This window comes from Streptomyces sp. SAS_272 (assembly GCF_052543235.1).
The window spans coordinates 1-57671 of record NZ_JBMNDR010000021.1 but is presented as its reverse complement, the minus strand read 5'-3'; the positions used below and the strand labels follow the sequence as shown (position 1 = coordinate 57671).

At 70.9% G+C, this 57671-nt stretch carries 50 protein-coding genes and 3 pseudogenes (1 of these 53 running past the window's edge); 33 read left to right on the top strand and 20 right to left on the bottom strand.

Annotation, left to right across the window (positions count from 1 at the left end; genetic code table 11):
- Positions 1-180 carry the start of a DUF1569 domain-containing protein gene (locus tag ACN6LD_RS15080; protein ID WP_319187408.1) on the bottom strand. The gene continues 273 nt to the left of window position 1, outside the view, so only the first 180 of its 453 coding nucleotides appear in the window; the start codon lies at positions 178-180; the stop codon falls past the left edge of the window.
- A gap of 304 nt (positions 181-484) precedes the next feature.
- Here ACN6LD_RS15080 and ACN6LD_RS15075 point away from each other — a divergent pair, with 304 nt between their 5' ends.
- Positions 485-979, top strand: coding sequence for a lamin tail domain-containing protein (locus ACN6LD_RS15075; protein ID WP_445043425.1), 495 nt, complete (start codon positions 485-487; stop codon positions 977-979).
- 91 nt (positions 980-1070) lie between these two features.
- Here ACN6LD_RS15075 and ACN6LD_RS15070 read toward each other — a convergent pair whose 3' ends face one another.
- The gene (locus ACN6LD_RS15070) at positions 1071-2180 is read right to left on the bottom strand and encodes a TolB family protein (protein WP_445043424.1); all 1110 of its coding nucleotides are present in this window, start codon (positions 2178-2180) and stop codon (positions 1071-1073) included.
- Positions 2181-2446: 266 nt separating this feature from the next.
- On the opposite strand from ACN6LD_RS15070, the gene ACN6LD_RS15065 reads away from it, so the two are divergent.
- Complete coding sequence (locus ACN6LD_RS15065) at positions 2447-2860, top strand: TraR/DksA family transcriptional regulator (protein WP_319187402.1); 414 nt, start codon at positions 2447-2449, stop codon at positions 2858-2860.
- A gap of 88 nt (positions 2861-2948) precedes the next feature.
- Here the strand turns inward: ACN6LD_RS15065 and ACN6LD_RS15060 are convergent, their stop codons facing one another.
- From ACN6LD_RS15060 to ACN6LD_RS15050, 3 genes are all read right to left on the bottom strand, one after another.
- Positions 2949-3791, bottom strand: coding sequence for an ATP-grasp domain-containing protein (locus tag ACN6LD_RS15060; protein WP_445043423.1), 843 nt, complete (start codon positions 3789-3791; stop codon positions 2949-2951).
- Between the two features lie 174 nt (positions 3792-3965).
- Complete coding sequence (locus tag ACN6LD_RS15055) at positions 3966-4730, bottom strand: SDR family oxidoreductase (RefSeq protein ID WP_319187471.1); 765 nt, start codon at positions 4728-4730, stop codon at positions 3966-3968.
- A gap of 109 nt (positions 4731-4839) precedes the next feature.
- Positions 4840-5250: a VOC family protein gene (locus tag ACN6LD_RS15050; RefSeq protein WP_319187398.1), complete on the bottom strand. Its 411-nt coding sequence runs from the start codon at positions 5248-5250 to the stop codon at positions 4840-4842.
- 636 nt (positions 5251-5886) lie between these two features.
- Between ACN6LD_RS15050 and ACN6LD_RS15045 the strand changes: the two genes are divergently transcribed.
- The 7 genes and pseudogenes from ACN6LD_RS15045 to ACN6LD_RS15015 all read left to right on the top strand — a co-directional run bounded on the left by ACN6LD_RS15045 (position 5887) and on the right by ACN6LD_RS15015 (position 16297).
- Complete coding sequence (locus tag ACN6LD_RS15045; RefSeq protein WP_445043422.1) at positions 5887-6501, top strand: dihydrofolate reductase family protein; 615 nt, start codon at positions 5887-5889, stop codon at positions 6499-6501.
- A gap of 285 nt (positions 6502-6786) precedes the next feature.
- Positions 6787-7227 (top strand): hypothetical protein, encoded by a 441-nt coding sequence (locus ACN6LD_RS15040; RefSeq protein WP_445043421.1) that lies wholly within the window; start codon positions 6787-6789, stop codon positions 7225-7227.
- A gap of 297 nt (positions 7228-7524) precedes the next feature.
- Positions 7525-8778 carry a DUF6236 family protein gene (locus ACN6LD_RS15035; protein ID WP_445043420.1) on the top strand — a complete coding sequence of 418 codons (1254 nt, stop codon included), beginning with the start codon at positions 7525-7527 and terminating at the stop codon, positions 8776-8778.
- A 300-nt stretch (positions 8779-9078) separates the two neighbouring features.
- The gene (locus ACN6LD_RS15030) at positions 9079-11532 is read left to right on the top strand and encodes a SpoIIE family protein phosphatase (protein WP_445043448.1); all 2454 of its coding nucleotides are present in this window, start codon (positions 9079-9081) and stop codon (positions 11530-11532) included.
- A 242-nt stretch (positions 11533-11774) separates the two neighbouring features.
- On the top strand, positions 11775-12266 hold the full coding sequence (locus ACN6LD_RS15025; RefSeq protein ID WP_445043419.1) for an AbfB domain-containing protein: 492 nt from the start codon (positions 11775-11777) through the stop codon (positions 12264-12266).
- A 138-nt stretch (positions 12267-12404) separates the two neighbouring features.
- Complete coding sequence (locus ACN6LD_RS15020; RefSeq protein ID WP_445043418.1) at positions 12405-14705, top strand: beta-L-arabinofuranosidase domain-containing protein; 2301 nt, start codon at positions 12405-12407, stop codon at positions 14703-14705.
- A gap of 165 nt (positions 14706-14870) precedes the next feature.
- Positions 14871-16297, top strand: a pseudogene (locus ACN6LD_RS15015) (non-reducing end alpha-L-arabinofuranosidase family hydrolase).
- 152 nt (positions 16298-16449) lie between these two features.
- On the opposite strand, the gene ACN6LD_RS15010 reads toward ACN6LD_RS15015, so the two are convergent.
- The 3 genes and pseudogenes from ACN6LD_RS15010 to ACN6LD_RS15000 form a co-directional block, all read right to left on the bottom strand.
- Positions 16450-19101, bottom strand: coding sequence for an RICIN domain-containing protein (locus ACN6LD_RS15010; protein WP_445043417.1), 2652 nt, complete (start codon positions 19099-19101; stop codon positions 16450-16452).
- Positions 19102-19262: 161 nt separating this feature from the next.
- Complete coding sequence (locus ACN6LD_RS15005) at positions 19263-19391, bottom strand: hypothetical protein (protein WP_319187385.1); 129 nt, start codon at positions 19389-19391, stop codon at positions 19263-19265.
- A pseudogene (locus ACN6LD_RS15000) lies at positions 19388-19831 on the bottom strand (aminotransferase class III-fold pyridoxal phosphate-dependent enzyme); the annotation flags it as partial. The gene ACN6LD_RS15005 and the pseudogene ACN6LD_RS15000, both read right to left, overlap by 4 nt.
- 329 nt (positions 19832-20160) lie before the next feature.
- Between ACN6LD_RS15000 and ACN6LD_RS14995 the strand changes: the two are divergent.
- The 3 genes from ACN6LD_RS14995 to ACN6LD_RS14985 all read left to right on the top strand — a co-directional run bounded on the left by ACN6LD_RS14995 (position 20161) and on the right by ACN6LD_RS14985 (position 22895).
- On the top strand, positions 20161-20979 hold the full coding sequence (locus ACN6LD_RS14995) for an SAM-dependent methyltransferase (RefSeq protein WP_319189311.1): 819 nt from the start codon (positions 20161-20163) through the stop codon (positions 20977-20979).
- 203 nt (positions 20980-21182) lie between these two features.
- Entirely contained in the window at positions 21183-21623 is a 441-nt protein-coding gene (locus ACN6LD_RS14990; protein ID WP_445043416.1) for a peptidoglycan-binding protein, read from the top strand.
- A 228-nt stretch (positions 21624-21851) separates the two neighbouring features.
- Complete coding sequence (locus ACN6LD_RS14985) at positions 21852-22895, top strand: hypothetical protein (protein ID WP_445043415.1); 1044 nt, start codon at positions 21852-21854, stop codon at positions 22893-22895.
- Positions 22896-23116: 221 nt separating this feature from the next.
- Here the strand turns inward: ACN6LD_RS14985 and ACN6LD_RS14980 are convergent, their stop codons facing one another.
- On the bottom strand, positions 23117-23554 hold the full coding sequence (locus ACN6LD_RS14980) for a VOC family protein (RefSeq protein WP_445043414.1): 438 nt from the start codon (positions 23552-23554) through the stop codon (positions 23117-23119).
- 301 nt (positions 23555-23855) lie between these two features.
- Here ACN6LD_RS14980 and ACN6LD_RS14975 point away from each other — a divergent pair, with 301 nt between their 5' ends.
- Positions 23856-25169: a TolB family protein gene (locus ACN6LD_RS14975; protein ID WP_445043413.1), complete on the top strand. Its 1314-nt coding sequence runs from the start codon at positions 23856-23858 to the stop codon at positions 25167-25169.
- Positions 25170-25190: 21 nt separating this feature from the next.
- Here the strand turns inward: ACN6LD_RS14975 and ACN6LD_RS14970 are convergent, their stop codons facing one another.
- A complete protein-coding gene (locus tag ACN6LD_RS14970) occupies positions 25191-28061 on the bottom strand; it encodes a helix-turn-helix transcriptional regulator (protein ID WP_445043412.1) in 2871 nt (956 codons plus the stop codon).
- 380 nt (positions 28062-28441) lie between these two features.
- Between ACN6LD_RS14970 and ACN6LD_RS14965 the strand changes: the two genes are divergently transcribed.
- Together ACN6LD_RS14965 and ACN6LD_RS14960 are read left to right on the top strand one after the other, a co-directional pair.
- Entirely contained in the window at positions 28442-30109 is a 1668-nt protein-coding gene (locus ACN6LD_RS14965) for a serine/threonine-protein kinase (protein WP_445043411.1), read from the top strand.
- Positions 30106-30831, top strand: a complete 726-nt coding sequence (locus ACN6LD_RS14960; RefSeq protein ID WP_445043410.1) for a hypothetical protein — start codon at positions 30106-30108, stop codon at positions 30829-30831. Before ACN6LD_RS14965 ends, ACN6LD_RS14960 begins: the two co-directional genes overlap by 4 nt.
- A gap of 198 nt (positions 30832-31029) precedes the next feature.
- On the opposite strand, the gene ACN6LD_RS14955 is transcribed toward ACN6LD_RS14960, so the two are convergent.
- The 3 genes from ACN6LD_RS14955 to ACN6LD_RS14945 form a co-directional block, all read right to left on the bottom strand.
- Positions 31030-32436, bottom strand: a complete 1407-nt coding sequence (locus tag ACN6LD_RS14955) for an NB-ARC domain-containing protein (protein ID WP_445043409.1) — start codon at positions 32434-32436, stop codon at positions 31030-31032.
- A gap of 34 nt (positions 32437-32470) precedes the next feature.
- Positions 32471-34144, bottom strand: coding sequence for an alpha/beta hydrolase (locus ACN6LD_RS14950; protein ID WP_445043408.1), 1674 nt, complete (start codon positions 34142-34144; stop codon positions 32471-32473).
- 112 nt (positions 34145-34256) lie between these two features.
- Positions 34257-35573 carry a phosphotransferase gene (locus ACN6LD_RS14945; protein WP_445043407.1) on the bottom strand — a complete coding sequence of 439 codons (1317 nt, stop codon included), beginning with the start codon at positions 35571-35573 and terminating at the stop codon, positions 34257-34259.
- A 309-nt stretch (positions 35574-35882) separates the two neighbouring features.
- On the opposite strand from ACN6LD_RS14945, the gene ACN6LD_RS14940 reads away from it, so the two are divergent.
- The 10 genes from ACN6LD_RS14940 (at position 35883) to ACN6LD_RS14895 (ending at position 45053) form a co-directional block, all read left to right on the top strand.
- Positions 35883-36065 carry a hypothetical protein gene (locus ACN6LD_RS14940; RefSeq protein ID WP_319189328.1) on the top strand — a complete coding sequence of 61 codons (183 nt, stop codon included), beginning with the start codon at positions 35883-35885 and terminating at the stop codon, positions 36063-36065.
- 98 nt (positions 36066-36163) lie between these two features.
- On the top strand, positions 36164-36565 hold the full coding sequence (locus tag ACN6LD_RS14935) for a hypothetical protein (RefSeq protein WP_445043406.1): 402 nt from the start codon (positions 36164-36166) through the stop codon (positions 36563-36565).
- A 4-nt stretch (positions 36566-36569) separates the two neighbouring features.
- On the top strand, positions 36570-38051 hold the full coding sequence (locus ACN6LD_RS14930) for a hypothetical protein (RefSeq protein WP_445043405.1): 1482 nt from the start codon (positions 36570-36572) through the stop codon (positions 38049-38051).
- Complete coding sequence (gene adfB / locus ACN6LD_RS14925; RefSeq protein ID WP_445043404.1) at positions 38048-38308, top strand: actinodefensin-associated protein B; 261 nt, start codon at positions 38048-38050, stop codon at positions 38306-38308. The genes ACN6LD_RS14930 and adfB overlap by 4 nt, the downstream gene beginning before the upstream one ends.
- A gap of 3 nt (positions 38309-38311) precedes the next feature.
- On the top strand, positions 38312-39109 hold the full coding sequence (locus ACN6LD_RS14920; protein ID WP_445043403.1) for a hypothetical protein: 798 nt from the start codon (positions 38312-38314) through the stop codon (positions 39107-39109).
- The gene (locus ACN6LD_RS14915) at positions 39099-40829 is read left to right on the top strand and encodes a prolyl oligopeptidase family serine peptidase (protein ID WP_445043402.1); all 1731 of its coding nucleotides are present in this window, start codon (positions 39099-39101) and stop codon (positions 40827-40829) included. The genes ACN6LD_RS14920 and ACN6LD_RS14915 overlap by 11 nt, the downstream gene beginning before the upstream one ends.
- Positions 40830-42659 (top strand): ABC transporter ATP-binding protein, encoded by a 1830-nt coding sequence (locus ACN6LD_RS14910; protein WP_319189334.1) that lies wholly within the window; start codon positions 40830-40832, stop codon positions 42657-42659.
- Between the two features lie 108 nt (positions 42660-42767).
- A complete protein-coding gene (locus tag ACN6LD_RS14905) occupies positions 42768-43175 on the top strand; it encodes a GntR family transcriptional regulator (protein WP_319189335.1) in 408 nt (135 codons plus the stop codon).
- Entirely contained in the window at positions 43168-44088 is a 921-nt protein-coding gene (locus ACN6LD_RS14900) for an ABC transporter ATP-binding protein (protein ID WP_319189336.1), read from the top strand. The genes ACN6LD_RS14905 and ACN6LD_RS14900 overlap by 8 nt, the downstream gene beginning before the upstream one ends.
- A complete protein-coding gene (locus tag ACN6LD_RS14895; protein WP_445043401.1) occupies positions 44088-45053 on the top strand; it encodes an ABC transporter permease in 966 nt (321 codons plus the stop codon). The genes ACN6LD_RS14900 and ACN6LD_RS14895 overlap by 1 nt, the downstream gene beginning before the upstream one ends.
- Positions 45054-45171: 118 nt before the next feature.
- Here the strand turns inward: ACN6LD_RS14895 and ACN6LD_RS14890 are convergent, their stop codons facing one another.
- The 5 genes from ACN6LD_RS14890 to ACN6LD_RS14870 all read right to left on the bottom strand — a co-directional run bounded on the left by ACN6LD_RS14890 (position 45172) and on the right by ACN6LD_RS14870 (position 48904).
- Positions 45172-45711, bottom strand: a complete 540-nt coding sequence (locus tag ACN6LD_RS14890; RefSeq protein ID WP_319189339.1) for a 2'-5' RNA ligase family protein — start codon at positions 45709-45711, stop codon at positions 45172-45174.
- A gap of 233 nt (positions 45712-45944) precedes the next feature.
- The gene (locus ACN6LD_RS14885; protein ID WP_319189341.1) at positions 45945-46337 is read right to left on the bottom strand and encodes a hypothetical protein; all 393 of its coding nucleotides are present in this window, start codon (positions 46335-46337) and stop codon (positions 45945-45947) included.
- Positions 46338-46351: 14 nt separating this feature from the next.
- Complete coding sequence (locus ACN6LD_RS14880; RefSeq protein WP_445043400.1) at positions 46352-47389, bottom strand: FHA domain-containing protein; 1038 nt, start codon at positions 47387-47389, stop codon at positions 46352-46354.
- 197 nt (positions 47390-47586) lie between these two features.
- Positions 47587-47775, bottom strand: a complete 189-nt coding sequence (locus ACN6LD_RS14875) for a hypothetical protein (RefSeq protein ID WP_319189344.1) — start codon at positions 47773-47775, stop codon at positions 47587-47589.
- Positions 47776-47878: 103 nt separating this feature from the next.
- Positions 47879-48904 carry a DMT family transporter gene (locus tag ACN6LD_RS14870; protein WP_445043399.1) on the bottom strand — a complete coding sequence of 342 codons (1026 nt, stop codon included), beginning with the start codon at positions 48902-48904 and terminating at the stop codon, positions 47879-47881.
- A 145-nt stretch (positions 48905-49049) separates the two neighbouring features.
- On the opposite strand from ACN6LD_RS14870, the gene ACN6LD_RS14865 reads away from it, so the two are divergent.
- The gene (locus ACN6LD_RS14865) at positions 49050-49979 is read left to right on the top strand and encodes a LysR family transcriptional regulator (protein ID WP_445043398.1); all 930 of its coding nucleotides are present in this window, start codon (positions 49050-49052) and stop codon (positions 49977-49979) included.
- Between the two features lie 279 nt (positions 49980-50258).
- Positions 50259-51509: an Ig-like domain-containing protein gene (locus ACN6LD_RS14860; RefSeq protein ID WP_445043397.1), complete on the top strand. Its 1251-nt coding sequence runs from the start codon at positions 50259-50261 to the stop codon at positions 51507-51509.
- 151 nt (positions 51510-51660) lie between these two features.
- Here the strand turns inward: ACN6LD_RS14860 and ACN6LD_RS14855 are convergent, their stop codons facing one another.
- Positions 51661-52128, bottom strand: a complete 468-nt coding sequence (locus ACN6LD_RS14855) for a winged helix-turn-helix transcriptional regulator (protein ID WP_319189352.1) — start codon at positions 52126-52128, stop codon at positions 51661-51663.
- Between the two features lie 90 nt (positions 52129-52218).
- Here ACN6LD_RS14855 and ACN6LD_RS14850 point away from each other — a divergent pair, with 90 nt between their 5' ends.
- Positions 52219-52713: a PaaI family thioesterase gene (locus ACN6LD_RS14850; RefSeq protein ID WP_445043396.1), complete on the top strand. Its 495-nt coding sequence runs from the start codon at positions 52219-52221 to the stop codon at positions 52711-52713.
- 61 nt (positions 52714-52774) lie between these two features.
- Here ACN6LD_RS14850 and ACN6LD_RS14845 read toward each other — a convergent pair whose 3' ends face one another.
- Positions 52775-53371 carry a hypothetical protein gene (locus ACN6LD_RS14845; protein ID WP_445043395.1) on the bottom strand — a complete coding sequence of 199 codons (597 nt, stop codon included), beginning with the start codon at positions 53369-53371 and terminating at the stop codon, positions 52775-52777.
- Positions 53372-53770: 399 nt separating this feature from the next.
- Between ACN6LD_RS14845 and ACN6LD_RS14840 the strand changes: the two genes are divergently transcribed.
- The 5 genes and pseudogenes from ACN6LD_RS14840 to ACN6LD_RS14820 form a co-directional block, all read left to right on the top strand.
- On the top strand, positions 53771-54382 hold the full coding sequence (locus ACN6LD_RS14840; protein ID WP_319189357.1) for a glyoxalase: 612 nt from the start codon (positions 53771-53773) through the stop codon (positions 54380-54382).
- A gap of 448 nt (positions 54383-54830) precedes the next feature.
- A complete protein-coding gene (locus ACN6LD_RS14835; RefSeq protein ID WP_319189359.1) occupies positions 54831-55028 on the top strand; it encodes a hypothetical protein in 198 nt (65 codons plus the stop codon).
- A gap of 2 nt (positions 55029-55030) precedes the next feature.
- Positions 55031-55774, top strand: a complete 744-nt coding sequence (locus ACN6LD_RS14830) for a 2OG-Fe(II) oxygenase (protein WP_445043394.1) — start codon at positions 55031-55033, stop codon at positions 55772-55774.
- 184 nt (positions 55775-55958) lie between these two features.
- On the top strand, positions 55959-56843 hold the full coding sequence (locus ACN6LD_RS14825) for a hypothetical protein (RefSeq protein WP_445043393.1): 885 nt from the start codon (positions 55959-55961) through the stop codon (positions 56841-56843).
- Positions 56844-57003: 160 nt separating this feature from the next.
- A pseudogene (locus ACN6LD_RS14820) lies at positions 57004-57093 on the top strand (IS5/IS1182 family transposase); the annotation flags it as partial.
- Positions 57094-57671: the final 578 nt, after the last annotated feature.

Here is a 57671-nt window from a genome sequence, read left to right as displayed (position 1 = left end):
CCGGAACAGGGCGGGCTTGAGCGCGGGGTAGCCGGTCACGGAGTAACGGACGGTCTGCGCACAGTGCTGCAGCGTCTGGGAGAGATTCCAGGAACTTCCCGGAGCCAGCAGCTCGCGCTCGGGCCTGCCGAGGTTCTGGTGCAACCGTTCGGCGAGCCGGGCGAGATCGATCGGGGGCATGCCAAAAGCTTACAGTGATGCAAACCGAAACTACTTCGCCCCTCCTGGCCGGCCGACCCGAGGGGTCACCGTGCGGTCGGCGGCAGGCGTCCGCCGCCGCATCACCCGGCAGGTCGCCGCCTCACCGCACGGCCCGCGCACCGGCCCGACGTTCTGTCACGAGGGCGACTCCGTGGGCGCAGGGCCGCGCCGCGCATCCGAACTCACACGCGCTCTTCACAACTTGCACACGAAAGGAACACCCGTCGATCACTTCCGGTAGGCTCCAGGCGCTCCATTCGCACCACTGAGGGGGGATTTCCTCATGCGCATGCGCCATGCCCTGGCCATACTCGCCGCTGCGGGCACGATAGCCGCGATCACCGCAGGACCGGCCCAGGCCACCGAGTACACGTCGGCGCTGAAGGTCAAGGGCGTCCAGTACGACGCCCCCGGCAGCGACTCCAACCGGTGTTCCGGCGGCAACACCAAAGACGAGTACCTGACGATCAAGAACTACTCCCGCACCGCGACCGTCGACCTCAAGGGCTACGTCGTCAAGGACGCCACGGGGAACAAGTTCACCTTCGCCTCCAGCCACAAGCTCGAGCCCGGCGACTACGTGAAACTGCGCGGCGGCAGGGGCGCCAACTCCGACGCCGCCAACGTCGTCTACCGCCAGAACTGCAACTTCATCTGGAACAACGACAAGGACACCATCTACCTGCTGAAGCCGTCCGGCGCCAAGGCAGACGTCCACTCCTACACCAAGCGCGCCAACGACGCCGACGGCAACGGATACATCAACTACCACGGCTGAGTTCCCACGGGGTCGCCGGTCGGCCCCGCGGGACGACCGCAGACGCTGTCCCTTTCCCTCCGCACCGGGCCGGAAAGGGCAGCGTCAGCGATCAGGAGAAACGGCGGATGAAGACGTCCGACTTGCCGTTGGTGTCGCCGGGCACGATGTCAGCGGCCGTGGAATGGAAGACCACCTCGCGCCCGCCGGCGCTGACCGCGTCGGTCCCGGCCGAGGCCGGCTGGTCGGAGACGATCTCGTCGGCGCCCGTCTCCAGGTCTCGCAGCACGAGCGACGGTCCGTTCGCGTCGTGTGGGGCGTACAGCAGATGGCGGCCGGTGGGATCGATGGCCAAACCCCGTACGTCGGGCACCAGTCGGTCGGTGCCCGAGCTCTCGTCGTGGACGTAGGTGTCGGAGCCCGACAGGTAGACGACCTTGCTGCCGTCCTGGCTGAGCTGGACGAGTGTGGCCGCTCGGGACGGACCTTCGATCGGGCCGGTGGAGATGTTGTCGGTACGGTCCCAGACGAAGACGTCCTGTGTCTGGCCGTCCTGGTAGGCGACGAACCGGCCGTCGCCGCTGATGGACGGGCGGGCCTGGACGCTGTGATCGAACTCGGCGACGGTCTGCGTGGTGTCGGCGCGCCAGTCCCGCACCTCGATGCGCTGCCGGGACGGCGGCCGGCTGAAGGTGGCGACGTGGGCGATATAGCGGCCGTCCGCGCTGAGCGAGGGCTGACTGCAGCTGAGGCCCGAGCAGTTGACGCCGATCGTGCTTGCCGAGCTCACCTGGGACAGTAGGACCTTCGTGTCCCGGAACAGCTGTCCCCACAGGGCGACGTACTGCCCGTCCCCGCTGATCACCGGGCGCTGGATCGGAGACGTGTTGCTGCTCATCTGCGTGGTCCGGCCCGCCTGCTGGTCACGGACGAACACCTTCTCGAACGTGACCGGGTTGGAGGGTGTCAGGTTCTTCGCCGACGACGAGAAGGCGATACGCAGGCCGTCGGCCGTGATCGTGGCGCCGGCGGAGTCACCGTCGCCCTGATTGCCGTCGGGCGCGACACTGATCCGCTCGACCCCGGCCACGCTGTCACTCGCGGCGCCCGGCACGGTCATCGGCTCAGCCGAAACCGCTCCCGGCAACGCCGTCGTGACCGCGCAGACCACGACCACGGCGCCTAAGACGGCACGCGCACGTCCGGCGGCCTTCCGCTTCATGAATTCCATCGTTCCCCCAGCCATGACATCGGTCGGCGTCTCCGGCTCCCCACCGGAGGACCTCAAGCATGCAACCGCGATGACACTGTGGGGTCAATGCGTCGCACGAAGGTCACGAGATACGTCACGACATACCGGCTGCGTCCGAGCCCACTCTCCGGCCACGCCGTGGACGCGCCCGACGACCACCCCGTCCCGCGAGACACGAGTACGCGCAACGCGGCCGGCCAGGGGAATGCTCAAGGCCGGGTCGGCGTTGTCGCAGCATGGGCGATGCATCCCGCGACAGCCACGGCGAGCCCGGTACGTCCAGCCCCTCGGGCGCGCGTGCGCGCCTCGCGGCCGACCGGGCCGACACCCTCGCGCGTGCGGCCGCACTGAGCCGCGACTTCGACGGGATCGTCGCGGCGAATGCCCTGGTCGCAGTCGACGACGAGCACGACCCCGAGGGAGGCACCACCGCCTTCGAACGGGCGCACGTCGCGGCTCTGATGGCGCAGGCGCGGGAGCACCTGGAAGAACTGGACCGGGCGCTGGAACGCCTTGAACAGGGGCAGTACGGACAGTGCGAAAGCTGCGGCAGGACGATTCCGCCCGAACGCCTGGAGATACGTCCGGCGGCCACCACATGCGTCAGCTGCGCCCGGGCCGGCCCGCGCCGATCGCCGCCGCACGCCTGATCCCGGCCCTCCCCTCGCCCATCCGGCAGTCCCGGTGCCGGCGACAGTCCTGGTGCCGGCGTCGTCGTAATCCTGCGGGTCCATGCATCTAGCGACCTGCCGCCCGGGTGCTGGACTCACCCTGGCGTCGAACCCCCCGGCAGAAGCGGCGGTCCCGCTCCGCCGTCCGCGTCCGGGGACCGGCTGAGCGCAGGACGACGTCCAGGACCCGGTCGGGATCCGCGGCGTAGCAGTTGCTGAACCACGCCATGTTCGCCTCGACCACCGCCCACCGGCCGGCGGTTCCGTGCTCGGGTGTGGCCAGGAGCCCGACGTCCACCACCACCGCGCTGGGCAGGCCACCGCCGCACGCGGCCAGGAGATCGTCCGCGAACTCCAGGACGTGCTCCTCGTGGCGGTGCCCGTCCAGGGGCTCGGCGTCGAGACGGCCGAAGGTCGCGTACTGCGAACCCGTGCGGACCTCGCCGTCCAGGATGTACAGGCGAAACTCGGCTGCCCAGGTCACCACGTCGCTGATCTGGACCGGCACGTCCGCCGACAGCTCCGGCCCCGTCGGGAGGCCTCTGCCGCTGGAGTAGACAGCGGCCGGGAAGGTCTTGGCACTCGGCGGCTTGACGAACGCCGGTCGGGACAGGGATCGCGCCTCGCCCAGGGTGGCCATGGCGATCCGCCGTCCGGTGTACGCGTAGGGCAACGTGGCCAGCCAGTCGTCAGACGGTTCCAGGAGCGCGACGTCGAGGGCGTCCACGACGCGTGCCGCGAAAGCGGGGCCGCCGAAGTAGTGACCACAACGCCTCGGCACGGCAGTGCCCACATCTTTGTGGGCGGGAAGCACTTCCACGTCCATCCCGCGCCGACGCGCCGAACTCGAGAGCAGTTCGGACGTCGTGGTGTATTGCGGCGCCAACGCCAGGAAGTCATGCTCCGTCACGATCGCTGACGATGGCACCGATCCGGCCGAACAGTCCACTGCTTTCGCATCCACGCCTCGGGGCGAACGGCCGGCCGCTGGGTCCCGCACGCCGCCACCGGCATGGACGGCTGTTGTCTGATCGGTTCGGCAGACGGATCACCGTGGCAGACGTCCGTGTCGGCGATCCCGGGGTCAGTGGGCGAATCCGCCGTTGCTCTTCAGCAGCTGCCCGTTGATCCACTGCCCCTGCGGTGAGCACAGGAACTCCACGAGGTGTGCGGTGTCCTGCGGGTTGCCCAGCCGTCCCAACGGCGTCCGGCGCAGCACGTGGTCGCGAATGTCATCGGACATCCACCCGGTGTCCACCGGCCCCGGGTCGATCACGTTGGCGGTGATCCCGAGCGGGGCGAGTTCCTGGGCGGCGGCCAGTGTGATGCGGTCCAGCGCCCCCTTGCTGGCCCCGTAGGGCAGGTTGCCGACGGTGTGGTCACTGGTGAGGCTGATCACGCGTCCGGTTCCGTGAGCGCCCTGGAAGCGGCGACCGTGCTCGCGGATCAGCAGCCAGGTGGCGCGCGCGTTCACCGCGAAGTGGCGGTCGAAGCTTTCCAGGGTGGTGTCCAGCAGGCCCGAGTCGACCGACTCGCAGTGGCACATCACGAGAGCCGTGACGTCGCCGAGGCGGCGCCGGATCTCGTCGAAGACACGTTCCGGGGTGTCCGGGTCGGCGAGGTCCGCCTCGACGGCCACCGTCTCGGCGCCCTCGTCCGCGAGGGACTCGGCGATTCTGTCCGCGGCGCCCGCCTCTGCGCCCCAGGGCATTCGCGCGTCGTACGGCGTCCAGTACGTGAATGCGACGTTCCAGCCGGCCCAGGCCAACCGGCGGGCGATGCCCGCGCCGATCCCGACGGAGCGGCCGACTCCTGTCACCAACGCGATCGGCCGGGCGGCACCGGACATGGGCTGGGTTTCTGTGGTCGTCACAAGGTGTCATCGTTCGGCCCACGGCAGGGACCTGGCAACCGGTATTCGGGCAAGCACGATCACCGGGTCGGCTCGAGAGGACTGCTCAGGCGGGCAGGTTCAGCTGCCAGGAGACGCCGAACCGGTCGTTGACCCAGCCGAACCTGGGGCTGAAGCCATAGTCCCCCAGCGGCATGAGCACGGTGCCTTGCTCGGCCAGGGCCGCGAAGAGGCGGTCCAGCTCGGCTTCGTCCTGACACTGGACGAAGAGCGAGACGGCGGGCGTGAAGGTGAAGTCGTGCTGCACGGGGCTGTCGATGCACATGAACTCCTCACCGGCGAGCGAGAAGGTCGCGTGCTGCACACTGCCTTCCTTGCCGGGCCCCGCGGCTCCGTAGCGACTGATGCTGACCACCTCGGCATCGTCGAACAGCGAGATGTAGAAGGTCATCGCGTCCTCGGCGTTCCCCTCGAACATCAGAAACGTGGTGATCTTCCGTGACGACACGATCTCCATGCGGGTGACTCCTTCGACGCTTCAAGGCGGTCGGCAGGCGGCCAGGCTAGTCCCCAGAGCCCGCAGGCCGGCCGAAGCTCGCCGCACCGGCAGGCAGGCAGGCAGGCAGGCAGGCAGGCAGGCAGGCAGGCAGGCAGGCAACCGTAGCGGGGACCGATGCGACTTCGGAGGGCCCCGGAGTCCTCCTCGTAGTAGTAAGTAGTAGTAGTACAGACCGAACTCACCAGGATCCGGTCCGCACTGCCCCGCCGCGAAGGTGAGGGAGACCCACTTGTCGCCTCCCGCGGGGACGGGGACGTCCTCTCCGTCGTCGCAGGCGGACACTCCCGAGACCAGGACGGCGAAGACGGCCGCTGCAAGAAGAGCGCAGCGCGTTCGAGCCACTCATGATCATCGGTTGGAGGTACCGCAGGGACGGCATTCACGTGCGGCCAACTCGAGTGCTTCTTCGGCCAGTTGTTCCGGCACGACGATGTGCCGCGACGCCTGCCTGGGCCGCGCGACCGGACGGCCGCGTGCATCGGGGGACTTACGACTCGTTTCACGGCACGCAGGCGATCGTGCGTGCACCGATGAGTGTGCGGCGACCGGCGAGTCTAGGCTTGCGATCACCGACTACGGGAAGGCAAAGACGCCGTGGGCATCGTCACCGCAAATCTCGCCATTTCGCTCGACGGATTCACCGCAGGCCCCCACCAGAGCCTCGAGCAACCCTTCGGCACCGGGGCCGAGGCGCTCACCGCCTGGATGTTCGAGAAGGAGCAGCCCGGTCGGGAACGCGACGCACAGATCCTCACGGACCTGCACGAGAACACCGGCGCGCACATCATGGGACGCAACATGTTCAGTCCCGGGCGGGGCGCGTGGGACGAGAGCTGGACGGGTTGGTGGGGGCCCGAGCCGCCGTACCACGCACCGGTGTTCGTGCTGACCCATCACGAGCGTGCACCGCTGGAGATGGAAGGCGGGACCACGTTCCACTTCGTGACCGAAGGCATTGCATCCGCACTCGAGCGAGCGCGGAAGGCCGCAGGCGAGAAGGACGTGGAGATCGCGGGCGGCGCGTCGGCCGTGCGTCAGTACCTCGCGGCGGGTCTGCTCGACGAACTGGTCCTGCACCTCGTGCCCGCCGTCCTCGGCGCGGGAGAGCGTCTCTTCGACGATCTCGCCGACCTGGCCTTCACACCCACCGAGGTGATCACTTCCCCCACAGTCACCCATCTGCGCTACCGGACCGCCCGACAGGCATGACGTCACGCCGCTCCCCCAAGTCAGCCCCAGGTCCGGCCGACCGGTTCCGGGACTTCACGGTTGATCCGGTGGAAGAGGTCGGTCGGCGCGATCTCCGGAGGGATCGCGCCACCCTGCCCCCATGGGACCCTGTCGGGTACGCGCAGTGCGTACGGAAGACGGGGGCGCCAGGATGCCCCGGTAGGGGGACTGATGGAGTCGACCACGCCACGTCGGCGGACAACTCGACGCCGTCTAGCGGCCGTTGCGGCCGGGGTGGCCTTGAGCGGCGTTCCAGGGTGCACGGTGCCCGTCGACGCCGTCGCCGGCATCTCCGTGACCGACGACGGCCGTCTGCTCGGCGTCATGATGGTCTGCGGGCATCGGATCGACGGAGCGACGCTCTACATGGACGGCGTCGACGCCGATGAGGCGGCGACGGTCGGCTCGTGGACCGCTGACCGCCCTCTCCACACCGGTCTCGCCACCTGGCCCCTGGAGCCTCCCGCCGTCGGCTGGACCGCGACCACTGCCCTGGCTCCGCTGACCGCCAGGACCACCTATGCCCTCTACGGCTGGACCGAGGACGACTCATGGTCGTCGGCGAACGTCACCTTCACGCTGAGCGACCGTGATCGACTCACTCCGGGAAGCGTCCTCTACCAGAGCGTCTCCGACGACGGCGAAGAGTCGACCGCCACCGTCCCCCTCACCGCATTCGAGCGCGACGCCTGCCGGCACGACTGACCCCACCGCGTTACGGCGCTGGACTCGGCTCCCCGCACCAGACAGGGAGCCGATAGCATGACGTGAGGCTCAACGGGACGGCAGGCGTCCCACGTTGGGGGTCTTCACCGCTCGTCTCCAGGCTCGACCGACGAGGGCGAACGGGGCCGGGTGCGGGCGCGGACGCCGGGGTGGTCGGCAGATGGCCGGACTCCGGGGCCGTGTTGACCAGGCTCGTGCGCCCGGTGTCCGGCCGTGGGCCAGGGGCGCCGTTTTCTGCCGAGCGCGGCGTGCTGTCGCCGGGAAGGAGAATGTGCCGTGCTCCCGCATCTCGGGCTGTACTACCCCTACATCCACTTCAGGGACGAGAACTGGCTGAAGACGGCTGCCCTGTACTGGCGGGAACTGGCTCGGGTCGTACCCGAGGGCTACCGTCTGGCCGATTCCACGACCACCACGGTCCTCGGCCGCCTCGGCTTCGTCAGGAATGTGCCACCGGCCGGCGCGGCAGAGCAGGTGGCCCCCCTCTTCCTGGATCTGCTCCAGCGCCACACGAGTGCGCTGCACGCTGCCGGATACGGTGCATCGCAATCCTGGGACGACCGGCACGCGCACGCGTCAGGACCCGTCAACCCCACGTCGCCTCGTGCGCTCGGCGCCGCGTCCGGCAGCGGCCGCTTCAGGAGGGCACCGGCCCGGGCGGCCGCCTCCTACCGGGAGGAGTTCACCCCAGAGCTGCTGGAGGCGCTGTTCGACACCGGTCTCGCATCCGACGTGCGCCGTGATTCCGCACTCCATGACCGCCGGTCCCTCTTCGACGGCCGGTGGGTCACCATGAACGCCGCGCTCGCGTGGGTCTACAAGTGCGCGTTCGTCGAAGCGCTCGCCGCCCAGGGCCGGTACACGCCCACGACCGACCAGCCCGACGCCCATCTCGCTTCGGGCGGCTGGGACGCGGACCGTCTCGCCGAAGTCCTTCTGAGCACGTCCGCGACCTCTGCCGTATCTCCGCCGGCCGCGCCGTCCGCCGAGACTGTCGGGCTCCTCGCCATCCGCATCGCCGTCCCGGCCGATCTCAGCGCCGTACCGGCCGAGAAGATCGCTTCGCTGCGAACGGATCATCGTGACGAGTTCGCGGCGTTCGCCGGCGCGATCTCTCAGACCGTGGAGCAGTTGCAGCAGGACCTCGCCGGGACGACCTTGCCCGAGGCGCGCGAACGTTACCTGCACATGGCCGTGGAAGACCGGTTCGAAGCCCCCCTGCGGGAACTGCGGGCGGCGATGAAGGGGCAGGGGATCAGCACCGTCTACAGCGCCGCCAGCGTGAAGTTCGAGATCCCCGGGCTGATCACCGCTGCCGGTGGAGCCGTCGGCGCCGCCGCCGGCCAGCAGCCTCTGCTCAGCGGGGCGATGGGAGCGGTGGGCGCGGCCCTGGCCTTCGCGAGTCTTCGACACACGCAGGTCCACCGGGCCAGGGAGGTGCGAGCACAGAACCCGGCGGCGTATCTCCTCTCCGTCCAACGAGGCCTCACCCCGCCCTCCCTCCTCCGCCGCATCACCCGCTTCGCCTGACCCGGCGGCTGTCCGGCCCCGTCGGCGAGGTCGTGCCACACGGCCCACTCGGCCGCGAGTCCCGTCGTGGGTGATCGCACGCTCCTCGCGGACGCCCATGCCGTCAGGTGTGCCGGACCGCCCGCGCGGGCCGGGCGGACGGCGGTCTCGCCCCCTGCCCGCGTCTCCGCCGTGAAAGCCCGGCGCCTCGAACGCATCAGTCGGAGCGCCGCTGAGCGGGGGCCGATCTAGGCTGGAGGCAACCGCTGGAATCCAGCCCTGACGGGCACGGCTGTCCGGACGGAGGCTTGGCGCGTGGAGATGGCCGACAAGCAGGATGCCCCCACAGCCGCTGTCGTGGTGGACCTGGACGGCAAGGTGAGCGGCTGGAGCCAGGGGGGTCGGCTGCTGCTGGGCTGGACGGCGGAGGACACCGTCGGGCGCCCCCTGACCGATCTGCTGGTGGCTCCCCCGCCACCCGGCCTCCTCGACGACCAGGACGCCGGCCCCGACGCCACGGGGTTCATCCCCTTGCGTCACCGGGACGGCTCCACGGTGGACGCCGTGGTGACCGCTCACGCACTGCTCGGCCCGGAGGGGCGGATGCTGGGCCGCGTGGTGACGATGCAGCGTTGGGGACGCCGCCCGGTGATCGCCGACCGGGCCTTCGAGCAGTCCCCCTTCGCTCTGGGCGTCTACGACCCTGACCTGCGGTTCCTGTGGATCAACGCCTCCTCGGGCCGGGTGATCGCGCACTCCGAGGAGCAAGTGCTCGGCAGGAAGTACCGCGAGGTGTTTCCCGAGTTCGACCGCTCGCTGTTTCCCGAAAGGGACGACAAGCCCTACACCGACGCGCTCGCAGAAGTGGCGAGGACGGGCGAGGCCACCCGTCTCATCACCGTTTTCCGCCCCCTGGGCAGTCACTACGCCAATGCCTGGGCGACCAGCATATGGCCCGTCCGGGATGCCGAGGGCAGGGTCCGCGCGGTCGCCAACTGGGGATTCGACATGAGCGCCGAGTACTGGGCCCGGCAGCGCCTGCTCCTCCTCAACCAGGCGAGCGGTGGGATCGGGCGGACGCTCGACGTCATCGGCACCGCCCAGGAACTGGCCAGGACCCCGGTGCCGGGATTCGTCGACCTGGTCGACGTGGATCTCTTCGAGGAGGTACTGCGCGGAGAGGAGCCGCCCTCCGCGTCGGCGTTCGCCCCCGCCGAGACGATCACGCTCAGCCGTGCCGCCCAGCACAGCGCGAAGGACGACGCCGAGCGTGCTCCCCGGCCGACGACCCGCGTCATGCACGCACCCGGTTCCGTGGCCGCCCGCTGCATGGCCACCGGCAGGTCCACGGTCGAGCTGGCCGTCGAGCCCGGCGAGGGCGGCGAGTGGGCCTTCGGACCCGGACTCGCCGCGGACCCGGCCCACTGGCCGCCGGGGAACCCGGTGGTCGACGAGTCCATCGCCGCGGACGGCCTGACCGGCCGGATCACCGTGCCGCTCCGGGCGCGCGGCGCGCTGCTCGGCGTCGTCGCCTTCTCCCGGCTCGACCGGCCCGAGGCCTTCACCGCCGACGACCTGATCCTCGCCGAAGAGCTGACCGCCAAGGCCGCCGTCGCCATCGACAACGCCCGCCGGTTCTCACGCGAGCGCACGACCGCGCTGACCCTGCAACGCAGTCTGCTGCCGCAGGGGTCGCCGAACCAGGAGGCGGTCGAGGTGGCGTCCCGCTACCTGCCCGGCGGGACCGGTACGGAGGTGGGCGGCGACTGGTTCGACGTCATTCCGCTGTCCGGCGCCCGGGTCGCCCTGGTCGTCGGCGACGTCGTGGGCCACGGCCTGCACGCCGCGGCCAGCATGGGCCGGCTGCGCACGGCGGTGCGCACCCTCGCCGACGTCGACCTGCCACCGGACGAGCTGCTGACCCATCTGGACGACCTGGTCCTCCACCTCGCCAGCGACCTCCGGCCCGACAGCCCCTTCCAGCCGACCGGCGAGTCCGGCGCCACCTGCTTGTACACCGTCTACGACCCTGTCTCCCGGCGCCTCACGCTGGCGAGCGCCGGCCACCCCCTGCCGCTGGTCGTCTACCCGGACGGCACGAGGACCCCGCTCCCCGTCCATCCGGGGCCGCCGCTCGGCATCGGCGGGCTGCCTTTCGAAACCGCGGAGTTCGAACTGCCGGAGGGCAGCCTGCTCGCGCTCTACACCGATGGACTGCTGGAAAGCCGTGAGCGCGACGTCGACCAGCGCATCACCGAACTGCGACACGCCCTGAGCCACTCGGCCACCTCCCTGGAGGCCCTGTGCGACACGGTGATCGACGCCATGCTCCCCGACCGCCGCACCGACGACGCGGCCCTGCTGCTCGCTCGCACCCGCGCGCTCGCACCCCACCACGTCGCCGACTGGGACGTCGAGCCCGACACCGAAGAGGTGCCGCGCGCCAGGAAGTTCGCCGTCGACCAGATCGACGCCTGGGGCCTGGAGGAGGCGGCGTTCGTCACCGAACTGGTCGTCAGCGAGCTGGTCACCAACGCCATCAGATACGGCGAGCCGCCGATCCGGCTACGCCTCATTCGCGATGCCTCCCTGATCTGCGAGGTCTCCGACTCCAGCAACACCGCTCCGCACCTGCGCCGGGCCCGCGCGTTCGACGAGGGCGGCCGGGGCCTGTTGCTCGTCGCCCAGCTCACCCAGGGGTGGGGTACCCGGCACACCGACAACGGCAAGACCATCTGGTGCGCGCAGCCCCTCCCCGAGCCTGGGCGGCACTGAGATCCGAGCCTGCGGGCCGTCGCTCACCGGCTTGGCGGGGCCGCGACGGGCGCCGCCGGAGGGGTTCGTCGAATCCCGGCTCCTGACGCCGATGAGGCCGCCCGGACGTGGAGCGCGTCCCGTGCCCAAGTCGACCTGCGCGACAGGACGTTCCCGAGATCCGGGGGCAGCGCGAACCATCCGGAAGGATCCCGTCAGAAACATTGACGGAACCATGACCCCGTGGCTCCTCCGGCCGCTACATGCGCCACCGGGACTTCCGGATCCGCTTCGACGCGGGCGACGGCACCGGCATCTTCGACAAGGACGCCACCTTCTGCGCCCGCACCGGCAGCACTGCCGGTTCCGTCAGCCTGGAGTCGTACGACCACCCCGGCCGCCACGTCCGCCACTACGACTACGCACTGCGCGTGGACACCTTCCAGGACACCGCCGCCTTCCGCGCCGACAGCTCCTTCACCGCGGTCAGTCCCCGGGCCTGCCCCGTCCGACCCACCCTGCTGCGCCGCCGCGGACCCAACCCGCGGCGGCGCGGCCTGCGGGCGGCCCGGACGGGGCGAGGGCCCCGGCGACAGGTCGGGCCGACCTCGCCCAGCTGTCGAACCCCTCACGCGCCCGCCGGGCACATCCCATGTCCGGCAGGTCGCCAAGTCACCTGCGGGCACGGACCGTTCGCCGAAGATCAAGGATTTTGTGTCGCGAGGCTAGACACCAGCGACGTTCGTGTCCGTTAATCCATCCCATGTATCAGCGGAGACAACTGGAACCGCATCGACAGCAGACCAGCCCGTGACGTGCCGCGCCGGCCGCCGGCATCATGCGCCGACACACCGACCACCCAGCCGCCGTCCCCTCCTCCCGAAGGGTGCATCATGGCCTTCTCCGTCAGCAGACGCCGCCTCCTGCAAGCAGCCGGGGCCACCGTCGTCGCCTCAGCCACCGGGTCCCTCGTAGGCGCATCCTCCGCCCTTGCGGCCGTCCCTCCCGCGAGGGCCGACATCGGGGTCTCCGCCCACCCCTTCGCACTCGGCCAGGTCCGGCTCACCAAAAGCCGGTGGCTGGACAACCAGAACCGAACGCAGAACTACCTGCGGTTCATCGACGTCGACCGGCTGCTCTACAACTTCCGCGCCAACCACAAGCTGTCCACCAACGGTGCGGCCCCCAACGGCGGCTGGGACGCGCCGACGTTCGGCTTCCGGACCCACATCCAGGGGCACTTCCTCACTGCATGGGCGCAGTCGTACGCCGTGACCGGGGACACCGTCTGCCGGGACAAGGCGACCACCATGGTCGCGGAACTGGCCAAATGCCAGGCCAACAACAGCGCCGCCGGCTTCAGCCCCGGATACCTCTCCGGCTGCCCCGAGTCCAACTTCACGGCTCTCGAGCAGGGAACCAGTGGCGAGGTGCTGTACTACACCATCCACAAGACCCTCAACGGTCTGCTGGACGTGTGGTGCCACATCGGCAGCACACAGGCCCGGGACGTGCTGCTCGCCCTGGCCGGATGGGTCGACCGGCGCACCGGCCGGCTGACCAGCCAGCAGATGCAGACCATGCTGCGCGTCGAGTTCGGCGGCATGAACGCCGTGCTGACCGATCTCTACCAGCAGACGGGTGACGCACGGTGGCTCACCGTCGCCCAGCGGTTCGACCACGCCGCGGTGTTCGACCCCCTGGCGTCCAACCAGGACCAGTTCAACGGACTGCATGCCAACACCCAGGTGCCCAAGTGGATCGGGGCCGCCCGGGAGTACAAGGCCACCGGCACCACCCGCTACCGGGACATCGCCACCAACGCGTGGAACATCACCGTCAACTCGCACACGTATGCCATCGGCGGCAACAGCCAGGCGGAGCATTTCCGCGCCCCGAACGCCATCGCCGGCTTCCTGAACAAGGACACCTGCGAAAGCTGCAACACCTTCAACATGCTCAGCCTCACCCGGGAACTGTTCGCGCTGGACCCGAACCGCGCCGAGTTGTTCGACTACTACGAACGGGCATGGCTCAACCAGATGATCGGCCAGCAGAACCCGGCCGACGACCACGGTCACGTCACCTACTTCACCTCCCTCAACCCAGGAGGCCGGCGCGGCGTGGGCCCGGCGTTGGGCGGCGGCACCTGGAGCACCGACTACGGCACCTTCTGGTGCTGCCAGGGCACGGGCCTGGAGATGCACACCAGGCTGATGGACTCCGTCTACTTCCACAGTGACGACACGCTGATCGTCAACCTGTTCGTGCCCTCGGTGCTCAACTGGTCGGAGCGCGGGATCACGGTCACCCAGACCACGACCTACCCCGTCAGCGACACCACGACCCTGCAGGTCACCGGCAACGTCGGCGGAACCTGGGCGATGCGCATCCGCATCCCGGGCTGGACCACCGGGGCCACCGTCAGCGTCAACGGCGTCGCCCAGTCCATCGCCACCGCCCCGGGCAGCTACGCCGTCCTGAACCGCTCGTGGAACTCCGGCGACACGGTCACCGTCCGCCTGCCCATGCGGATCATCATGCGGGCGGCCGACGACAACGCCAACGTGGCCGCGATCACCTACGGCCCGGCGGTCCTGTCCGGCAACTACGGGGACACCTCGCTCAGTTCCCTCCCGACGCTGACCACGTCCTCGATCACACGGACCAGCAGCACCTCGCTCGCCTTCACCGCCACCGCCAACGGCTCCACGGTCAACCTCGGCCCGTTCCACGACGCGCACGGCCACAACTACACCGTCTACTGGAACACCAGCGGCACCGTCCGGCTCGTCAACGTGGGCAGCGGTCTCGTGCTGGGCATCCAGAACATGTCCACCGCCAACGGCGGCCGCGCCCTGCAGTGGAACGACTCGGGCACCGCCGACCACGACTGGGAAATGATCACCGACGGAAACGCGGTCCGCTTCCGCAACGCAGGCAGCGGCAAGGTGCTCGGCATCCTGGACATGTCCACGGCGGACGGCGCCACCGTGTTGCAGTGGTCGGACAACGGCACCGCCGACCACAAATGGACGCTGCTCGACCAGGGCGACGGGACCTGCAAGATCCGCAACGTGAACAGCGGCAAGCTGCTCGCCATCGCGAACAACTCCACCGCCGTCGGGGCGTTCGCAGTCCAGGACTCGGACGACGGCACCGCCGACAACCGCTGGCGCATCGTGCGGAACTGAGATCCACCTCGAAGCAGATCCTGATCGCACACCGCCCTTCAGTCTGCTCGGCGTTTCGATCATCGGTCGATATGTCGAACACCAGGGTCGAGTGTCGCGCCTCAACAGTCCGGACGGCCCCCAACGGGGCCGGCCGGAATCTCTCACACAAAGAAAGCAGGCCCCATGCACAGACGGGGATTCAACCGCAGGCATCTGTCAGTGGCGCTCGCGGCCCTGGTCGCCTCGGCGGCCACGCTCGTCGTCACCCCGGCTCAGGCAGCCTCCACCGGCGCCGTGCGCGGCACGGGTTCCGGACGGTGCCTCGATGTTCCGGGCGCCAGCCAGACCGACGGCACGACCCTGCAGATCTGGGACTGCTGGAGCGGCGCCAACCAGCAGTGGACGGCGACCGACAACAACCAGCTGACCGTGTACGGCAACAAGTGCCTGGATGCTCCGGGCCACGCCACCACGCCCGGCGCCAAGCCGGTGATCTGGAGCTGCACCGGCGGTGCGAACCAGCAGTGGCGGGTGAACTCCGACGGCACGATCGTCGGCGTGGAATCCGGTCTGTGCCTGGCCACCACGGGAACGGGTACGGCCAACGGCACGGCGGTCGAGATCGCCACGTGCAACGGCGGCAGCAACCAGAAGTGGGCCGGCCTTGCCTCCACGGGCAGCACGTGTTCTTTGCCGTCGACGTACCGGTGGACCTCGACGGGCGCCCTGGCGCAGCCGTCGAACGGATGGACCGCGCTGAAGGACTTCACCACCGTGACGTACAACGGCAAGCACCTGGTCTACGGGACGAACTATTCGACGTCGTCGGGGTCGTGGGGTTCCATGGCGTTCGGCCCCTTCACCAACTGGACGGACATGGCCTCGGCCGCCCAGACCGGGATGAGCCAGTCCACGGTGGCGCCCACGCTGTTCTACTTCGCCCCCAAGAACATCTGGGTGCTGGCCTCCCAGTGGAGCGGCGGCTGGGCCTTCAACTACCGCACTTCCAGCGACCCCACCAACCCCAACGGCTGGTCCGCGCCGCAGCCGCTGTTCACCGGCGCCATCCCCGCACCGAGTCCGGCACCGGCCCGATCGACCAGACCCTGATCGCCGACGACCAGAACATGTACCTGTTCTTCGCCGGTGACAACGGCAAGATCTACAAGGCGACGATGCCGATCGGGAACTTCCCGGGCAACTTCGGCTCGTCGTACACCACGGTCATGAGCGACACGACCAACAACCTGTTCGAGGCGCCCCAGGTCTACAAGGTCAAGGGCCAGAACCAGTACCTCATGATCGTCGAGGCGAAGACGTCCGGCAACGTGCGCTACTTCCGCTCGTTCACCGCCTCCAGCCTGAACGGTTCATGGACCCCGCAGGCCACCAGCGAGAGCAGCCCCTTCGCGGGCAAGGCCAACAGCGGCGCCACCTGGACCAACGACATCAGCCACGGCGACCTGGTCCGCAACAACCCCGACCAGACGATGACCATAGACCCCTGCAACCTGCAGTTCCTCTACCAGGGCCAGGCCCCCAACCCGCCGCAGGGCACCCCCTACGAGCAACTGCCCTACCGGCCCGGCGTGCTCACCCTGCAGCGCTGACCGGCCCACCCGTGATCACCGGCTCGTGACCGTGCCGGCGGGGCCCGCGAACGAGCGGTCTCCGCCCGGCCCGGGGAAGGCAGGACCTCCCTGCCTTCCCGCGGTGGAGCACTTCTCCCTCACTCTCCAGGCCGGCGCGGTCGGCGTCGGGGTCAGGACGGGTCGCCGTACTGGAGTCCGCGTCCGTTGGTGCCGATGTAGACACGGCCGAAGGTGTCGGGGTCGCCGGTGATGATGCCCAGGCCGCCGATGCTGCCCCACTGGTGGGCGTCGTCGTTGACGCGCAGCCAGGTGGCGCCCTTGTCGGTGGAGCGGAACACCCCGGTGACGTCCTTCACGGCGCCGATCAGGTACAGGGCCTGGTACGAGGCTCCGGGCGCGGCCTTGCCGAAGCCCAGGGCGGAAGCGGACCGCACCGTGTCGAGGGCGGTGAAGGTGCGGCCGCCGTCGGTGGAGTGCAGCAGCCCCTTGCCCGAACCTGCGATCCACAGGTCTCCGGCGATGCCGGGAACGGCCGTGAGGCGGCCGTCGGGCAGATCGGTGGCGCGGGCGGTGAAGGTCGCGCCGCCGTCGGTGCTGGCGTGGAGTGTGCCGCCGGCCAGGGAGTAGAAGGTCCTGGCCGAGGAGCGGTCGGCGACGACCACGGCGCCGGCGCCCAGCCCGCCGACCTTGGACCAGCTCGCGCCCTTGTCGGTGGAGCGGTACGGGGCCTGGCCCGCCTCGGTCCACACGATCGTGGAGCCGTCCGCGGCGAGCGCGACACGGCCGCTGTCGGCGCCGGCCACCGGCTCCGACCTGAAGCCGTTCCAGCTGCTGCCGCCGTCGGTGGAGTAGGCGCCGTCCTGAGCGCCGCCATGACCGACCCTGACCAGCACCGAGGGGTCGGACTGTGCGAAGTCGACGTCGGTGCTGTTGCTCATCATCGGGTTGCTCAGCCGCCCGGCGGGCACCTCGGTGAGGGAGTCGTGCCGGAAGCCGCCCTGGTCGCCCATGGAGGTGATGACGGTGGCGCCGCCGGGCGGGGCGACGGCGTCCGCCAGCGCGGTCTCCTCCAGCCCTCGTGCCCCCACGGTCCAGTGACTGGTGCCTCCGCTGTCGGAGGCGGTGGCGTCCTTGCTGCGCCAGATGCCGTTGCCGGTGCCGTACAGCACATGCCCGGAGTCGAAGGGATCGACGGCCAGGGCGGTCATCCAGTGCCCGATGCCGGTACCGACGTAGGGAGCGGCGGAGGCGTCGCGCACCGACTTGTCGGCCAGGGCCTTCCAGGTGTCACCGCCGTCGGTGGTCCGGTAGATCTCGTCCTCGGGCCACCAGCGGTCGAGGGTGGTGACCATCACCGTGGACGGCTTCCGCGGGTCGACGGCCAGACCGGAGAACCCGTAACTGCCCCGGGAGGGGGAGATGTCCTTCCATGTGCCGCCACTCGGCGTGTACTTGCGCACCGAGCCCGCGGTCACGCCGTTCGGTCCGAGGGCGTCGGTGTACGTCAGGTACAGCGAGCCGTCACCGGAGACCACGCCGTGCTGCGGCAGCTGGCCGGTGGGCTGCCCGGCGACGGCGTGCCAGGTGCCGCCGCCGTCGGTGGAGCGGTACAGGGAGGTGGATCGGTCGGCGACGCCCACGTAGACCGTCCTGCTTCCGGCCGGGCCGTACGTGACGAAGGAGATGCCCCCGCCGCTGCTCGCCCCGTCCTTGACGGGGAACGAGGAGACCTGGCTCCATGTCACGCCGTGGTCGGTGCTGCGCCACAGGCCGTTCTTGCGGGTGCCCAGTAGCAGGGTGGCGGGGTCCGCCGGGTCGATCACGAGTCGTTCGCCGGCCCCGCGACCGTCCTCGTTGCCGCCCAGCTTGAAGGGCAGTTCGGTGCGCTGGAAAGTGCGGCCCCGGTCGGTGGAGCGCAGGATCGCGCCGTTGCCGGCCCACTCGTTGGTGTAGGTGCCCGCCCCGAGGTAGAGCCGGGCGGGATCGGCGGGGTCGGTGGCCAGCGAATCGATGCCCAGCAGGTTCCAGTCCTTCTCGCCCATCAGGTCGGTCAGCGGGATCCACTGCTCGGCCCCGGTGTCCCAGCGGTAGGCGCCGCCCATGTCGGTGCGCGCGTACAGCAGGCCCTTCTCCCGCGGGTTGAACACCAGTCCGGTGACGTAACCGCCGCCCACCACTTGCGCGTTCTTCCACACGTACGGTCCGGAGGCGGCCTTGGCCGGTGTTCCGCCGGCCCCGGGCGCCGGGGTCGGGGCCACCTTCACCAGCTTCCACTGCTGGTTGGCGCCGCCCCGGCTCGGGTACTGGATGACGGCCGCGCCGTTGGCCGTGGAGCCCGCGGAGACGTCCAGGACCAGGCCGCTCTTGCGTGAGGTGAAGGTGACGGCGTCGGAACCGCCCACCTCCTTGATCTTCCACTCCTGGGAGGTGGCCGAGCTGTCGGTCTGCTGCTCGGCGGCGGCCGACCGGGCGGTCGAACCGCCCGCCGTGCCCAGCACCTTGCCGCTGTTGCGGTTCACCAGCTCGTAGTAGCCGTCCCCGGCGGGCTTGAGCCTCCACTGCTGGTTGGCGGTGTTCTGGTCGGTCCACTGCTGGACACGGGTGCCGTCGGCGGTCGAGAAGCCGTTGACGTCCATCACCTTGCCACTGCGCACCGAGACCAGTCGGTAGTAGGCACCGGTGTCGACCGTGGCGGCCTGCGAGTCCTCCTGCACGAACGCGAGATACGGCAGGACGACGGCGGGCACGCCGAGCACGAGCCCGGTGGCGGTCCAGCGACGGCGGTGACGCCCGCGGCGCCCGCCGTTCGTGGGGTTGTTCATGGGGAAGACGTTCTCCTTGCGTACCGTTCACCAGACAAGAGCGAATCCAGGCACTTCGATGACCGGATTCGACTCCTTGTGGTCACAGGCTCCGCAAAGGGTTGCCATGATCGACAAACTCTTCTGACCACGTGTCCACGCCCGGGGCAGGGCCGCAGCGCTCAGGCCACGACGGGGCGGTCGGCGACGGTTCGTACGCTGTCGGCCGCCACGAATTCCAGCGCCTTGATGTGTCGACCTGGGCGGCAGTGCCGCACGGACCGGTTGCCGCAGGCGCCGTTGACGGTCATCGCTGTGCCGCTCCCGATGTGCCGGCCTCGACCGCGACCGCCCACGCCCGCAGTCCCTCGTCCACCTCGCTCTCGTCGACGACGAGCGCCGGGATCATGCGGACGACCTGGTTCCAGGCGCCGCACAGCGGCAGGAGCAGGCCCTCGTCGACCGCTGCGCGCTGGACGTGGGCGCCGGTCTCGGGGTCGGGGCCGCCGCCCTCGGTGACGAACTCGGTGGCGAGCATCAGGCCGAGGCCGCGCACGTCGCCGACGCCGGGCGTCCGGTCGGCCACCGCATCCAGGCCGTGCCGCGGCCGCTTGCCCATCGCTTCGGCGTTCTCGACGAGCTTCTCGTCGCGTACGACGTCGAGAGTGGCGCAGGCCGCGGCGCAGGCGACGGCGTTCGCGCCGTACGTCCCGCCCTGCGAGCCGGACCACGCCTTGGTCATCATCTCCTCCGGGCGGCGATCCGGCTGCGAGGTCGCGGACCTCACCGACACCGCCCGCTCGTTCCGGGCCGCGGCCCGCGTCGCCGAGGCCGCCCCGCCCGGCCAGCCCCTCCCCCCGGAGGCTCCTTCCACGAGCTGTCCGACATCGGTCTGCGCCGACGGCTGCTCGACGTGCTGCGCGCCGGCTGACGCCGGATCCTGGTGCGGCTGGGGGCGGGGACGCTCCGCCGGCCCCGGGCGGCGCACCCTGCGTCGCGCTGGTGTCCCGTTCGACGATGATCCACCGGAGGACCTCAAAACGAGGGTGCGCAGGCGGCGTTGGGGGGAGAATGGCCGCCATGACGTACGAAGGCTCCTCCATCGACCCGGCCAAGCCCAGCATTGCCCGCGTCTACGACTACCTGCTCGGCGGCAAGGACAACTACGCCGTGGACCGTGAGATCGGCGACGTGTTCAAGCGCGACCTGCCCGGTTCGGTCGCCATCGCCTTCGCCAACCGCGCGGCCCTGACCCGGGCGGTCAGGGAGATCGCGAAGACCACCGGCATCCGGCAGTTCATCGACCTGGGCAGTGGCCTGCCGACCGCGGACAACGTCCACCAGGTCGCGCAACGGCACGCTCCCGAGTCCCGGGTCGTCTACGTCGACACCGACCTCCAAGTACTGGTCCACGGCCGGGCTTTGCTGGAGAACAACGACCGGACCCGCGTCGTCGCGGTCGATGTGCGCAATCCCGAGGGCATCCGCACCCACCCCGACACGCTCGAGCTGATCGACTTCACTCGTCCCGTCGCCATCATCCTCAGCGCCATCCTCCACCACGTCAACGATGACGAGGACCCGGCCGGCATCGTCCGCTACTGGCGCGAACACGTCCCCTCCGGAAGCTACTTCTTCATCAGCCACTTCCGCTCCGGCAACAACCCGGAGACCGCGGAGGCCGAGAAGGTCCTCCAGCAGACGTTCGGCCGCGGACGGTGGCGCACGGACGCGGAGATCGCCTCCCTGCTGGACGGTTTGGAGATCCTGGACCCCGGCATCGTCCCCGCGTCCCTGTGGCGTCCCGACGTGACCGAGAACCCGTGGTCCAGCGCCGGAAAACGAGAACTCACCGTCTGGGAACACCTCATCGCCGCCGGGCTGGCGCGGAAGGCATAGACGCGCGCACCGAGCGAAGCCGGGCGACGGGAAGTCCTGGCGCCGAAAGGCGGTGCGAGCGGCTGCAACAGAGAGATCAACTGTCGGCCATTGCACATAATTTCATGTGCCATTCAATCGAACATTCAACTGGCGAATATTCAACTGATCCCGCAGGGCCGCCCATGTCGAATTCTTCTCGGCTGTTCATTAGCATGGACTGTATGAATGCGACACCGGAGTTCTATGTGGTAAGGGAGGGCGACACGCTCTCCGAAATCGCGGCCATGTTCCATGTGTCACTGGCCCAGGTCAAGAAGTGGAACCCTCAGATCAAAAATGTGAACCTGATTCACCCGGGTCAGCGGGTCCGCGTGGCGGAGCCGACCGCGGTGCCGGTCCACGATGACGAGCCCTTCCCGGGCAAGGACTTCTTCCAGTCGTCCGTGAGCAGCCCGATCATCGAGGTCATGGGCTGGCGCCTCATCGACGAGGGCTGCTCAGCGTATCCCGACGAACCCGACCTCCAGTGGAGCGAAGCCGATCGGAGATCCTACGCCAAGTGGCAGAGAAAACTCGGCTTCGTCGGCAGCGACGCTGACGGCATTCCGGGAACTGCTTCGTGGGAGAAACTCCATGTACCCGCTCTCCACATGAGCGAATAGCCCGCCCGGAACCCTGGCGAAGGAGGGTCGGCAATGGGCCATACCCTGACCGCCGAGGAAAGAACCGCGGCCGACCCCCCACGGCCCTCCCTCGAACCGCCTGTCGGGCCACCTCGGTCGCGCTGGCGAGCCCTGGCGAGAGCGCGACTGGCCTGTCTCGAGATTCAGTTGAGACGAGAGGAGACCAGGCGGCCGAAAGACGACTGTCGCAAGGCCTACCTCGCCGGGGTGGAGGAGCATCTCGAAAGGGCGCACAGCGCGGCCGACGAGGACTTCGGGTGGCGCCGTCCCTGGTCCGGTTCGATCGCCCGCGAGGGCGTCTGGTCGAATCTGCGCGGTGCCGACGTCCTGCTGCTCCGACTGGTGCCCGACGCGGAGGCGGTCGGCCGCGCGAGCGAGGTCATGGCGCTGGTCGAACGGCATCTGGACAGGAACGACCCGCGGCGGGTCAGACTCGCCCAACGGATCCGGTACATCGTCTCCGGGAGGCTGACACCGGAGGACCGCGAACTGCTGGCCCGGTCGCTCGACAGCGCGTACGGCAACCTCGACGCCGAGCTGGCCCGGGTCCGCAGCCTGCGCAACATGCTCTGGACCGCGACTGTCCTCGTCTTCATCGGCGTGGCTGGTCTGGCCCTTTACGGTTCCTTGGCCCCCCGCTCGCTCAGCCTGTGTTTCGCACCGAAGGCGAGCGCCGGTGACCCGAACCAGATGCACGTCGTATGTCCCAGCGCGGAGTACCACGACCTGACGGCGAACACCGTTCCCAGCGACCTCGCACGCTCGCAGGACATCCTCACGGTCGAGATTGCCGGTCTGCTCGGAGCGGCACTCACGGTCATCGCCTCACTGCGCCGCATCCGGGGCACCAGTGCGCCCTACATGCTTCCTCTGGCGTCGGCGGCGCTGAAGATCCCTACCGGGGCCCTGTCCGCCTTCCTGGGGGTGCTGCTGATCAGAGGCGCCTTCGTCCCCGGTCTCAGCGACCTGGACAGCCGGGCGCAGGTTCTCGCCTGGGCAGCGGTCTTCGGCGCCGCACAACATCTCGTGACGCGCCTCGTGGACGACCGGGCCCAGATGACGCTGTCGGAGGTGGGCGGACCGCCCGGCGCGACGGCCCATCAGGGGAACGCCGCCATCAGGCAGGACGACGGGCCACCGGGCGACCGGCCGAACGGACAACCGGCTGCGATGGAACGGTCCATGACCGGAGCCCCCGACGTACCGGACGGGAACGCGGACCGCAGCTCGGCGGAGGAGACCACCCGGTGACCCGGTGACCCGGGTCACCGGCACACGTCCGCACCGACGGCATGCTCCGGGGCGTCGCCGCCGCGATCCGGTTCCGGTGGCCTCGCGGGGCGTACTACGGGGTGCCGGCGATACGGGGTGCCGACGTACCCGCCCGCTGGACCCGACCGCTCCAGATCCCCCGCCCCGGCTTCGACGGACGAGTCCTGCGCCTGCCGGATCCGCGCTGGCTCGCGCACCGCTCAGTGCTTCTTCAGCTCCTCGGCGAGCATCACGAGGATGCCGCTGGGGCCGCGGACGTAGGTGAGCTTGTAGATGTCTTCGTAGGTCGCCACCCCGCGCAGCGGATGGCATCCGTGTTTTGCGGCTGTCTCGAGGGCTTTGTCGATGTCGTCGACCGAGAAGGCGACGCGATGCATGCCGATCTCGTTGGGACGAGTGGGCTGCGTCTCGATCGCTTCGGGGTGGACGTACTCGAAGAGCTCGAGGCGGCCTTGGCCGTCCGGCGTCTGGAGCATCGCGATGTGGGCGTGATTGCCGTCGAGGCCCACGGCGGTGTCGGTCCACTCACCGCTGACCGTGTCACGGCCGACGACCGTGAGGCCGAGGTCGGTGAAAAAGGCGATCGTTGCTTCGAGGTCGCGAACAGCGATGCCGACGTTCTCAAGTTTGATGGCCATGCGCGGCATCGTATCGAGCCGGCCCTGTCGGGGCCTTCCGGCGAGGCACAGCCCAGCAGCGGAGCACCCTCGAGGTCGGCCGTGCTCTGTCCACGAGTGCGTCCGCGTCGGGAGGCGGCGCCAGGGAGACTCCCGTGTGCCCATAACGGTCCGGGACGGGGCATGTTCACCACAACGATGACGAAGAGACGACCAACTAACAGTGAGGCATAGGGGGTTCCCTCATGCTTCGGCCGGTCCGACACGGAACGCTGATCAGGCCATCTGCTGCCATGGCGGCGAACCGAACAGAAGGACACTCATGAGACGTCTCTCCGCAATCCGTACCGCAGGGCTCGCGTCGGGAATCGTGGCGGCGCTGCTGTCGGGCGGCGTCGCGCATGCCGCGGACGACGAACCGGGGCCGATGGGCACGGCGCCGGTCGGCAACTCCGCCAGCGGTCCGTCGATCTCCGCCGACGGCCGCTACGTCGCTTTCGCTTCGCTGGCAAGGGATCTGGTGTCCGGCGACACCAACCGAGTGGACGACGTGTTCGTGCGCGACCGGCAGACCGGCGCCGTCACCAGGATCAGCGTCGACTCGGCGGGCGTTCAGGCCAACAACGCGAGCCGAAATCCGTCGATCTCCGCCGACGGCCGCTATGTCGCGTTCGAGTCCGTCGCGACGAACCTGGTGGCCGGTGACACCAACCGCTACCGCGATGTTTTCGTCCACGATCTGCAGACCGGTGAGACGTCCAGGGTCAGCGTCGGCAGGAACGGCGAGCAGAGCGACAGTGAGAGTTTCCATCCGTCGATCTCCGCCGACGGCCGGTTCGTCGCGTTCGACTCCCCCGCGTCGAACCTGGTGTTCGGCGACACCAACGACATCCACGACGTCTTCGTGCGCGACCGGCAGTCCGGCGAGACCACCAGAGTCAGCGTCGACTCCAACGGCCGCCAGGGCGACGACATCAGCCAGGTGCCGTCGATCTCGGCAGACGGCCGCTACGTCGCCTTCTCCTCCGGGGCGAAGACCCTGGCGCTGTTCCCCGACAACAACCGCGCGGACGACGTGTTCGTGCACGATCAGCTGACCGGCCGCACCGACCGGATCAGCGTCGGTCCCGACGGCGCCGAAGGCAATTCCGCCAGTCGCACGGCGACCGTCTCGGCCGACGGCCGCTACGTCGCGTTCGAATCCACGGCGTCCAATCTGGTGGCCGGTGACACGGGCGGTCCGACCGACACCGACATCTTCCTGTACGACCGGGTCACCCAGACGACGACGCAGGTGAACCTCGGCCCCGACGGCCTGAGCGACAGCCGAACCCCCGGCCAGGAGCGGACGACGCTCTCCGCGGACGGTCGCTACATCGCGTTCGTGTCCGGCGAGGACAAGCTCGTGGCCGGTGACACCAACGCGAGCTGGGACGTGTTCGTGCGCGACCGGGTGACCGCCACCACGACCAGGGTCAGCGTCGCCGGTGACGGCTCGCAGAGCGACGGCACCAGCTACGGTGCCTCGATCTCGGCCGACGGCCACCACGTCGCCTTCACGACCAGCGCGACGAACCTGGGCGGCGACGGCACCAGCCGGAGGTACAACCTGTACGTACGCGACCTCGGCAACTGAGGTCGGGCCGCCGTGGCGTCCTCAGTCACGCGCCACGGTGGCCCACACCCCGGCCAGAGCCGTACGACCGGAGACGCCGACCTTCGTGTAGACCCGGCTCAGGTGGACCTCGACGGTCTTGGGGCTCAGATGCAGCCGGAGACCGACGTCCCGGTTGGTCAGGCCGTCCGAGACCAGTCTGACGATCTCGACCTCACGGGCCGTCAGGTCGAATCGCTCTGCGCCGCTTTCGGGCCGGGGTCCTCGCGCGTTCATGCGCCGCTCTTCCCGCGCGACCTGCGGCAGAAACAGTTGCGCATCACACTGGGTGAACAACGCACGGGCCGACGCGAGATGCGCCCGGGCCCGGTCGGTCGCCCCGAAGGCGCCGAATGCCGTGGCGGCGAGCAAGTGCGCTCGCCCGGCCTCCACGGCCGCCCCGATACGGCCGAACCCGGCGGCAGCGGTGACGGCGAGCGGTGCGGCTGCCGCCGGATCCGTCGGCAGCGTGGCGATCGCGCGGGCCTGCTGTGCCATGGCGGTACGCAGCGGAAGCTCCAGCTGACCGGCCGCGTCCTCCGCTCGGTCGGCCCAGGCGCAAGCGGCGGCGATCCGGCCGGCCGCGGCTTCCGCCTCCGTGAGCATCAGGTACACCAATGGCCTGGTGCGCAGCCCCACCGCGGGCAGCTCGGCCCCACCGCCCCGGGTGAGCAGCAGCTCGATGCAGGCGTGCGGATCACCCGAGTGCAACATCGCCTGCGCCAGCATCGCCTCGGCCTGGCCACTGCGCCAGGAGCTCATGGCCGTCGCCTGGTCGTCGACGACGATGGCCTCCTCACCCAGCCGGATCGCCTCGGTGAGGTCGCCGCGCCAGGTGGTGATCCAGCATCCGAAGGTCAACGCCATGACGCGCAGTTCCTCGCTGCCGGTCAGTTCCGCCGACTCCAGGCAGTCGTCGAAGCAGGTCGTCGCCTCCGCCAGCTCACCGAGGTAGGCGTGCACCATGCCGCGGATGGCGATCAGCAACGCGATCTTGTGGGACTGTCTGCTCGCCCGAGCCAGGTGAAGGCCACGGCTCACGTGCCGGCTCGCCGCCGTGAGCCGGTCGGCGGAGATCTCCGACCAGCTCAGCCAGAACGCCGCGTCGATGTCGCGGACGAGATCACTGTCGGGCAGCGCGTCCAGGAGCGCGGCCGCCTCGTCCAGCCGGTCCGCCCGGCGGTCTATGAGCGTTGCGGCCGACAACGCCGTCGCCAGCAGCAGCGGATCCCCGACTTCCCGCGCGGCGGCGATCGCCTCGGCCACCCGGCCTTGTCCGTGCTCGCGCTCGACGCTTTCACCGGCGACGAGTGCGACGAGCAGGACGGCCGCCGAGTGGGCGTCAACGCCTTCGACGCGTTTCCATTCACGGTGCAGCATCGCCCGCGCCTCGGTGTAGCGCCCGAGGATCTGCTCCACCGTCGCACAGGCCCGCGCTGTCTGTGCCCGGATCCGGGTGAGTTCGGGGGGCAGGAGCCGCAACACCTCGTGCATGGTTTCCCTGGCCTGCCGCAGGTCGCCCGTGGCGCCGAGTGCGTGGGCCAGCCGGCCGAGCAGGATCAGGCGCTGCGGCGTGGCCGACTCGGCGTCGGGCAGCAACCGGATGGCCGCCCGCAGGAAATGCCCTGCGGTCGTCGGCGTGGTGTCCATCGTCGCCTCGGCCGCCTCGGTGAGCGCGGCGACCGCCTCGAGGTCACCGCGGACGGCGGAGCGCTCCACGTGCCGGGCGAACTCGGCCGGGGGCGCGCCCCTGCTCCGGAGTGCCGACGCGGCTCGGCCGTGCGCCTGAAGCCGCCAGCCGGGACCGGCGTCCTGGTAGGCGATGCTGCGCACCAGCGGATGCCGGAAGCGGAACCGGCCGGTCACGCAGTCCAGCCGTACCAGGTCGCGCTCGGCGAGCCGGTCGAGCGCGACGAAGACGGATCCGACGCCCATCGCCGCCGTCTCGGCGAGCGACTCGGCCTCGAAGTCGTCGCCCACCAGCGCTGCGGCGTGCGCGACGACTCGCTCCTGCGGGGTCAGCGCGGCCAATTCGGAGGCCAGTACCCCGTGGACCGCGACCGGGAGCGCCCCGTCGGGGTGGAGTGCCGCATCGCCGACGGCGATGCCCCGTTCACCGGCCCGCACCAGGGCTTCCAGGTAGAACGGGTTGCCGCCACTGGCCTGGTAGAGCTCGTCCCGCCGCGAACGGCCCAGCCTTTCCGGCATGAGGCGGCCGGCATCGGCTTGGCTCAGCGGCGCGATTTCCAGCAGCTCGGCGACCCCGTCGGTCGCGGCGCGGGACAGCGCGTGCCACAGCCGCAGCGGCGTCTGCCGGGGCCGGGCCGCCAATGCCAGGACCAGCCGCGCCTGGGGCGGGTGGCGCAAGAGATGGTCGAGCAGCTCGACCGAGCCCTCGTCCGCCCAGTGCAGATCGTCGAAGACGAGCACCAGCCCGGACGGCTCGGCGAGCAGCTCCAGCAACGCCCGGACGGCCCTGTGCAGCCGGTAGCGCTCCGCGTCGACCAGGTCGGCGGGACCGGTCGCGGGGAGCGCCGGGAACATGGTCGTGAGAAGGGCGAGCTGCTGCCCCCCGAGGGCGGCAAGCCTCTCAGGACCCAGCTCTGCGAGCTGGTCGTCGAGCGCGTTGACGAACACGCCGAACGGGATGTGGGACTCGAACTCCGCCGCGCGGGCGCTGCGGACCATCCATCCTTCGCTGTCCGCGTGCTTCCCCAGCTCCGTCAGCAGTCGGCTCTTGCCGATCCCCGGTTCGCCGGTCACCGCGACGCACCACGCACCGTCCTCGCCCGCCAGCACCCCGCGCAGGATCGCGACTTCTCGCGCCCGGCCGAGTAAAGCGCCGACGGGCTTGGATCTCACTTCGTCTGTCATGCTGGCGTCGACTCGCTTTCTGTCCGCGACCAGGCGATGGTATCGACGTCACGCACGCCCGGCAGACGGTCCAGCCGATCACCTCGGCCCACGCGGTGTCCCGGGCCGATACGAGCCGGCGGCACCGGCACCGGCAGCGTCCTCACGTCTCCCGGCCTCACCCCGCACGCCCACGCCCACGCCCACCGGACATGCCGCGGCACTGTCGAGCGGATCTCACCGGCGAGTACGCTCCCCACCGCGCGCTCGGGACCGGTCGGGAACGGGAGCCGAAGTGCCGCACCGCAACCGCAGCGGCCGAAATGGTGTCTCCTCACGCGTGGCTCGACGCTTCGGAGGGGCGGAAGTCGGGCCGCGCGGCCGCCGTGGGGGGATGGAAAATGGACACATGGGCAGTGCCCGGATACACCGAGTCACTGGAACTCGGGGCCGGGGCGAGCGGACGGGTCGTCCTGGCCGTGCACGAGGAGACCGGCGTTCCGGTGGCGGTCAAGTACCTCAGCGAGTCGCTGCGCACCAGGCCCGGCTTCGTACAGGGGTTCAGGGCTGAGGCGCGGCTGCTCGGCGGGCTGGAGAGCCCTTACGTCGCCGACCTGTACGAGTACGTGGAGAGCCCTGACGGCGCCGCCATCGTGATGGAGCTGGTGGACGGCGTGTCGTTGCGAACCCTGCTGACCAGGGCGGCCCCGCTCGAGCCCGAGGCCGCCCTCGTGGTCCTCAAGGGATCGCTGCTCGGTCTGGCCGACGCGCATCGCGTGGGCGTCGTCCATCGCGACTACAAGCCGGAGAACGTCCTGGTCGTGCCGGACGGATCGTCCAGGCTCGTCGACTTCGGGATAGCCGTGGACGTCGGCGCCAGCGCCGGCGCAGCCGGTACCCCCTCCTACATGGCGCCGGAGCAGTGGACCGGCTCCCCCGTCTCTCCCGCCGCCGACGTGTACGCGGCCACGGCCACCTTCTTCGAGTGCCTGACGGGCCGCCGGCCGTTCACCGGTGGCAATCTCGCCGAACTCGCCCTGCAGCACGTCGACGGGCCGATCCCCGCCGACGAGGCGCCCGAGGCGGTACAGGACCTGGTGCGGCGCGGCCTCGCCAAGGATCCGCTGGAACGTCCCGCGCACGCCGAGGCGTTCGTCGCGGAACTGGAGGCGGCCGCCGGCGCCGCCTACGGGTCCGACTGGGAGGAACGCGGGCGCGGCCGGCTCGCCGCGCTGGTGGCACTGGTGCCGCTGCTTCTGCCCTCGGCCCGCAGTGCCCCGCCGAGCGGCACGACGGACACCGCGCGCACGGTCCTGGGCAGCGAAGCGCACCACGGCGGGGTGCGGTCATGGCTGCCCGGCCGTGCGGGGATGCTCGTCTCCGCCGCGGCCGTGCTCCTGGGCGTCCTCCTGACCTACAACCTGCAGCACGTTCCGGAAGCGGATCCGCAACAGGCGGCGCAGGCCCTGGCCACCAGCAGTGCCCAGGCCGCCGCGGGGCCGGGGGTCTCCGCCGCGCCCACCGCGTCGGCCGACGCCTCAGCGTCCCCGTCGTCCACCGCATCGTCCAGCGCGTCACCCGGCCCGTCGGCGTCAGCCTCGGCTTCGGTCTCGGCCCCCGTGACCGCCGGCCCCGGCGAACCCCCGGCGTCCGCCGGCACGGCTCCCACCGAGGAGGCGACCTCCAGCGGTCCGTCCACCGGGGCCACGCCGACGACCGCCTCCCCGAGCCCCCCGTCGGCTCCCGCCGTGAAGGACGTCACGGTGACGGGTTTCCGGCAGACGGGTGCGACGACCGCCACGGCGACCCTCACCGTCACGACGGACGGAACCGGCCCGCTGTCCGTCGACATCTCGTGGTACACGAGCGCCGGCGGCCGCGGGCTCGGCACACCGGACGGCGCGTCCCAGTCCTTCGCGCGCAGCGGATCCACCCAGTACACCCTCACCGTCGACCACACTTTTCGGGGCACCGGCTGTTACTGGGCCGTAGGGGCGACCACGACCCCCGCCTCCGCCGACGGCGGCGCCTCACAACAACTTCTGACCAGGCAGTGTGAGATCCGATGACCGCTCACCACGACCGCACCCCCGTCCCCGCCGGGGACAGCGAGGCCACCCAGGTGCTCGGCGGCGTCGCCGAGCACGCCCCGAGCACGCCCGGCCCGGAAGACGCCGGGTACAGCGCGACCGTCCTGGCGAGTCACTGGATCCAGCGACCGCCCGACGCGGACACGACCCTCGTCGCGTCGCCCTTCACCGACACTCCGGTGACGCCGGCACCCGCACCGGACCGCGTCGAAGGCACCATGCTGCGCTTCGGCCCGGGCGTTACCGCCGCCGTCGCCGAGCGCACCCACCGGACGCTGCCCTCGGTGACGACTCCTCCCGCGCCCCCGCGGCGGCGTCTGCGCAGACATGCCCTGCCTGCGCTGGTGTTGATCGGCGTCATCGCGCTCCTCGCGTGGCAGCGCCTCGGCCCGTCCCTCGAAGCGGGCGCGGTGCAGGTCGTGGCGCGGCCGACGGTCGTGGCGTGCGACGACACCGCGGACGTCGTCGGCCTCGTCGCCACCAACGGCCGACCGGGCACGCTCTCGTACCGCTGGGTCCGAAGCGACGGGACGGCCTCGGGTGTCCTGCGGGAAGTGGTCGCCGCGGGCCGGCGTCAGGCCCGCCTGCACCTGCTGTGGACCTTCCAGGGCAGGAGCCACTACGCGGCCCGGGCCGAACTGCATCTCCTCTCCCCCGTCGAGCGCACGGTCGTCACCGACCTCACGTACGACTGTCCCTGAGCGGCCGCGCATGCCCCATCGCCCCTCCCGCCCCGCCAGACGGTGGACGACGCTTCGGTCGAGGCACCGGCGTCGTCCGCCCCTCCGCTGGACGGGGCGCCGACATCCGTTGTCGTCGGGGCTGCGGCGGCGGCGCGGCGTGCCGACGGGCCCTGCGAGCGGTGACCGACCGGCTCGCAGGACGTCCGTCGCCGGGCGTCAGGCCACGGTGGTACGGGTGGTCAGCATGCCGATCGGCCCCGACCACCGGCCCTTGTCCGTCGACTGCTCCCGCTCGGCCAGCTCCCGCGCGAAACAGCGCAGCAGGTCGTGCATGCGGTAGCGGCCCGCAGGCGTGACCTCGACCAGGTGGCTGTCCAGCAGTTGCTCCACGGCCCATTCCGCCCGCGCGTGGGAGATCTCGAGCATGTCTGCCAGGTGCGGCAGCCGGATCTCCGGCTCGTGCGACCGGCCGAAGAACAGGAAGGTCCGTACGAGGGTGCGGTCGGCGTCGTCGACGCGCGTCAGGTCCTGGTAGCTGTCGGCGAGACTGGCCCGGGCCTCCAGACCGGCGACGCGCAGGGCTCCCAGGCGGTCGCGTTCGTCGGCGAGCCGGCTCGCGAGAGCGTCGACCGACAGGTCCGTGCGGGCGGCCAGCCTCGCGGCGGTGATCCGGAGCATCAGCGGCAGCCCGCCGCAGTACGAGGCGAGTTCGCGTAACGCCCGGGAGCTCGGACCGGCCCGCTCGTCGCCGAGCAGCTGCCGCAGCGCGGCCTCGGCCTCGGGCGCCGGCAGTGGACGCAGGCGGGCGCGCCGGGAACCGTGCAGGGCGACGAGACTGAACCGTGAGGTGACGAGCAGGGCGCTGCGCTTGCGGGCGGGGACGAGGGAGCGTATCTGGGCGGCCGAGGCGGCGTCGTCCAGCATCACCAGGACCCTGCGCTCGGTGAGCGTGGTGCGCAGCAGTGCCGCGCGCTCCGCGGCCCCGGCGGGCAGCTGCGCCGGGGGGAAGCCGAAGCCTCGCAGCAGCCGGTCGACGACGTCCGCGGCGGGCAGCGGCTCCGCCATCGGTCTCGGGCGGCGCAGCTCCACGTACAACTGGCCGTCGGGGTAGTGGGCGGCGGCCCGGCCGACGGCGCGCAGGGCGACGACGGACTTGCCGACGCCGGGTGGTCCGGTGATGACCTGGACCGGCGCGGGGTCGTGCGTGTTGGTCAGCCAGGTCACGACCGAGTCGACCTCCTTGTCGTGGCCGCGCAGGCCGGGCGCGCAGTAGGGCATCTGCCAGGGGCGGGGTGTGCTCTCGTGCGGGTCGTCGTCCGTGGGTCCGGTCTGTCCGGCGATTCTGCGGTGCGCCTCCTGCCACCGCGCGGGGTTCAGGCCGCAGGCACGCACGAGGGCGGTGACGAACTCCTCCCGCGGGAGCGTGGTCCGGGCGAGCACCGACGCGATCGTCGAACGGGGCAGCCGGTGCCCGGCCCGTCTGGCCCGGCTCTCCAGCTGGCGGTATGTCAGCCCCGTGCGGTCCTTCAGCAGCCGGAGCACCGCGACGAGTTCACGTTGGGTGTGAATCCCGGCCGGGTCCGGCAGCGGACAGTCGGCGTTCAGCGGGATGTCCGTGGTCATGGTTTCCTTCCCCCTGATGAGTCAGTGGGCCTGCTCAGTCCCTGATGGTGAAGGGCGGGTCGTCCGGTGTGCAGACGCGGGCGTGCGCAGGTGCACCGCCGAGCAGGTATCGGGTGGTGATCTCGTCGGCGCACGCGCTCATGCCCAGCGCGGTGTGGCCGATCATGTCGACGGTGACCAGCTCGGCCCGGCCGAGTTGTTCGGTCAGCCGTTCGGCGAAGCGGTACTGCGTGGTGGGGTCGTACAGGTTGCCGATCACGAGGACAGGCCTGTCCGTGGGCCGGTTCCAGGGTCCGGTGTACCGGTCGGCCCGGGCGGGACGCTCCGGCCAGGTGGCGCAGACGGCCGACTCCATGGCGATCATGCGCCCGAAGTGCGGAGCCGTGCGCTCCCAGCGGTCGGCTCGCCCGGGCCAGGTCCGTGGGCTCGCCGGATAGGGCTTGTCCAGGCAGTTGTAGGCCGGTTCGGAGTCGTCGCCGCGGTACGGCGGTTCGCTGACGGCGGCCTCGTCCTCGTCGTCCGTGGTGGAGGCCCGGTCGTGTGCGCTCTCGTCGTGCGCGCCCTCGTCGTGCGCGCTCGGGTGTTGCGCGCTCGGTCCGGAGCGGTCGGCGACGGCCGTTCGCGGGGCGTGGGGCGCCGCGTCCAGGAGCGCCAGCGTGCGGGCGAGGCCGGGAAGACGGGCCGGGGTGGCGAGGGAGTCCGCGAGCAACGACGTGACGGCGCTCAGGGTCATGTCGGTGCCGTCGGGCAGCCGCAGCGGGCCGCCGCGCAGCCGCGTGAGGATGCGGTCGAGCCGTCGGCGGGGGTCTCCTGTGCTGAACGCGCATCGGTCGTCCGCCGCGTCGCACACGCGCAGGAACTCGGTCAGCGCGAGTTCCATGCCGTCCGCGCGCCGGCGGTCGTACGCGAGGCCGTCGTGCGAGCGCAGCTGGGGGTCGACGGCGCCGTCCAGCACCATGGCGTCGACGCGGCGGGGGTAGAGGTTGGCGTAGGTGGCGCCGAGCAGGGTGCCGTAGGAGAAGCCCACGAAGCTCAGCCGCGACTCCCCGGCCGCCTGCCGCAGCCGGTCCAGGTCGCGGGCGGCGTCGAGGGTGGTCATGTGCGCGAGCAGGGGTCCGGCGTTCTGCGCGCACGCGGCGGTGTGCCGGGCGGCGGCCGCCATGGTCGCCGCGACCTGTTTCCCGCCGACGGGCACGACGAGGCGGCCCAGCAGGGCGTTGTCGTGTGCGCTCTGGCTGCGGAAGCACTTCAGCGGGTCGCTGAGGTTGACGCCGCGCGGGTCGAAGCCGATGACGTCGTACTGGGCGAGGACCTCGGGCTCGAGGAAGCGGTCGGCGCGGTAGGCGGTGTGGAGTCCGGAGCTTCCGGGTCCGCCCGGGTTCACGAAGAGGGCGCCGCGGCGACGCTCCGGGTCGGTGGCCCGGTGGCGCAGCAGCACGATCTCGACGGAGCCGTCGGCGGGATGTGCGTAGTCGCGCGGGACGCGGTGTTTCGCGCAGTCGGCGACCGTCGGGTCGACGGGTGCGCCGGTCAGGTCCCGGCAGTTCTGCCACCTGATCGGGGGCGGCGAGGACCCTGCCGGGGACGGCGGCGCGTGGGGTGCGGCCGCTGCGGCCGGGCCGGCCGAGGAGCACAGCACGGCCGCGGTAAGGACGGCGATCGCGTACGTCAGAAGTCGGTTTGGTGCGAAGAGAGCCCGACGGGCCACGAGAACTCCTGGAAGTGGGGGGGTGAGTTGTGTGGGTGCATGCCGTGCGGCGGATGCGCGGGTGGGGGTCGCGTCACCGGGCCGGCCGGTAGGGGCGGGCGGCGGGGCGGGGTCAGCCGTCGGCGTCGAGCAGTTCGCTGAGTTGGGCGGCGACGGTGTCCCGGTAGGGGCGGGCGCGGTCGGGGCTGAGTCCGGCGAGCGTCGCCCGCCACGTCAAGGCGCGGCTGACGATCCCCACGGGGCGGGCCGCCTCGAGGGCCTGCGTCACCGTCTGCGGGGCGCCGACCCGCACACCGGCGTCCGCCCAGGCCGCGAGGTACGCGTCGGTGACACGGCGTTCGGCTTGCGGATCGTCGGGGGCGGCCGCCCGTAGATCGCGCAGGACGACGTCGAGCGAGACGAGCGGATGTCCCAGCACGCTCTCCGCCCAGTCGAAGATCAACGGCCCTCGGCCGCCGAAGAGGCAGTTGCCGCGCCAGACGTCCAGATGCACCAGCGTTCGGGGCAGTCCGACCGCCGCGAGACGCCGGCAGCTCTCCCGGAGCACGACGGACGCCGCGCCGAGGCGGGTGCGCTGCGCGGCGGTGAGCCCGGGAGCGTCGTGGACCAGTTCGTCGTAGAGGCCGGGCAGGATCTCCAGCCGGTGGTCGGGGCAGCCTGCGGCGATCAGCGTTTCCGTCTCTTCGGCCATGCCGTGCTGAATGCGGGCGAGCTCCGGAACCACCCGCATATACGCGTCGGTGATTTCCGTGGAACCCGGCATCCGCTGGGCGCCGAAATCCTCGGTAAGCATCCAGTTCCGGTGCGGGTCGACGGCGATCACCTTGGCCACGGTGTTCGGAAAACGCTGCGAGAGGAGAAGACTGACGGCGGCCTCGTGCCGGTACACCGAAGGCGATGCCTTGAAGTACACGTCGTGCGGCAGCGCGGGCAGTCGCATTTGGTAGGACCAGGCGCGCATTCCGGGCTGTGCGGGTTTTCCGATACGCCGGTATCCGGCGGCGCGCAGGTGCGTCGTTGCCCACTCGGCCGCCTGGGAATACCAGCCGAGCCGTGTCCAGGGCGGTTCACCGGGGACGTCGCCCGTCTCGCCGTCCGCCAGCCACCGTCCCAGGGCCGCCCGTTGGCCGGTGTCCGGCATCGTGGCCGGGGTCAACTGCCGGGCGGGGAACCAGCGTCCCTCCTTGGCCGCTCGGCCGTCCACGCATTCGTGGAGGAAGAAGCGCGGGTCCCGTCCGACGCAGTCGAGGGTCGAGACGTGGAGCCCGAACCGGTCGGCGATGTCGGCGTGGAGGTCCGGCAGGCCGGTCAGCCCGCTGGGGTGACCAGGGAGGGACCAGCCGTCCTGTGCGGGCAGGAGAAGGACTTCGGTGGCGGTCGACCGCGTCCTGGCGATGACGGCGTACTGCCGTGGTGCGCTTGATTTCACGATGGATCCCCCGGTCGGCACTGCATTGACGTGCGCCTGCCACGTCAATGGCACCGTAGGTCGGCCCGGGCGCCGTGGTCAATGACCCCTGCACGTACGGCGCGCATGTGTCGCTATTCCATCGGGCTGAACAGGGGAACGCACCTGTTTCCACCCGATCTTTTCTGTCCCGGACTGTCCCGGACAGGTTTATCGGCTTCCCGGCATACCGCGACCGCCGCCACCGTCTTAGCGTGAGCTCGTCCGAATGTCAGTCACCCGCCGTCGGGAGTTCTCCGCCGACTACGACCGAAAAGGATGGTCACAACCTTGCCGACCACGTCGATCGCTTCCCAACTGGCCGGAAACGGCCTGCAGCAGCACCTCTACTCCGAGCCCACCGCGGTGGCCGAAGAGTGCCGCATGGCCGGCTACAGCTGCTGGTTCGACTCGGACTGCTGCAACGAGAGCGTCTCGCTCATCTGTGAGTGGTGGACCTGCCGCTACGCGTAGGCGGAAGGACCATCTGACGGACGAGGCCGCCGGACGGACATCGGAACTCCCGAGTCCGTCCGGCGGGCCGTAGTGCAGGAGGGGCGGGAAGGAGTCGGGTGAGGAAGGGAATGCCGACGCTGCCGCGCGCCGCACGGGAGGCGACAGCCTTCCTGGAGTCGGTGCGCGGGGACGGCGGGATCTACGACATGGGCGACTGGCCGCAGATCCGCGTCCGGTGGGAGCCGGGGCCCGGGCGCATCGACCGGGCCGTGGCGGGACTGCGCGCCGCACAGCGGCTGAAGGTCGGATTCCTCGACCCCGTCGAGGACGCGATCTATCTGATGGCCGCACTGCGGCTGATGGGCCTGCGGGCCAGCTTCCACCTCGGCCGGGAAGTGGCGCCCGCCGCGCCGCCCGCCGGCTTCTACGCATGGGTGGAGTGCGAGGGACGGGTCGTGAGCACCACTCTCCCCGTCCGTGACGAGTACGCCGAAGTGCACAGATCACCGAAGGAGTGAGCGCGTGCTGGGTGTTGTCGAGATGTCCGGGGGCGTGCTCCGCCACACCGCCCCTTCGGTTGCGCCGGCTGTGCCGGGTCTGCGCGCAGAGCTGACCGGCGCCTCGTTCCGTCTGCGGCGGGAGAGGGCGCACTCCCGGCCGGTGTACTTCCGCGCGGGGTACGGGCGTCTGGAGTTCGGCGACGACCTGGCGGCCTTCCTCCCGCCGGGATCCAAGCTGGAGCCGGAGCCGGGCGCGCTGCTCGCCCTGATGCACGGTCAGGCCGCCCCCGCCGACCACAGCCCGCTGCCGGGCGTGCGCCGACTCACCCTCGACACCGAGGTCCGCGTCGACGCGGGCGGCGTCACCGTGACCCAGTCGCCACCCGAACTGCCCGCCCCACGACGGCTCGAGGACGCCGTACGCGACGCACTCGCCCGCAACGGGGACGACTACGTGATCGGCTACAGCGGCGGGGTGGCCTCCGCCTACCTGGCCGTGGTCGCCGCCGGAGCCGGTCACCGCGCGCGCGTCGTCCACGCCGACCTCGGACTGCCCGGACAGCGACCCCCGGCGGCGGTACCGCTGCTCGATCCGCGACCGGTGCGCGTGGATCCCTGCGCCCTCGTCGACCACCACGCGGTGACCGGCTCCGAACTGCTGCCGCCCCTGCCGGAGTTCGTCGCCCCCCGCAGACTGCACGCCGCGCTCTCGGGCGACACCGCACTCCCGGTGGTCTCCGGCGCGCTCCTCGCCTCCCTCGTCTCCGTCAAACTCCCGGACGTCCCTCGCGGCCCGAGATCCTGGCGTCTGCTCACCTGCGAGCCGTTCCACCTCTCCGGCACCCTCGGCTCGCTCGCCGACGCCGTCGAACTCCTCGACAACCGTGTCGTCTACACCCCGGGCAGACGTCCCGGATCGCCCGGCGGAACCGACGCCCAGCGGGTCGGCGCCCCTCCGCCGCCCTCGCCGACCGGCGGCAGCAGGCTGGGCTGGCTGACGGAGGAGGGCAGACAGGCCTACGAGACGGCGCACCGCGGCTCGATGGCCGTGTGGCAGGACCGCCTGGAGGCCCTGCAGCCCGTCGTCGGAACGCTGCTGGGCGGACTCGAGGAGCGCGGAGCCGACGGTGCGTCGCTGCCCGCCGCGGACCCCGAGGTACTCGCGGCCGCCGACAGCCTGCCGCTGCGCGCCCGGGGCCGTATCCGGCGCGGCGCCCTGCAGAACCACCTGCCACTGCACCGTGTCGTCGCCGCGGCCGGGGTGGACGGGCTGTCCAGGGCGTCGCACGGTCACTGGCTGCGGATGTGCGCGGCCGCCTACCTCCACCGCGAGCGCAGGAAGATCGCGGCGGAACTGAGCGGAGGATGCGCGCTCGGCGACCTGGGTCTGATCGAACCCGGCGCCGTGCTCGCCGACCTCCAGGACGGCGCGGCCCTCTCCGCGAAGGCCTTGCCGCTGCTGCGTCTCGTCTGGCTGGACCGCTGGCTGAAGGAGCGCTCATGACGCCCGAGGTCCCGCCCGCCGCGGGGGCCGCCCTCGCCCTCGCACCCCACGTCACCCTCACCTTCCTCCCCTTCGGCGGGGCCGTGCTGGCCAACGGCCTCACCCTCGCCGTCCTCGACTTCCGGCAACGCGAGGCCGCGCTGCTGGAACGGCTGCTGCAGCAGGGCATGCCGCCGACGGAGGCCGGTCCCTGGCCGGCCCGTGTCGCGGGCCGGCTGATCGCCGCCGGCTGGCTCGTCACCGATCGGAGTGAGTGACCGATGGCCCCGACCGTGCTCGCCGACCTCGCGCTCGCCGCCGTGACGGGACCCCTCGTCGTCGCGGGCGTCGCCAAACTCATCACCGACCCCGAGCGGCTGTCCTGGCCCGTCCGCTCGGGGCCGCTCGCCGCCCCGGCGGGACCCCGCCTGGTGGGATTGGCCGAACTGCTCGCGGCGGTGGGGGTGGTGCTGCTGCCCGGCCGGTGGGCGGCGGCCGTCGCGTGCCTGGCCTACGCATGTCTCACCGTGGCCGCCGTCCGCACCCGGGGCCGTAGGTGCGCCTGCTTCGGAATGGCCCGGCTCGCCTCCGTCGGCAAGGCGCACATCGGCACCGACGCCGCCGGGCTGCTGCTCGCCGCAACGGCCCTGGCGCTGCCCGCGCACGACGGCGGCCTGCTGTGGCGTGCCTGCGGCGCGGCCGTCGCATGCGGGGCCACCCTCGGTGTCCTGACGGCGGTCGACCGCCGGCAGCGCGCCGCCCAGGACGCCTCCCCGAGATGCGCCGAGCAGGTCAGCTCCGTACAGATGTACGTCGCGGACGACTGCCCGTCCTGCCGATCCCTCAAGCACCTGCTGGCCGCCGGCGAGCCCGAGCGGCTCGCCGCCGTCACCATGGTCACGGTGGCCCGAGAGGCTGAACTGCCCGGCGCGCTGCACGGGCTGGGCGTCCCGTGCGCCGTCGGGCTCGACGGCGCGGGGCAGCAGGTGTGCGCGCCGGCCTCCGGGATCGGCGCGGTGAAGGCCCTGGTCGATGCGATCACCCTGACCGGGACCCCGGCAGGTGGCCGTGTCCGGTGACTTCGAGCGCAGTCGCCGCTACCGCCGTACCGCGCCGGACGGCCGGGCCGCACTGGAGCTGAACGGCCCCGTCCATCCCTCGGCCCGTGAACGCAACCCGGCCGCGGTCCAGTGGCGCGGACTGACCCTCGACCCCGCGTTGGCCGGACTCGTCCCGGCCCGGGCCCGTCCCGACCACGCCGACCTGCACCTGCGCGACGATCCGGGCGACCCCTGGCGGCTGCCCGTCCCCGCGCTGCTGCCCTCGACGCTGGTCTGGCACCCGCGGCTGCCCCTGCTCGCCGGACTCGCGGTATCCGCACGGGACCGCACCGCATACCTCTGGACGGCCGACCACGCCTCCCGCACGACCCGCACCTACCCCGGCATACCGGCCGCCACCGGGCTGACCGCACTCGGTCCGTCCGGGCAGGGGCCGGTCGGCTGGCTCGACGACGGCAGGCTCGCTCTCCTCCTCAGGGACGGGAGGAGCAGCCGGGGCCCGGGCCGGCTCGACGGCCGGGAGACGGCGGAGGAGCCGGACCGGGAACAGCGGGCGGCCGGTCCGCAGGACGTCGGCGAGCCCTGGAGGCCGGTGCGTCTGGAGGCGGCCGGTCCTCGCTTCGTCTCCTTCGAGCCGGACGAGAACGCGTTGCTGCAGCTCGCCGGTACCCAGGTCGCCGTCCTCGACCTCGCCGAGGCGGTCCCGCTCTGTCTGACCCCGCCCCTGCTGGTCCGGGGGCTGCGCGCGGCAGGCCCCGTGGACCTGCTTCTCGACCACGCCCACGACGCGGGCGACCTCCCCGACGACAACGGACTGCGCTGGACCCGCTCGCTCGTCTCCACCAGCCGCCCCGGACGCCTGCGCCGTCGCGACGACCCCGCGCCCCTCCCCGCACAGCCCGGCGCCCCGCTGATGCACGACCCCGCGCCGGCCGCCGGGGACAAGAAGGGGGACAAGAACGCGGACGGGGACGCGCTGACCGGACCGCCCGCCGATCCCGCGGGCCCCCGCGATCCCGAGGCTCCTGCGGAAGCCGCGGACCCGGGCGCCCGGCGGCACCGCGTCGACACCGGATCCGGCGCGGCCACGCTCACCGTCCTCCCCGACGGCGCGGGCGCGTGGCTGCTGTGGATCCGCGCCCTGCGCCAGGGAGAGCGGCCCTCACCGGCGGCCCCGGTGTTCCTTCCCGCGGGCCGGCACCGCGGCGCGGTCCTCGATCTGCCGCTGTACTGGCCCGAGGACGCCACACCGAAGATCCTGCAGGCACAGATCGTCGTGGCCGTCGAGGAAGCCGTCGCCGTCCTGCGCGCCGAGCATCCGGCACCCGTCGTGGTCGGCGGGCACAGTTTCGGCGCCACCGTGTCCCTGTACGCGCTCGCGCACGCCGAAGGACTGGCGGGCGCCGTCGCGCACAGCGGCTGCTACAACCGCACGCTGACGCCGACGGGCTTCCACTACGAGCGCCGCACCCTGTGGCAGGCCCGGCAGATGTACCGCGAGTTCAGCGCCCTGGACTTCGCCGACCGCCTGCGCGGGCCCGTGCTCCTCGTCCACGGCGCGGAGGACGCCAACCCTGCGACCCCCGCGGACCAGGCCGTCGGCCTGTACCGGGCGGTCGTCGCCACCGGCGGCCGCGCACGGCTGCTCCTGCTGCCCGGCGAAGGACACACTTTCCACTCCCGGGAGGCCCTACGCGCGGTCACCGAGGAGCACGACGACTGGCTGGGACGCTGCTGAATGCCTCATGACGACCGCCGCGCCGAGAACGCCGTCCCGCTGCGGGAACTGGTTCGCAACGCCCGCTTCGCCGTACAGCTCGCCTGGCGGGCCGACCGGCGCAGTCTGCTCCACGTCCTCGCCGCGCAGTGCGTGTCCGCCCTCGGGCTGATCGCGGTCCTTCTGCTCCTGCGGCAGGTCGTGGGCGGCTCCCTGACCGGCGCGGGCGCGGGCCCGGCGTCCGCCCCCGGTGCGCACGTGCTGATCCCGGTCATCGCCGGGATCGCGGCCCTCGGCACCGCTTCGGGGGTCCTCCGGGTGGCCGCCGCCGCCCGGCAGCGCATCCTCGCGGTGAAGGTGGACCGCTACGCCGTGGCGAGTGTGCTGCGGGCCGCCGACCGGGCCGAACTGGCGCGGTTCGAGGACCCCGCGTTCCACGACCGCCTGCAGCGCGCCGTGTTCGCCTCCCGTGCCCAGCCGGCCATGGTGGTGACGGCACTCGCCGGCGCGCTCCAGGCGGTGCTGACGGTCTGCGCGGTCAGCGGGGTCCTGCTGATGACCGTCTGGTGGCTGCTGCCCCTGGCGCTGATCTCCGTGGTCCCCACGCTGCGCGCGTCGCGCGAGGAACGCAGCGCGGGCTACGGCCTGCACCGTGCGCTGTCCGAGAACCGGCGGGCCCGGCAGTATCTGGAACGGCTGCTCACGGGCCGGGACGAGGCCAAGGAGATCCGCGCCCTGCACCTCGGCCCGACGCTGCGCGAGCGCTGGAACGAGCGCTTCCGGCAGGAGATCACCGAGGCCGAGTCCATGCACCGACTCCACGCGCGCCGTAAGATCACGGCCCGGCTGACCGGGGACCTGACCACGGCGGCGGTGATCGGCGCGATGTGGTGGCTCGTCGCGACGGAGAAAGTCGGCCTGCCCACCGCGCTGACGGCACTCGTCGGCCTGTGGCAGATCTCCCTGCGGATGCAGATGATCGGCGCTCTGGTCAACGGTCTCGGCGAGTCCGTCCTCTATCTCAGGGACCTGCGGGACTTCGGCGTCGCCGAGGACGCGGACGGCGTGGACTCCCGGTCCGGCGCCGCCCGGGGCGGCTTCGTCTCGCTGCGCGCCGAGTCGGTCGGGTTCCGCTATCCCGGCATGACCACGTCCGTCCTCAGGGACGTGGGCGTCACGGTGCGGGCCGGCGAGATCGTCGCGCTCGTCGGCGTGAACGGATCGGGGAAGACGACGCTGGCGAAGATCCTCTGCGGTCTTTACCGGCCGGACAGCGGGCGGTTGGTCTACAACGGCGCACCGGACCCGGACCCCGAAGCGCTGCGGGACGCGACCGCGGTGGTTTTCCAGGACTTCGTCCGGTACAAGCTGTCGGCCGCGGACAACATCACGTACGGCAGACCGCAGACGGCCCCGGACCTCGCCCGCGCCGCCCGGGCGGCCGAACGGGCCGGGGCACACGCGTTCCTCGACCGGCTGCCGCGCGGCTACGACACCCTCCTGGGCAAGGAGTTCAGCGAGGGCGCCGATCTGTCGCTCGGCCAGTGGCAGCGACTGGCCCTGGCCCGCGCCTTCTACCGTGACTCGGACTTCGTGGTGCTCGACGAGCCCACGGCGTCCCTCGACCCGCAGGCCGAGGCCGAGCTCTTCGGGCGTATCAGGGAACTGTTCGCCGGCCGCACGGTCCTGCTCATCACCCACCGGTTCGCCAACGTGCGCGAGGCGGACCGGATCTACGTTCTCGACGGGGGCGAGGTCGTCGAACAGGGCGATCACGACAGCCTGTTGAAGGCGGACGGCGCCTACGCACGTCTGTACCGCATACAGGCCGACGCCTATCAGGACGCATAGCCGAGCCGTCCGGGTGACGACGTGCAGGACGGGACGCGGAGCGCTTGACACCGGTCCGAGGACTCCCCCATGCTCATTCCACTAAACAATTAGTGGAATGATGGTGCCATGATCGAGTTCCGGATCGACCGCCGCTCCGGAGTCGCCACCTACGTCCAGCTCGTCCACCAGGTCAAGCACGCGCTGCGGCTCGGTCTGCTGGGGCCGGGAGACCGGCTGCCGACGGCGAAGGAAGTCGTCGCCGCCACGGCGCTCAACCCCAACACGGTGCTGCGGGCCTACCGCGAACTGGAACGGGACGGGTTGGTGGAGCCGCGCCAAGGGCTGGGCACCTTCGTCCGCAAGTCCCTCGCGACGCCGGCGACAGCGGTCGGAGCACCCCTGCGCGACGAACTCGAACGCTGGATGTCGGCGGCACGCGAGGCAGGACTGGAACGCGAGGACGTGGACGCCCTGTTCCAGGACGTCGCCGACACGCAGTACCTGACAAGCGAAGGAGTGGAGCCCGTTGAGTGACAAGGAAGCCGCAGAGGTGCTGAGCGCCCGGGGACTCGGCAAACGCTACAAGCGCGGCTGGGCGCTCCAGGACTGCACGTTCGGGCTGCCGCGCGGCCGGGTCTCCGCCCTGGTCGGCCCCAACGGGGCGGGCAAGAGCACCCTGATGTCCCTCGCGACGGGCTTATTGACGCCGACGAACGGCACCATGCGCGTGCTGGGGGAAACCCCTGGACGCCAGGGCGCCCACCCCCGGCTCGCCTTCCTCGCCCAGGACAAGCCCCTGTACCGGGGGTTCACCGTCGAGGAGATGCTGCGCGCGGGACGCGCACTGAACCAACGGTGGGACGCCGCCTACGCCAGGAGTCTGACGGACGCGGCCGCAGTCCCCCCGAAGGCCCGGATCTCCACGCTCTCCGGCGGCCAGCGCACCCGGGTCGCGCTGGCCATGGCCCTCGGACGCCGCCCCGAACTCATCGTGCTCGACGAACCGTTGGCCGACCTCGATCCGCTGGCCAGGGAAGAGGTCATGCAGGTGCTGATGCAGGAGGTCGCCGAGACGGGCATGACCGTCCTGCTCTCCTCCCATGTCCTCGCCGACCTCGACGGCATCTGCGACCATCTTCTGCTGCTGGCGGGCGGCCGGGTGATGCTGGCGGGCGACGTCGAGGACCTGCTGGCCGCCCACCGCCTCATGATCGGCCCCAACCCGGGCCCCGAGGGGCCGCTCCCCTCCGGCACCGTCGTCGAGTCCCGCCGCACCGAGCGGCAGGCCACCGTGCTCGTGCGGGACCCGGGGGCGAACACACCGGGATGGGAGTCTCACGAGCCGACCCTGGAGGAACTCACCATGGCCTATCTGCGCTCCTCCCGTGCGGCAGCCGCCCGGCGAGGCGATGCGCAGCAGCACGGCACCGCGGAGGTGGCCGCCTGATGCTGTGGGTCGCCTGGCGTCAGCAACGCCTTCAACTCCTCGTCACCGCGCTCCTCGTGGCCGCGGTCGCCTCCGTCATGCTCTACTTCCGGCTCGACGCGGTCTCGTACATGGACGACCACGGCATCGCGGGCTGTCTGCGCATCGAGGACGGCTGTCCGGTCGACGCCATGAACGCGCTGAGCGACACGTACAAGACGTACGCCTCCGTCATCCCCATGGTGCTGCTCTGCCTGCCCGTGCTCCTGGGCATGTTCGCGGGCGCGCCGCTGTTCGCGCGCGAGATCGAACACGGCACCCATGTCTTCGGGCTGACCCAGTCGGTCAGCCGCCGCCGCTGGTGGGCGACCAAGGTCCTGGTGGCCGGCGGACCGGTGGCTCTTGTGATGCTGGTGCTGGGACTCGGCGGCGTCTGGGCGCTGAAACCGCTCAATCACGTGACGCGGGGGCCGTTGCTGACTCCCGGCTTCGAGACCCAGGGGCTGACTCTCGCCGCGTACACGGTGCTGGCCTTCGCCATCGGTGTCGCGGCCGGCCTGCTGTTCCGCAACACCGTCACGGCTATGGCGATCACCCTCGCCGTGTACCTCGCCGTGCTCGTGAGCCTCGCCTCGGCAGCCAGGCCCCACTACGTCGCGGCCGAGCGCATCACCGGCAGCGTGGCGCAGAGCACCGGGGAGAGCGAACGGGGCGGCAGGAGCTGGGTCCCCGACGACGCCTGGCGGGTGGGCTCCACGTACTACGACAAGAGTGGACGGGAGATCTCCTTCAACCCGTCCGGCTGCGACGGGACGGAGACCATCCAGACCTGCCTGACCCGGCAGGGCGTGGCTTCGCAGGCCGCCGAGTACCATCCCGCGTCCCAGTTCTGGAGCATGCAAGCCGTGGAGAGCGGCGTCTTCCTCGCCCTGTCGGCCGGTCTGCTCGCCCTCGGCGCGTGGACCCTGCGGCGCCGGGCGATCTGACGCGAGGCCCCGCCCGGGAGCGGAGAGCCGTCGGCTCCCGGGCGCACGCTCTCCGCCCGCCCGGGCGGGCACACAGCCCCGGCGCTGTGGCGGTGGCGGTGGCGAAGTCACTTCACGATCACGGGCGGAGACGAGGCTCAAGCAGCTCCAGGGCGCCGGTTTCGGTGTCGTAACTGCGCAAGGCGGTGAGCCTCACCGACAACGGCGGCGCCGGCAGCAGCTCGGGGATCCGCCGGTCGGCGAAGGCCCCGGCCCGCCGGGTCCGTCCGAGGGTGACGTGCGGAATCCAGCGTCCGGGCTCGTGGAAGGGGTTGAGGGCTTCGGGCCGGCTGTCCGAGACCACCGCCTCCCACACCCGGCGGTGCAGGGCAGCCAGTGCACTGTCGAGGTCCAACGCCCAGGCCAGCACCGACGTGGGCCGCTCGAAACGGACCACACCGGTGAACCTCACCGCCAGCGGCAGCGCGGCCGCCACGTCGGCGAGCTCCCAGCGGATCGGGGCAGTCAACTCCCCGCACGAAGCCAGCGTGAGATGCGGGCTGTTGGTCGGAGAGCGGTGGCGTGCCTGACTGGGCAGGCCCGCATCCGCGAGCCGTCGCCACGCCTCCCGTACGGCCGCATCCGTCGCCTCGTCCAGCAGAACCTCGACCGTGCGCACCACCGCAGCCTACCGGCGATCACCCGTGGTCCGCCGCGAGCGACGCTCACGCCGAGGGTCCGGACAGAGCACACCACCTGGGCGGCTTCCTGCCGACGAACGGGCGTGAACATCCCTGCCGGCTTCGGCGGTGGTCCGCCGGAGTTCGCCCGGGTTCTGTCTCTTCGGTCAGAGTCGGCATGGCCGACGTCCGACAATCCGGGGTCAAGGCCCTCTCCGTCAGCTTCCTCCCGTCAACCTGCGATCGCCCGCAAGATGGGCTGGCCGAGTGCGCCGAGCCAGCCCGCGAGCGCTCCGAGCGGCCCGATCAGCCCGGTGCCGGCCGTGGCCAGCGCACCCGCCGAGGACAGCAGCCGGGTGATCCGGCCGAGCCGGCCCGCCACCGCCTCCCGATCCGGCTCCGACCGGGCGACCTCCTCGTCCAGCGAGTCCAGCTCGGCCCGCACCTCGGGCTCGACAGCCGGTGGCAACTCCGTCCGCTCGATCGACTCCCTCAGTTCCCGGACCAGGCCGCGCACCTCCTGCCCGCCCGCTGTGAAGACGGCCGACTGGCCACCGTGAACGGTCTGGTTCCCTGCGACGTTGTTGACCACGCCGCCCTGCTGGTTGCCGATGTTGAAGGCCATGGCTCCCCATCTCCTCACCGCTGCCAGGACGCCTGCCGCTCGGCATCCTCGAAGCGGCGGCGCCGGGACGTCGTCACGATGTGCAGAACGATCCCGATGACCGTCAGAACCGTCCCGATGGCCGCCATCGCGAACCCGACCGCCCCCACCGGCACCCCGGCCACCTTCGGCCCGAGCAGCTCCGAGGAGGAGTCGAAGTTCGAACTCCCCGACGAAATATCGTCGTTGGTCCTGGTAATGAATCGAATGATCACCCAGCCGTAGATCCCGCCCCCGACCAGAAAGAGCAGGAAGCCGAGCACGATCAGGTGTCGCGCCCTCGTGCGGGTCGCGGCGATCTCCTGGAAAAAGCTCTCGCGCTGCGCCTGCTGAACGTAGTTGTACTGGTCCCCGGCGACGTTGCTCAGCCGGTCGGCCTGCTGCGCCCCGACGTCGAACCGCCGCTCGCCGCCGGGCGGCGTACGGCCGGCCTCGCGCGGCGCCGAGCGGCCCGGGGGACCGGAGGGTGGCGGCGGCCCTGCGGCGGGAGCGCCGTAAGGCGTGGGCCCGGGCTCAGGGGCGGGGCCCCAGCCCGGCATGGTGGCCGAGGCGCCGCCGGCTGTGGGCTTCGGGGCCTGAACGGTCCGGTCGGCAAGGCGCGGCTCTTCGTAGTGCACCTCCAAGGGCCCGAAATCCAGCACGTCGCCCGAGTGCAGCACCTGCTGCCCGAACACCGGGCGACCGTTCAGCATGGTCCCGTTGGTGGAGGCGAGATCCTCGACGGTGGTCCGGCCCGAGGCCCGCCACACCACCGCGTGCCGTCGGCTGACGCCCGGATCGCCCACCTGGATCTGGCAGTCGGAGTCCCGCCCGACGAGCGTCGGCTGGTCGTCGAGGAGGAAGACCCGGCCGCGCAGCCGGTCCGGGCGGTCGACCACGAGGTGCGGTAGGTCGCGCTCTCGCAGAGGCGGGTCCATGGCGAGACCTCCTGCCTTGGCGAAACGAGTCGGTCGCCTGTTGCGGTGATCCTCACCTTCCAGTAAAGGCCGATCGGCCCCGCCCTGCCACAGCATCCCGGACGACGGAACCCGGCAGTGCGTTCGGCCGCCCGCCCCCTCGGCCCGCAGCGCCTCATATCCCGACGGGCCGGTTTCCTGGAAGCCGATGCTCTCCCACAGCGCACGAGACGGTCATGCCCCGCATCCGCGCGCCCCGAAGCGGACCGGGCAGGCCACGGACGAGCTCTCCTTGTCCTGGCCGACGACAGAACCTAGTCGTCTCCGTCGCTCTGCCGTGAGCGGGAGCTCCGGCGCGTGCTGCGCGCCAGTTCACTGCCGACCAGCGTCGCCTTCGCCACACCACGTGCCCAGCGGGGGGCGTCGCCCCGGGCCTCCCAGTAGACGCAGACGCAGCCGCCGACGAGAAGCAGCAAGACGACCGCCAGTATGAGCAGGAGCACGCTCCACTCTCCGTTCCTGTGAGGGTTTCTGCCATCATCTCAGGCGGGTCCCACCTGCAGTACGCCTTTGGCGCCATGGCGGTCGGCCGGGCGCACCCGAGGGTCATCGGCGGTTCCCCGAGAGGGGGCGCCGACCGTCGGTCGGGTGAACCTCCGGGCCGGGCCGGGGCGCGGCCGCCACCTGAGCAGTCGCCTCGCCAGCAGGCACCTCTTGAGCAGTCGCCTCCTGGGCGGTCGCCGCCGTCCCCTGCCTCCGGGTCATCCCCACGCCCGCCAGCACCACGACCATTCCCAGCACCACCCGTACGCTCAGGTCCTCGCCCAGGACGACCGCGCCCAGCAGCACGGACACGACCGGCAGCAGATATCCGACGACCGCGGCGTTGGTCGCGCCCTCGTCGTTGATGATCCGGTAGGTGAGGTGGAAGGTGACGGCCGTGCAGCAGACGCTGAGCACGACGGCCGCGACCAGAACCGTCGGGCCGGGATCGATGGACTCCAGACCGCCGATGGGCACCGCGAGGGCGCTCAGTCCGCTCGCGGCGACGAGCTGGGCGGCGGACAGCGAGATCGTGGGGGTTCCCCTGCGGACCAGGGTGCGGCCCATGTACGTGAACGCCACGGCGTAGCTCGCGGCCGCGCCCAGGATGGCGAGGGCGCCCCAGCCGTCGGCCCCGGCCGTCCGCCAGGGGGCGAAGATGACGATCGTGCCGGTGAAGCCGAGCAGGAGACCCGCCAGCCGGACGGGCCGCAGCCCGCGCTCGGAGCCCAGGGCCAGACCGAGGGCGATCGACCAGAGCGGGGTCGTCGCGTTCAGGACGCCCGCAAGCCCGGAGTCCACGGTCTGCTGACCCAGGCTGAACAGGGCGAACGGCAGGGCGTTGCAGAAGAAGGCCGCGATGACGAGGTGCCGCCAGACGGCGGCCCCCTTCGGCAGCCGGCGCCCCGATGCGCGGCAGGAGACGACGAGGACGAGCGCGCCGAGGGTGCAGCGCGTGAACGTGACCTGGAGCGGGGAGAGCCCGCGCAGCGCCAGTTCTGTCCACAGGAAGGTCGAGCCCCAGAGCAGGGCGAGCACGGCCACCCGCAATCCGCCCCACAGACTCCTCGCCCCAGTGCCGTCGTTCATGGCGACTCCTCCCCTTCCGTCTCTTCGGTCCGGTGTACCGGCGGTCGTTCTCGCCCCGGCCTGCCCGATCCCTGCCAATGAAGGTGCCTCAGCCAAGCTTTGAGGACAAGCAAATGGTTCTACCCATACTGTTAAGCTGTGCTTCATGCTTGATGTGAGGCGACTGCAGGTCCTGCGCGCGGTGGTCACGAGTGGCACGGTCACCGCAGCCGCGGCACACCTCGGCTACACCCCGTCCGCCGTCAGTCAGCAGGTGGCGGCGCTGGAGAAACAGGCCGGTACGGCGCTGCTGGAGCGGGTCGGCCGCGGGGTGCGCCCCACGGCGGCCGGGTTGCTGCTCACCGAGCACGCGGCGTTGATCAGTGCGGCGGTCGCCCAGGCGGAGACCGCGCTCGCCGACCTCCGCGCGGGACGCACCGGCCGGCTGTCGGTCCGGTACTTCGCCACGGCGGGCTCGACGCTGGTGGCGCCCGCCCTGGCCGGACTGCGCGCCGAGCACCCCGGTGTCCGCGTCGACCTCCAACTGGCCGACCCGCAGGACCCGTTCAAGGAAGTGGCGGGAGGCCTGGCCGACTTGTCGGTGGTGGTCGAGTCGCGGGACCGCGCCGGCGACGGCTTCAGGCTCGTCCGCCTCCTCGACGACCCGTACGCCGCCGTACTGCCCATCGGTCATCCGCTTGCGGGCAACGAAGTCATCGACCTGCACGAGTTGTCCGGCGAGCAGTGGGTCGGCAGCGAGCCCCCCGGCCCCTGCCTGGAACCCGTCGTCGACTCCTGCGCGGCGGCCGGGTTCAGCCCCGACTTCGTCATCCAGAGCGAGGACTACGCCACCGCGCAGGGCTTCGTCGCGGCAGGTCTCGGCGTCGCCCTGATGCCGCGGCTCGGGCTGCGCAACCAGCACCCCGGCGTCGTCGTACGCCAGGTCCGCAACCCTGAACCGGTCCGGGTGATCTCGGCGGCCGTCCGGGAGATCGCCCTCGAACAGCCCGCCCTGCGCGGCCTGCTGGACGCCCTGCGGGACGCAGCCGTCGCCGCCGACACGCAGGACGCGCACACGGGCGCCGGGAACGGCTGAAGCGCCGGGGGTGCGACGGCCGCAGCCCTGAAGGGACGGGCCGCCTCGGCGCAGCAGGCTGCCTTCCCCGGGGCGGAGAACCGAGGCAGGGGAAGGTGACGCTCGGTCCACGAACGGACACTCAGCCGCCACGCGCCTGGAACGAGTCACGTCGTGGCCTTCGCCACAATTTACCCATTTATGGACATAGCCATGTCTATAAGTAGTCTCAAGGCTGGTTGCGCCTCTCGGGTGATCAGCGCAGACGCAGAGACAGCGCCATGGGAGAAGTGTTTGATCATGCTGAGGAAACGACGCACCGGACTGGTGGCTACGACCGGCGTTCTTGGCGGCGTGCTCGCGGTCACGGCCCTCGGCGGTACAAGCATCGCTGCCACCGGCGCCGACGACGCCGGGAACCGGGCCACACCACCGGCACAGGCATCGGCGCAGGCCCAGGCGAAGCAGGGCGCCGTGGAAGCCTCCGAGGCCCGCATAGAGATCACGCCCGGGCAAGGCAGTCACCACGTCGGCGTCGATGACCCGGTCGGTGTCACCGTCGGCAAGGGCACGCTCACCAAGGTGACCATGACCGCCGTCGCGACCGGGGCCGAGGTCCCGGGCACCGTGTCCGCGGACCGCACGTCCTGGAAGCCGGACGGCCCGCTGAAGCGTGCCACCGAGTATCAGATCGCCGCTGAGGCACAGGACGCCAAGGGCCGCTCCGCCAGCGGCAACGCCACGATCACCACGGTCTCCTGGGCCAACGACTTCATCGGGCACCTCTCCCCCGAGGACGGCTCGACCGTCGGCGTGGGCATGCCGGTGTCGGTCACCTTCGACAGAGCGGTGAACGACCGGGCCGCCGTGCAGTCGGAGATCCAGATCAGCTCCAGCAGCGGCCAGCAGGTCGTCGGCCACTGGTTCGGCGACCACCGCCTCGACTTCCGCCCGGAGACCTACTGGAACCCCGGCTCCACCGTCACCGTCACGCTCACCCGGGACGGCATCCAGAAGACGGTCACGTTCACGATCGGCCGCAGCCAGATCAGCAGCGTCGACGCGAAGACGAAGCAGATGACCGTCGTCCGGAACGGCAAGACGATCAGAACCGTCCCGATCTCGTCAGGCAGCGCCGAGCACCCTACGTACAACGGTCAGATGGTGATCTCCGAGAAGTTCAGCCACATCCACATGAACGGTGCGAGCGTCGGCCTCAACGAGAAGAACGGCAAGCCCTCGTACGACATCAAGGCCGTGCCGCACGCCATGCGTCTGACCGACTCGGGCACGTTCATCCACGGCAACTACTGGGGCGCCGACTCGGTCTTCGGCAAGGTCAACACCAGCCACGGATGCGTGGGGCTGAGGGACGTCAGGGGTGGCGGCAACCACAGGCAGCCCGCCGCGTGGTTCTTCGACCACTCGCTGACCGGTGACGTCGTGATCGTCAAGAACTCCGAGGACAAGACCGAACTGGCCCCGGACAACGGCCTCAGCGACTGGAACATGCCGTGGAGCGAGTGGATCGCGGGCAGCTCGACCGGCTGACACCGCGCCACGCTCCCGGCCCCCTTTCCCGGGCGTCAGCAGCCCGGCCTCGGCGGCCGGCCCCCCGGGTCCGTGGTCACCGGCCGGAAACTGCACGTGGGCGTCCGCGGCCTCGCGAGCGGCCGCGGCCTCGTGAGCGGTTTCCGGCCTGTCAGCCGAGGGGCAGCGCCGAGGGGCCCGGGCGCGTACGGGCCTCCCGAGGATTCAACGGGCCGTGGCCCTCCGCGCAGACGACCGTCGCGCGCAGAGGCTCGCCGCAGTCCACATGGTTCACCTCCAAGGGCGGCCCTTCGGGGTCGGCCGTGTACTGGTCGCCCCACTGCTTGAGGGCGATCATCGCGGGCCACAGATCCCAGCCCTTGCGGGTGAGCCGGTACTCGTGCCGGGTACGACGCCCCTGCTCGCGGTAGGCGACGGTCTCCAGGATCCCGGCCGCCACCAGCTTGCGCAGCCGGTCGGCCAGGACGGCCTCGGACAGTCCGACATGCCGCCGGAAGTCGTCGAAACGCCGGACGCCGTTCATGGCGTCCCGAACCAGCAACAGCGACCACTTCTCGCCGATCAGGTCCAGGGTGCGACGGACCGTGCAGTTCTCAGCGCTCGTCTCCAGCCACCTCATACTCCCATCCTAGGCTGGCTTCGTCATTGACAGCCAGAGGATCGCAGAGCTAACTTCGCCCACAGAAGTCAGCCATGCCAGGGAGTGGGAATGCGCAGGTCACGAACGTTCGAGTGGTCGGACCCGGCCGTCTCGGCCGGAGCCGTCGGGAACCACAGCGGCCTCGACTTCCTCCGCGAGATCCTGGCCGGGCGGCTGCCCGCCCCGCCCGTGGCCGCCACGCTGGGCTTCACCCTGGAGGAGGCCGAGCACGGGCGGGCGGTTTTCGCGCTGGTGCCGGGCGAGGAGCACTACAACCCGATCGGCAGCGTCCACGGAGGAGTCTTCGCCACGCTCCTCGACTCGGCGGCCGGCTGCGCCGTCCAGTCCGTGCTGCCCCAGGGCACGGGCTACACCTCGCTGGACCTGACCTTGAAGTTCCTGCGCCCGGTCACCGTCGACACCGGCAAGATCCGTGCCATCGGCACCGTCCTGCACAGCGGCCGCCGCACCGCGCTCGCCCAGGCGGAGCTGCGCGACTCCGAGGACCGGCTGCTGGCCCACGCCACCAGCAGCTGCATGCTCTTCCCCGTCCCGCCCCACTGACGCGCCGCGCCGCCTTCCCCCGGGCCGGCCGCATGCCGTCGACGGGCAGGACGCATCTCACTCACCGGAGACGTGGCGCCTGCCGAAGCGCGCCGATCCGCCACACGAGCCAGGAGCCGAGCGCCGTCAGGAGGGCCGCCGCCAGCGCGTACACGGGCAGCCAGAGCGTCGTGGTGGATGCCAGGCAGTCGTTCACGGCGCGCCGGCTCTGGTCGCTCTGCGCGTACGCCAGCGCGGCGCTGTCGTGGCCGCCCAGGTCGCCCAGGGCGGCCTGGGCCTGGAGCGCCGCGTAGCTGCCCAGGTGGGCGCACTCGGCGCGGGTGCCGGGCATCGGGAAGAACCAGGCCCAGCGCTGCATGGCCGGTGCCACCGCGAGGGCCGTGCACAGGCCGACGACCAGCGAGTAGGCGCTCAAGGCCCGCACGTACTCGGACCGCCCGCCGGGCGTGGGGCCCGGCGGGCGGGTGAAGGAGAAGATCACGGCGAGCAGGGTGACGCCGAGGTAGGTGGAGAACCACTGCCACGAGCCGGAGGAGAGCGCGAAGGCGAGCACTCCGGCGAGGGCGGTGCCCAGCACCCCGGCCCGATTGCCGGCCCCGCGGTCCGCGCCGGCGGTCACGGTGCCCTGGGAGCCTCGGCGGGGGCTGCCGTCGTCCATGGTCTCTCCTGCCTGGCGCCGGGCGACCAGTCTCCGGGCGCGGCCCCTTCGGGCCCGCTCACCATGCCGTTCTGGCCGCCCCGCTCGCCCGGTTGGCGGGCAGGCCGCTTCGCACCCGCGCTCGCAGCGGCACGGCGGGGGCATGGGTCGAGGTGAGCCGGAGTGGGTCGAGGGGTGACCGAGTGGCAGCCCGACCGCGGCGGTGGCCGGGCTGCCTAGCTGCCGGGCTGCCGGGCTGCCGGGCTGCCGGGCTGCCGGGCTGCCGGGCTGCCGGGCTGCCGGGCTGCCGGGCTGCCGGAAGCGTCGTCGGCCGGGCTGTCGCCGGTGGGTCGGGCCTGCCGACGACATCGGTCAGGATCGGAGAAGCAACGGCCGCCGAGGACGCCTAGCGTGAAGGACATGACCTCCATCGACTTCATCACCCTGGAAGTGGCCGACCCGGCGGCCGCCGAGCGCTTCTACTCGCAGGGCTTCGGCCTGGGCAAAGAGGTACGCCTGCGGGCGTCGGAGGAGCCGACCTCCGGCTTCCGCTGGTTCACGGTCTCGCTCGTGGTGTCCCAGCCGTCGATCGTCAACAGCCTCTTCGCCACCGCGCTCGACGCCGGCGCCACCGCGCTGAAGCCCGCCAAGAAGTCGTTGTGGGGCTACGGCGGCGTCCTCCAGGCCCCGGACGGAACCGTCTGGCAGATCGCGAGCTCCTCGAAGAAGGACACCGGCCCGGACAGCCGGCAGATCGACGAGATCGTCGTACTGCTGGGCGTGACGGACATGGCCGCGAGCAAGCAGTTCTACGTAGAGCGCGGTCTCAAGGTGGCGAAGAGCTTCGGCAGCAAGTACGTCGAGTTCGACGCCTCGTCGAGCCCCGTCAAGCTGTCGCTGTACGGGCGTCGCGGCCTGGCCAAGGTCGCCGGCGTACCGCCGGAGGGGACGGGGTCGTCCCGGCTCGCGATCGGCAGCGACGCCGGGCCCTTCACCGACCCCGACGGATTCGTCTGGGAGCCCAACGCCTGAGGTTCCGCGACCGCGACGCGCCTCGGACGCCCGCGACGGACGGTTGCACCGGCGAGCGACTCCGCCCGCGGGACCGCCGCCGCCCGGCCGGCCGTCCACCGCCCCCGCACCACGGGTGCCGGGCCCTTCCGCCTGATCCTTCTCCGCTCGTGCGCAACCCGGAGTCGAGCCCGACCGGTGGGCGCAGCCTCGCCGGACGCGTCGGCGACGCGCCCCTTCTCCGGCCGCCGGCACCGCTCGGTGCTCACCCCGGCGTGACCGCGGCCTCCTCGCGCCGCGCCCCCGGGCGTGACGCAGACCGTCGGTCGGCAAGCCGACCAGCGCCGCGTGGGACTACCTCGCCTCGGTAGTCCCCTGAGCCGGTCCCCGCACCGTCTCCCGGCCCTCTCCGCCGCGTTGGGCACGTCCTGCTTGCTTTGTGGGCTCACCCCGACCTAATATCGTCATCGTGACGATAATCGCCCAGTGGCCCACGCTCCCTGCAGGCATTGACTCCACGGGCTTCGAGTCCCTCCTCGGGCTCGGAGCGCACAAGTACGCGGCCCTCGGTCCCGCCGCCCACCTCAATGCGCCGGCCGCGGCCGTTCCGGGCTGTGGGGCCCACGGCCACGTTGGGATCGACGACGGCCTCAGCACGGAGAAGTGATCATGTTCGAAATGCCGGTAAATCCCTTTGAGCTCTCCGAAGAAGCGCTGAGCCGAATATCTGCCGATGACTCATGGGCCCCGATCGAATCGGAGATCCCAAAGGCCAACGCCAAGGTGATTCGCCATTTTCTCACTCCGGCCGAAGTGGAGGCATTCGCGACCGAACTGGCCGCCCAGCGCTTTGCCCCGGTGGGTCGAGACGGCATTGCCGCCAACTATGCAGAGGGAGATCCGGTCGCTCATCTCCGCGCCACGGCCGAATCCACATCCCTTGCGGCGGAATTCTACCGCAGGCTGCGGACGCTTCTATCGCTTGAAGTGGGATCGGACGATCCGACGGATTCGGACGGAAGGCCCTGGAGGCCGGCGGCCGTCAATCCGCGTATGCGCTTCATCACTTACGAACACGGCGGATTCATTGTCCCGCACTACGATTCGCCCTATTTCGCCCCCGACGGAAGGCGCACTCTCCTGACGGTCGTCGTGTACCTGTCTTATGAGGCCGTGGGCGGAGAAACGCGGTTCATCGCCGATAAACAGAACGATCTTCCCTTTGCGCAACGTGACTTCTCCGACTGGCCGCGGCTAGCGAAGCCTGAGGAAATATTGAGTGCCCACCGCCCCGAACCGGGCGATGCGCTCCTCTTCTGGCATCGGACGCTTCACGACTCGGCCCCGCTTCTTGAGGGTACGAAAACAATACTCAGAACCGACGTGCTCTACGAGCCCGTAGATGTGCTTTGAGCAGCGGCGCTCTACGAGCCCGTAGATGTGCTTTGAGCAGCGGCAAGGCCACCGTCGCGTTGTCCCTCACCCCGGAGACCGACGTCCGGGACGCCGTGATCGCCCATTTCCCGGCCGGACGGCATCGAGCCCTCCCCGCGGCCGGGCATCGAATCCACTCGCACCGAACGGCAGGGAGAGCGGCATGACCGACGGGAGGATCCACACCGATTGGGTGGAGACGGTGTCTCAGGACGGCCTGCACCTGATGCAGACGCGCTTGGAGGTGAGAGTTCCTACGTCTGAGGGTCGCAAGTTCATCACCTGCGGTCTGGCCCGGAAGACCTACGTGGTGGAAGACGGTATTGCCTGTCGGGTTTCGTCCTACGCACTCGGCCGCGACCTGGGCAGCCCGGGCGACTACGACTTCGAGATCGTCTCTGCGACGGGGGGCCCTCCGATCCGGAGGTTCTTCAACTGGGACGGCGTGCCGACCGAGATACTCGAGGGCGCACTGTTCGACGCCCATGAGGGGCTTGACGATGGCGAGTACATCGTCCGGATCGCGGCGGGAATGACGACCAGCTGGGACAGCGGGACGGGACAGAGCATCGAGCTCCCTGTCCCGTGCCACGAGCTCGCATTCGTCGTGGTGGGATCCGCACCGCAGGAGGTGCGCGCGAGTACCGGCGGCCCGTGGGCGGCGCGGCCCTCCGTGGAGATCCCCGTGGTCGATTGGCGCGATCAGCCCACGGCGGAGGCGGCATGGGAGGCCTACCTGAACGGGAGCAGAATCAGTCTGGATGCCTACGGGATCTTCTCCCCGCAGCATCTGATGAGGAATCAACGGGATACCGCTCTGGAGATTCTCCGGAGCGAGGGCTACGCCATACCGCGGACCCCGGAACCCGCCGAGGCGCCTGGGACCTGGCTGGGCCGCTGGGGTGGAGCATGGATGCCGGCCGATGTGCTCGCGGCCCTTCACGCCGTGCCGGACGACACCGCGCAACGTGCGTGGTATCAGGGAGCGAAGGAATCCCTGGACATCGCATGGGATATGCATCTCCTGTGGACCACCGACGTGTTCTGACCGGGCCCGCGCTCCGTCCATGACCACCGTGGCGGGCCGTCGGCGGTCACCCTGCACCGAGGTGCCGAGTGCCGGCCGCGGCCCGGTCCGCCTCCGGCCTGACTGCCGGTCGCGGCCCGGGCGAGGATGTACGGCAGCACCAGAAGGTGCGCCCGCGAGGTTGCGCCAGCGCGGCATCCGCCACCGCATCGCCCGCAGGGGAATCGAGTCCTCGCAGCGGCTCGGACGCCACCGCTGGACCATAGAACGACCATGGCCCGGCTCGCCGGCTACCGCCGAGACGAACGCAAGGCCGAACGCTTCCTCGCCTTCACCAGCCCGGCCCCCCACCCTCATCCGCTACCGCAGACTCGCCAAATGAGATGACCTCTTGCACGGGTCGCGTCGCTCCCGCACAGCAACTGGACCGACGGATCTCGGCACGGGCTGCGCGCCGGGCAACGGAAACAACCGTCCACCCCTGACGACGTCTCCTTGCGCGGTGCAGCCCGCTCCGGCGGTCTCCCGGACCGGACTTCGGCAGCCGTCGGACGACAGGAGACGGCCCGGCTGCCCGGCTGCCCGGCTGCCCGGACGGGGCGATGACACATTGCGGGCCGATAAACCGCATTCAACTGATTGTCACCGTTTCGAGGTAAGCATCCCCTCTCCCCCTGAATGCGGCAGGTTCAGCGGCTAGCTTTCTGCAGGTGGACGGATACCCGTGATCCTGCCCGCTCGTTGCCCACCCTCCCTGTCGGACTCCGACTCCCGTCACGACTGCACGGTCACCGCCGAGACGTCCGGAACCCTTCTCACCCTCTCCCACGCAGACTTCACCGCCGTCCT

Bases quoted from the DNA above. Each gene is read 5' to 3' on its own strand.
- ACN6LD_RS14955 (WP_445043409.1), bottom strand. From the start codon at position 32,436: ATGACCACGGACATCCCGCTGAACGCCGACTGTCCGCTGCCGGACCCG.
- ACN6LD_RS14910 (WP_319189334.1), top strand. From the start codon at position 40,830: ATGCCTCATGACGACCGCCGCGCCGAGAACGCCGTCCCGCTGCGGGAA.
- ACN6LD_RS15025 (WP_445043419.1), top strand. From the start codon at position 11,775: ATGCGCCACCGGGACTTCCGGATCCGCTTCGACGCGGGCGACGGCACC.
- ACN6LD_RS14960 (WP_445043410.1), top strand. From the start codon at position 30,106: ATGACCGCTCACCACGACCGCACCCCCGTCCCCGCCGGGGACAGCGAG.
- ACN6LD_RS14825 (WP_445043393.1), top strand. From the start codon at position 55,959: ATGACCGACGGGAGGATCCACACCGATTGGGTGGAGACGGTGTCTCAG.
- ACN6LD_RS14970 (WP_445043412.1), bottom strand. From the start codon at position 28,061: ATGACAGACGAAGTGAGATCCAAGCCCGTCGGCGCTTTACTCGGCCGG.
- ACN6LD_RS14860 (WP_445043397.1), top strand. From the start codon at position 50,259: ATGCTGAGGAAACGACGCACCGGACTGGTGGCTACGACCGGCGTTCTT.
- ACN6LD_RS14845 (WP_445043395.1), bottom strand. From the start codon at position 53,371: ATGGACGACGGCAGCCCCCGCCGAGGCTCCCAGGGCACCGTGACCGCC.
- ACN6LD_RS15055 (WP_319187471.1), bottom strand. From the start codon at position 4,730: ATGTCCGGTGCCGCCCGGCCGATCGCGTTGGTGACAGGAGTCGGCCGC.
- adfB (WP_445043404.1), top strand. From the start codon at position 38,048: ATGACGCCCGAGGTCCCGCCCGCCGCGGGGGCCGCCCTCGCCCTCGCA.
- ACN6LD_RS15010 (WP_445043417.1), bottom strand. From the start codon at position 19,101: ATGAACAACCCCACGAACGGCGGGCGCCGCGGGCGTCACCGCCGTCGC.
- ACN6LD_RS14965 (WP_445043411.1), top strand. From the start codon at position 28,442: ATGGACACATGGGCAGTGCCCGGATACACCGAGTCACTGGAACTCGGG.
- ACN6LD_RS14880 (WP_445043400.1), bottom strand. From the start codon at position 47,389: ATGCTGTGGCAGGGCGGGGCCGATCGGCCTTTACTGGAAGGTGAGGAT.
- ACN6LD_RS14990 (WP_445043416.1), top strand. From the start codon at position 21,183: ATGAATGCGACACCGGAGTTCTATGTGGTAAGGGAGGGCGACACGCTC.
- ACN6LD_RS14995 (WP_319189311.1), top strand. From the start codon at position 20,161: ATGACGTACGAAGGCTCCTCCATCGACCCGGCCAAGCCCAGCATTGCC.
- ACN6LD_RS14830 (WP_445043394.1), top strand. From the start codon at position 55,031: ATGTTCGAAATGCCGGTAAATCCCTTTGAGCTCTCCGAAGAAGCGCTG.
- ACN6LD_RS14980 (WP_445043414.1), bottom strand. From the start codon at position 23,554: ATGGCCATCAAACTTGAGAACGTCGGCATCGCTGTTCGCGACCTCGAA.
- ACN6LD_RS14920 (WP_445043403.1), top strand. From the start codon at position 38,312: ATGGCCCCGACCGTGCTCGCCGACCTCGCGCTCGCCGCCGTGACGGGA.
- ACN6LD_RS15030 (WP_445043448.1), top strand. From the start codon at position 9,079: ATGGCCGACAAGCAGGATGCCCCCACAGCCGCTGTCGTGGTGGACCTG.
- ACN6LD_RS15065 (WP_319187402.1), top strand. From the start codon at position 2,447: ATGGGCGATGCATCCCGCGACAGCCACGGCGAGCCCGGTACGTCCAGC.
- ACN6LD_RS14840 (WP_319189357.1), top strand. From the start codon at position 53,771: ATGACCTCCATCGACTTCATCACCCTGGAAGTGGCCGACCCGGCGGCC.
- ACN6LD_RS14975 (WP_445043413.1), top strand. From the start codon at position 23,856: ATGAGACGTCTCTCCGCAATCCGTACCGCAGGGCTCGCGTCGGGAATC.
- ACN6LD_RS15050 (WP_319187398.1), bottom strand. From the start codon at position 5,250: ATGGAGATCGTGTCGTCACGGAAGATCACCACGTTTCTGATGTTCGAG.
- ACN6LD_RS15005 (WP_319187385.1), bottom strand. From the start codon at position 19,391: ATGACCGTCAACGGCGCCTGCGGCAACCGGTCCGTGCGGCACTGCCGC.
- ACN6LD_RS15075 (WP_445043425.1), top strand. From the start codon at position 485: ATGCGCATGCGCCATGCCCTGGCCATACTCGCCGCTGCGGGCACGATA.
- ACN6LD_RS14855 (WP_319189352.1), bottom strand. From the start codon at position 52,128: ATGAGGTGGCTGGAGACGAGCGCTGAGAACTGCACGGTCCGTCGCACC.
- ACN6LD_RS15070 (WP_445043424.1), bottom strand. From the start codon at position 2,180: ATGAAGCGGAAGGCCGCCGGACGTGCGCGTGCCGTCTTAGGCGCCGTG.
- ACN6LD_RS14865 (WP_445043398.1), top strand. From the start codon at position 49,050: ATGCTTGATGTGAGGCGACTGCAGGTCCTGCGCGCGGTGGTCACGAGT.
- ACN6LD_RS14895 (WP_445043401.1), top strand. From the start codon at position 44,088: ATGCTGTGGGTCGCCTGGCGTCAGCAACGCCTTCAACTCCTCGTCACC.
- ACN6LD_RS14850 (WP_445043396.1), top strand. From the start codon at position 52,219: ATGCGCAGGTCACGAACGTTCGAGTGGTCGGACCCGGCCGTCTCGGCC.
- ACN6LD_RS14905 (WP_319189335.1), top strand. From the start codon at position 42,768: ATGATCGAGTTCCGGATCGACCGCCGCTCCGGAGTCGCCACCTACGTC.
- ACN6LD_RS14870 (WP_445043399.1), bottom strand. From the start codon at position 48,904: ATGAACGACGGCACTGGGGCGAGGAGTCTGTGGGGCGGATTGCGGGTG.
- ACN6LD_RS15020 (WP_445043418.1), top strand. From the start codon at position 12,405: ATGGCCTTCTCCGTCAGCAGACGCCGCCTCCTGCAAGCAGCCGGGGCC.
- ACN6LD_RS14885 (WP_319189341.1), bottom strand. From the start codon at position 46,337: ATGGCCTTCAACATCGGCAACCAGCAGGGCGGCGTGGTCAACAACGTC.